Consider the following 54,978-nt stretch of genomic DNA (forward strand, 5'->3'; position numbering starts at 1 on the left):
CCAGGCCAGCCCGGCCCAACTGGCCGGATGGATCCGCGGCCACTGGTCGATCGAGAACAAGGTCCACTGGGTGCGAGACGTCACCTACGACGAGGACCGATCCCAGATCCGCACCGGCACCGGCCCCCAAGTCATGGCAGCCCTCCGCAACGCCGCCATCGGCGCCCTACGCACCGCCGGCATCACCAACATCGCCGCCGCGAACCGGCATCACGCCCGCGACAGCACCCGCCCGCTGGCACTACTCGGCATCACCTGACGACTTTGCCGGGGCCCTGAGGAAGTCACGGGGAGGGAAGTCGTCAAGTTCGGCCCGCTCCAGCCGCTCGCGCAACACCTCCTGAAGGTTTGCGAGCGCCAGCGGGTCGAACACCTCGACCTGTCGAGCCTGCTCACGCCTCGTCGGGCGCCTACGCGTCATGACGGCAGGATAGCGGCATATGATCAAGGGCCGCTTCCCCGAAACGGCCGTCCTGCGGCTTTCCGTCTGACCCTGCCCATCGCGCGCCTCGGACCAGTCGCTTGCAAGCTCTGTGCAGCAGGTTCCTTCTACTGACCGCCTTATTCGATCCCGGCGCTTTGGCTGTACTTCAGTCTGACTTGCTTCTGCGACTCGGGCCTTCAGGCAGTACAGGGACATCACCGCGTCGGAGCCTCATCTTCCAACGCCCGGCCTGCAACCATGACGAAGGGCTGTAGAGCCGCATGCGTGGCTCGCTAGGGTGCTTGTCAAGCCCGAGGTCAATGCGGCAAATGAGGCTGAACCTTGTCATCGCTTCGCCGACTTCCTGCTGCCGACTGCTGCGCTCCGCACCATCGCCTAGAGGAGTTCCTACGAGTTCGGCAATGCGCTCGGCAGTCGCCTCCGCGTAGCTGACAACGGACGCGGGAGCCATGATCCGGACGGCACCCAAGGAACCTAGCAACTCCTCCTGCGCGGATGTGGCAGCTTCGACGGACCGCACGAACATCGGGTGGTAAAACAGCCCAGCGGCCCTCGGCCTCGCGAACTGTTCGACAGTCCGCATCGATCCATCACGCAGCATCACCGTCCATGCCGCGTTCGCGAAGCGCTCATACGTTGCCGCTCGCCGGTCTGCACCAATCCGTCCGACTTGGACTAGATTTGGCAGGTGCCTCGCGGCATCCATCGTGGCCTTAAGTGCCGATCCGACGAGAGGGTCCACGGCCTGATCATGTCAAGGACGGGTTGCCGTTTCGACCCCCAGTTGTATGTTGAGTGGCGCCCGGCCAACAACACGGCATCCGTCGAGGTCAGTCGACTGCCCCGACTGGTTGACCGGTTGGCGCGGTCGGGTGCTGTCGCTGCGACAGGCACTGCTACAGGGAGGGGCCGCATGACGCCTGTGACCGATCAGTCCGCAGCCCGCCGTAAGCCAGTCGAGCATCGGCCGCCCACGCCAGCGACGATCAAGCAGCTCTACGGCACCGCCTTCCGGTGTGGCGAGCCATCCTGCACCAAGCCCCTCTACCGGTTAAATAATGAGACAGGCGAGTGGATACTCAACAGTCGAGTCGCTCATATCCACGCACGAAGCGAGGGCGGTCCACGCTGGGATCCGCAGATGAGCGAAGAGTCCAATCGAAGTCCAGACAACCTAATCCCACTTTGTGAAGAGCATGCTTTCGAAATCGACGCGACGCCCGAGCACTTTCCCGCTGAACTGCTACTCGAATGGAAGAGAGCTCAGCTCGAAGAGCATCTTCAGCTTGGTAAATCGTGGCCGCTCAGCGACGCCGAGGCAGCTGAAGTTGCCGTTGAGTCATTTGACTATCACAGCATCGGCCGGGCAACCGCCGGAGCGCACATCGTGTTATCAGTGGCCCGCCAGGTCGGATTGTTGATCGAGACTGGCCGCCTCGAACGACGTGTGCCTGAACGTGCAGCGCAGGCGTGGCGTGAACTGCGAGAGCAGGTTAACCGTTCTATGCCAGTGTTCGACGCGCACGGAGAACGCCTCGTAGTGGAGCCGTCGATCGTCGAAACGGAGCCTCGGCGCGTCGCCCTAGAGGAGGCCCTCGCTCAAGCAGTAGTCAGACTTGAGCCGATCGCGGCTCAAGCTGTCGCCGAGCTTCACGCCGTGATCGCCGCAGAGCAACGACTGGCGCCGTGGTGTAGCTGGGTTGAACGGGCCATCCGAGAGGTCCTCACTGCTGCTGGGCACTGGCCAGGGCGCCCACCTCTCGAGGATGACGACGTCTGGCCGAACTCCCTTGCCGAGCTATCGCGCGCCTCCCAAGCCCTCATGGCCAGATGGCGTGGAGAAAAAGCACCAGAGCCTCCAGCGCCCACCCCGCCGGAAACTCCGCCAGCAGAAACGGCCGAACAAGGTGCCGTCAGGCAGCACGAGGAACTACTTGAGCGAGCACGCCCTTGGGCACGAGTCGACCACCGGGCTTACGACGCCGACTTGTGCCGCGAACTGATGGACGCGGCGGCGGGAGTCGTGCTGCTCCCAGACATCCCTTCACTGCTCGCCACGGGCTTGGATGCAACCGCGCGACTGGCGGCTAGAGTGGCACGGAACTCTGACGACCGAACGTTCGATGAGCTGATCGACCAGGCGGCTGCTCGTCAGCCACTCGCCGTAGCAGTCACCCTTCTGCGGAATATGATGTTCGTCGCTAGGGATGCTGGACGGCCGGAGCTGGAATCGAAAGCCGCCGCTCGCGCAGGGGAGATTCTTGCCGTTCAAACGTGGCGAGAGGTGGATGTTTGGACGGCCAATCGCACGCACGCACGCACGCTTCTCGCTTGGACGGCAGCCATCACAAGCGACGAGGCGGTTCGGACCAAGCTTGCGTCTGCGGTCGAGCAGCACCCTGAAATCCTGCCCTCCGCCCTCCTAGCAATGGCGCAATGGATTGAAGAGAGGGATGTCAGGGCCTTCTCCCATGTTGTCGGTATACATTTTCAGATCGAGGATCTGCCGGCGTGGTTTGCCACGGAGGCATTCGCGACCGCAATCCGGCGGTCGCTTCCTAACGTAAACGCGGCAGACGAAGACGATAGCGCCCGGTATTCCGACGACGTCGACCGCCTTGCGTCGCAAGTGCTGTGGCTGGCCGACAACGCCACCGAGAATTGCGGCGGATAACGACTCACGCTGCTACCACGACCATCGTTTCCGGCCCGGTAGGACGAGCAGGGCGCGCCCCACCACGGCCGGCGGTGACTCGCCCTACGGCGCGGCGGTGCGACGGCCGCCGCGCCCCGGCCGGCTGCCGGCCGCCACCCATCGGTCAGCATTCCTGTCGTTCTGCGGCGGTCCTCCGGGCTTTCCGCTGTCCGCGCCTGCCGCCGGGCGTGTTGCGTGGCCGGAGCGGAGCGGGTAGCGGAGTGCAGGCCACGCGCTGGCGGCGGCGCGTGCGGCCCGTTGCGGGCCGCCTTGAGGACGTATCGAAGCCTCGAACGCGGATTACTGCCTCGGCCGAAGCAATCTGTAAGTTCTGACGACTGCTTCGACGGTTCCGCGTGATCGATCAATGCTTTGTTGTTCGACTAGGACCGTACCCACCTCGACGGCGAAGAGGGCTGCAAGCTCCGGGTCTGCGGCGACTTCGCGCCGTGCGGTCGTGGGCAGACGGGCTGTGGTTTCCCCGCCTGCCAATAGGCCGAGGCTTGCATAGGTGCCGCGACCGTGTTCGGTGGTGACGTAGCCATCGGCCCGCAAGGCAGCTATCGCCTGGCGGACTGTGCCGCGGGCTGCCCGGAATTCGGCGGTTAGGGTGCTCTCGGTTGGTAAGAGCGCACCCGGCGGGATTGCGCCCCTTTCGATGCGTTCCCTTAGCTCATCAGCGATGACGCGATAGCGGGGCTGTCCGTAGTGCGGGGTGGGCACGGCTTCACCGTACCTGGCACTTGTCTTACCAAGTGCCAACCAAGCGACCCGTTTCGGCGTATGGACAACTCGTCCACTTGTAGGTACGTTTCCCGGTGTGCGGCCAGGGTGACGGTTCGTATCAGGGGTGGTGCTGCGCCGGCCCTGGTCGCACCTGATGCGCGGCGTCCTGTCGGACCGGTTGCGGTAGCCGCGCGGACAAGTTGGCTCGGCGATACCCGACCCATCTGTGTCGGACGGTGCGCCGTGCCTTCATCCGGGCCGGTGGCCGGCTGCATTCCCCCGTAGCTGGCCACCGGTCCCCGCCTACCTGTGGAGGTGCGATGTCCGGCTCTCATCGTCGGCGCGGTTGGTTCTCGTCCTGGTGGTTCTCAAGGCGTTCGCGGGCTGTTGTCGCAGGCAGCCACGTCTCGCCGATGCGGCGCACGCCAACCAATGCCGCGCCGACGTACTGGTGGGCTGGGGTACCGACGCGGGAGTTGCCTACGTTGCGCTACGCGCCGTTGATGACGCTGGCGCAGTCCTACCGAGGCAATGGTGGGCGGTGGACTCGTTGAGGCGGGCGAACAAGTCGAGCGAGACTACGGGTCACCCGGGCTGGTGCGCGCCGGATCGCTGCGGCCATTTGGTGCCGCCTGTGATGGCTCACATGGCCCGGCGTCATCGAGGACCGATGTTCCGGGTTGGTGACGTCCGATCGAGCGGGGTCGTCGTCACCTATCTCATCGGTGTTGACGCCTTGGCGCCGTTGGTTGCGCTGCACTCGACGTGCCGAGTGGGAAACTGCTGGGCGGAGTTGTCCCTGTCGCAGGTGACCGAACTGATCGAGCATCTGCGCGGCCTGGTGGAGCAGGCTAGCGGTGACCGTGGAGCCAGCGATGAGTGAAGGCAGGCCCATGACCGAGAGCGCCACGCCGTCGGTCCCGTCGGTCGCATGCCCGGGATGGTGCCGAGGTTGCGGACCGAACGACCCGATGCACCGCGGCTTCATCGCCACCATCGGACGGGAGCGGACCGGCTGGGTCAGCCTTCAGCTCCTCATCGACCGGTTCGCGCGTCGGGACCTGGCCGTCAAGCTCGACGCGACCCGCTACGGCGCAACGCAAACAGTGCTCCTCGCGGCCGGGCAGCTCGACCGGCTGATTGACGAGCTGACGCGCGCCCGTGACGTAATGCGAGCGCCGGCCAATCAGGGGAATCGGATGGGGGAGACGCGGTGAACTCCGGCAGCCGTCGGGGCGTCGCCGTTCCTCGTACTTCTGGCCCTGGTCGTGGGCAGCCGCCGCGAGCAGCGGTAACGGTCCCGCCGGTTCCCGAGCGGCCGGCGGGCGGGACCACCTGGCAGACGTTGGAACGTCTAGGGGGTACGGTGACCGGTGTGCACGGCCGGGACTGGCGCCCTCGATACCTGCAACTCGCGGAGGAGTTGCGGGTAAAGATCATGGCCGGAGAGATGGCTCCGGGCACCCTCATGCCGAGCGAGACCGAGTTGGCTGATTCGTCCGGCCTCTCCCGCACCAGCGTCCGCAACGCCATCCGGCAGCTCCGGGAATGGGGCCTGGTCCGGGCCGAGCAGGGTCGGGGAACCTATGTCCGGGCGCCTCGTCAGCGGGTACGCCGTCGCAACAGCGAGCGGTACCAGTGGGAGAAAGACCGGGTCCTGCTCGACGAGGCCGAGCGGTTGAAGACCGGCGCCACGGAGCACGACACCGGCCTGACCGTCGACGACCTGAAGTTCCACGCCGAGTACTCCCGGGTGGAGGCGGACTCGGAGATGGCGGCGGCCTTGCAGGTCGAGCCGGGTACGTCGCTGCTGCGCCGCGTCTACTGGACGTCCTCCCGCCGCGAGAGCGCGCCGCTGACCGTGTCGTACTCCTACCTGCCGTACGAACTGGTGGCCGCGAACCCGGACCTGCTCGACGAGAGCAAGGAACCGTGGCCCGGCGGCACACAGCACCAGCTCTACACGCTCGGCATCGAGCTGGACCGGATCGACGACGAGATCCGCGCGCGTCCGCCGTCGCCGGACGAGGCCGAACTGCTGGACATCGACCCGGGCGTCTCCGTGCTCACCGTGCGGAAGACCTCGGTCGACACCACGGGCCGGGTCGTCGAGGTGGCCGACGTGGTGATGCCGGGCGACCGGACCGAGCTTGTCTATTCCCACAAACTCCAACGGTGGAAAACTTGACGCAGCTCGTCTCTGTCGTCACTCCGGTCCATGCGCCCAGCATCGAGTACCTGGCTGGCGCATACGAGTCGTTGGCCAAGCAGGAGATGCCTACCGGATGGGACTGGCAATGGCTCGTCCAGGAGGACGGACAGACCGGCGCCCTGGTCGACGCGCTGCCGGATGATCCCCGGATCAGTCTCGGCACCGGCCGTCCCGGCGGGCCCGGTGTTGCCCGTACCCTCGCCCTTTCCCGGGTTTCGGGTGACCTCATCAAGGTCCTGGACGCTGACGACCAGCTGACTTCCGGCACGCTCGCCCGGGATATCGCCGCGTTCGACGCGCACCCGCAGATCGGCTGGACCACCTCGCGGGTACTCGATCTGCTGCCCGACGGGTCGACTGCCGGATGGGACAAGGATCCAGCCGGCGGCGTCGTCGACCGCGGTGCGGTCCTGTCGTTCTGGCAAGCCAACGACTACCGGGCATCGGTGCACCCGGCGACGCTGTGCCTGCGGCGGGACCTCGTCTTCGCCCTGGGCGGTTGGATGGCCCTCCCCGCCTCCGAGGACACGGGGCTGCTGCTCGCTGCCAACGCCGTCACCGCCGGCTACTTCACGCGGGAGTACGGACTGCTCTACCGCAAATGGCCCGGCCAGGTCACCAGTCAGGCCGCGCACCGGGAACCGGCCGAGTATCAGGCACGAATGAGGATCATCGAGGCCAGAGCCAACGCCCTGGCCTCGATGCTGCCGAACGGTCTATCGCTCACTCCTCTGGCGTAGCCTCGTGCCCCGGCATGCCGTGGGTACGCCGCCGCTCCTTCATCTCAGCCTCGTAGATGTGCCGCCGTCCGCCGGCTAGCTTCTCCCGCGCGTCCCGCTCGATCTCCTGGAACGCGGCGTAGTAGCCATCATCGAACTCCTCCATGATCTGGAAGGTCCAACGGCCGGGTAGCAGGTTGCGTCCCAACAGCTCGTGCTCGACCCGGTCGGCCGTCTCGTCGTGCCCGGCCTCGCGGAGCAGCTTCACTACCCGGTCGAGGGTGAGATCCGCGCCGCCCACTAGTGCAGCTCCGCGTTGATCCTTGAGGGGTCAGGTTCAGGCGGTTGGGTCGCCGAGGTACAGGCCGCAGGCGCAGTCGATGGCCTCTTCCGGGGTGCCGACGGGTTGGCCGCTGGGCAGGACGGAGTCTTCGTAGCTGTCGCGGCTGGCGAGGTGGATCGCGAAGCCCCACTGGTCGTGGTTGCCGGTGTAGCGCAGTCGGCACAGGGGCCAGACATCGCCGTCTGCGTCGGCGTCGATGTATGCGTACTCGCCGCGGAACCGGACCTTGAGCCCGGTCAGCTGGGGCCAGCGGGCCGTCCGGTGGGTCTGTAGCCGGCGGCCCAGGGCGGTCTTGACGGCGTCGGTTGGTCGGCCCATGGGCTTCATGGTGCCCGACGCGCGCGTGTCGCGTCGTATCCGCCCCACGGGGACTGATCGAATCCTCTCCGCGTGGCCGGATTCTCCCCTCGATCGCCGGCTGCGCGGAGAGGAACCCTGGATGCTCCCGCGTGCCCAGGTCGTGACCGTCGACGCCGAGCAACGCCGCGTGCTGCAAGCGTTGACCCGTTCTCGCACCGCACCGGTGCGCGCTGTGCAGCGAGCCCGGATCGTCCTCGCAGCCGCCGACGGGGCGTCCAACGCCGCCATCGCCCGGCAGTTGTCGATCCGGCAGAACACAGTCCGGACCTGGCGGGGCCGGTTCGCCGCGCACGGTCTCGCCGGGCTGGACGACCGGCTCCGGCCGGGACGTCCCTTGGTCTACGGCCCCGACACCCACCTGCGGATCGTGGCCATGGTCACCAGCCAGACCCCCGAGGCTGACACTGTCTGGTCGCATCGGCTGGTCGCCGAGCACCTGCGCGAGTCTGACGGGATCAGCGCCTCGCAGGTCGGGCGGATCCTGGCCGATCTGGACCTCAAACCCCACCGGATTCGGGGCTGGCTGACCCGCCGTGACGACCCCGCGTTCTTCACCAAGGCCGCCAAGATCTGCGATCTATACCTGCACCAGCCCGACGACTCCGTGGTGATCTGCACCGACGAGAAGACCGCGATCGCCGCCCGCAGCCGCAAACATCCCGACCAGCCCTGCCGGCCAGGGCGCATCGCCCGGCGAGAGTTCGAGTACCTCCGGCACGGCACCGTGTCGATCATCGCCGCGCTCGACGTGCACACCGGCCAGGTCCACACCGACCGCATCGGCCGCAACGACTCCGCCACGTTCATCGATTTCCTGACCCGCCTCGACCAGCGCATCGACCCGATGCTGACCATCCACCTCGTGCTCGACAACGGCTCGTCGCACACCTCGAAAGCCACCAAGAAGTGGCTGCGCGAGCACCCCAGATTCCAGCCGCACTACACCCCGGCCCACGCGTCCTGGCTCGACCAGGCAGAACTGTTCTTCTCGATCCTCACCCGCCGGCTGCTGCGCCGCGGCGAATTCACCTCCAAGCAGGACCTCACCGACCGGATCGAACTGTTCACCGCCGTCTACAACCGCACCGCCAAACCCTTCCGCTGGACCTACGACGGCCGTCCGCTCAAGGCAGCATGAACCCCTCAAGGATCAACGCGGAGCTGCACTAGTTGGTGCGCCGAGTACAGGTGGCCCCGTACGCGGTGGACCGCCTCTAACGCCTTGCTGAGTTCGCCTAGAGCTTCGACGGTCGTGTCATCCATGCCGGTTGGGCGTAACCGGCTCTCTCGCATGTCTTTCTCCATGCTCGCATCCATAGCGCCATAGCTACCCGGCGGCAAAGGCAATAACCCGCTGTTTTGGCGGCAGCTTAGTGCAGTGCGGGCCACAGGCTGATCACTAGAAGCAGGACGTATACGACGATGACGACGCGCACGTTGAGCGAAAAGCTAACCGAGAGCACGGACCTCTCCATCCTGGTGATTTGTCGCCACTTGCGACTTCCAGAAAGTACAACCTAAGGGCGATTAGCGCAAGGATTCATTTTAAGTCTCCGTCACATGGTATTGCACTTATGACGTATGTACCCCCCATTCGTTACCGGCTCGCGCAAATGCAATACACGTCGGCTTGCATTTATGCGGCTGCGGTTCTGGCGGGGCAAATAGTAAATAGGGGTGATGCTGGTCATGGATGTCCCAGCCCCAGGTTGTTGACTTGTCTGCCAAGTGCCGTCTACCTTGGAGCCTCAGCTTGGCAGACATGCCAACAACTTGGAGGTTGGGCGATGGCTCTGCGTGGCGGTACGAGGTTCGCCGTGCGTTGTGAGGACGTGTTCCCGGCGGGATGCGCCCTGGTCCCCGAGTCCCTCGGTGAGGTCGAGGACTACGACGAGAAGACCGGCCGGCGTAGCCCGGCGAAAGACAAGCTGACCGGCCAGCGGGTGTGGCAGGTCCGCGTGATGGACCTGGACCCGGAGCTCGGCAAGCGCTCCAGGGAGACCACGGTCAAGATCTCCGCCGACTACCAGCCGGTCCCGCCCACGGGCGCCCCGTTCGAGGCGGTGGAGTTCGAGGGCATGACGGTCACGCCGTACGTGTCGAACAACAACCGGATGGCGTACTCGCTGCGGGCGACCGGCATGCGCGCCCCGGCGGGCGTGGCCAAGAAGGCGGCGGCGTAGCCGCATCAGGTGGGGGCGGGGCTGTCAGGTCTTGGCGGACGGCAGCCCCGCCCTCTGTCTCTTCCCCCTGCTCTGTCGAGAGAGGTAGTGACGTGTCCAAGCGTAGGTGTTCGCCTGCCCCGGCTCAGCCTCGGTGCGGCGTGTGTCAGTCCCGGTTCGACCCGGCCGGCGGTGCGGCTGCCCGCTGCCCGCTCTGCGTCGGACAGCTCGTTGTTCCGTTCCCTCCGGTCCGGGACTCGTCTGGTCGGTTCGTGTCGCTGCGGGCTGCGCGATGATGCGCCGGCCGCGTGGCGAGGTGGTGTTGACGACCGTCGGGGATCTGCTGGTGATCCGGCCGAAGCGGTTCGTCCTGCCGATGTGGGCTTCCGTGCTCGTCCAGGTGCTGCGCTGGCTAGGCCGGGGCTGCTGGTGGTGCCTGCGCCACCCGGTCACCGTCGGCCTGGTCGTGCTCGCCGTCGTCCTCTACGCCGACTACGGCTGGGCGGGCCTGGTCGTGCCGCTGGTCCTGGCGTCGGCGGCGTCGGCCGTGTGGCGGTGGCGGGACGAAGCGTCCTGGTGGCGGTGGTGCGCCGGGCCGCTGCTCGGCCGGTTCCGTCAGCTCTTCATCTACCGGCGGGCGTGGCGCGAGGCCATGACCCTGTGCGGCCTGGCCGAGACGTACGACCGTCGCGCCGTCCTACCCGAGCTGCTGCGCGTGCGTTCGGATCAGGCCCTCGATGTGCTGACCATCCGCATGGTCCGCGGGCAGACCCCGGCCGACTTCCAACGGGTCACAGCGAACCTCGCGTACGCCTTCGGTCGGCGGCACGCCCGGGTCTACTCCGATCGACCCGACGACCCGACGACCCGACGACCCGTACCGGCTACTGGGCGCTGCTGCTGGGGTGGGTGGACCGGGTGCGGTTCCGGGACCGGCCGACTGTGGTCTACCTGGTCCTCGTCCGCACCGACGCCCTGCGGCCGGTGGTGGCGCCGTTTGACGCCCCGGCCGTACCGGACCTCACCGCTCTGCCGCTGGCGCGGCGGGAAGACCTGGGCACCTGGTCCCTGCACCTGCTCGCCACACATGTTCTCATCGGCGGGGCCACCCGGTCTGGCAAGGGCTCGGTGCTCTGGTCGCTGGTTCGCTCGCTGGCCGGCGGCATCACCTCGGGCCTGGTCCGGCTCTGGGTGATCGACCCAAAGGGCGGGATGGAGTTCGCCATGGGCCGGCCGCTGTTCGCCCGGTTCGCCTGCAAGTCGTTCGAGGCCATGGCCGACCTCCTTGACGAGGCCGTGACGGTCATGCGGGAGAGGCAAACCCGCCTCGCCGGCAGGGTCCGCGTGCACACCCCGACCGAGGCTGACCCCCTGGTCGTGGTCGTCATCGACGAGATGGCTGCGCTGACCGCGTACCTGCAAGACGCCGAGCTGCGCAAGCGCATCGCCGGCTCGCTCGGGCTGCTGCTGTCGCAGGGTGCCGGGGTCGGCGTCCTGGTGGTGGCCGCGTTGCAGGACCCCCGCAAGGAGGTGCTGCCGTTCCGGGACCTGTTCCCGACCCGCATCGCGCTCGGCCTGACCGAGGCGGCTCAGGTCGACCTCGTGTTGGGCGACGGTGCCCGCAACCGGGGTGCCCTGGCCGACCAGATGCCCCGATGGGCCAAGGGCGTCGGGTACGTGATCCTCGACGGCACCCCGGAACCGATGCGGGTCCGCTTCTCGTACGTCACCGACGACCACATCCGGGAACTGGCCCAGCAGTACGCGGCCCCGGCCGACGCGGCGGACATCCTTGCCCAGGTCCGTCGCGAGTCGACGCCGGAACCGGTCCGGCCGGCCCTTCCCCGGCAGCGTCGCGGGCCACTGCTGCCGGACGCATTGCGCGACATCCTCGACGCCGACGGGGGTGAGTCGCGGTGACCGCCCCGACCTTCTACCGGCTCCGCGCGCCGAACCCGGACGGCGCGAGCAGCACGGCGGTGTCCGTCCGCGTCGACCCCGACCGGCCCGACCCGTACCCGGTCTATCTCGCCGTCGGCGGTGGCCGGCGCCGCATGCACCTGACCCCCGACGAGGCGTGGGCGCTGTGGCGCTGCCTCTCCGAAGCGGTCGCCTCCCTCGGCGAACCGCCCGACCACATCCGTACTCGCGTCACCCCGGACCGGAGGTAGCCCCGATGTCCCTCAAGCGCTTCTTCCTCGGCACCCACCGCATCAAGCCGCTGAACATCGACCTGGATGGCTCCCCGGACCGGCTTGCCGCCGCCCTGCACGGCCTGGCGCACATGGTCCGCCGCCGGGACGACCTCGACGGGCAGCGCATCCGCATCACCGTCACCATCCGCATTCCGGAGGGCGACTTCGAATGATCCGCCACCGAGCCGAGTCCGGCATCCGGGTGCTGATCCTGCTCGCCATCGGGATCATGGCCGGTGCCGCCGCCTTCACCCACGTCCACGACCTGACCGTGGCCCATGGGCAGCCCGACTGGATCGGCTGGGCCAACGCGGTAGCGGTCGAGCTGATGGCGATCTACCTCGGCCTGGAGATCCGCGCCCGCCGTCGTGCCGGTCGCCCGGTCGGCCTTGTCGGCGTGCTCCTGGTCGCGTTCGCCCTGCTCTCCCTCGCCGCCCAGGTCGCGGAAGCCGAACCGTCCGTGTGGGGCTGGATCGTGGCCGCCGTGCCGTCGCTGGCGTTCCTCGCCCTGGTCAAGGTCGTCCTGTCCAGCGCACCCGCCCCGGCACCCGAACCGGATCAACCGCCGGTCGACTGGACCTACGAGGTTCCCGAACAGGTCGCCACCGAGCCCGAGCCCCAGCAGCCGACCGCGCCCGCTCCGGCGGTCCGCCCGGCACCGGCCGCGGTGCTGCCTCCGCTGGGCGTCGTCCAGCCCAACCGACCCCAGGTCGTCGGGATCATCCGATGACCGCTCCCACCCTGCCCGGCCTCGCTCCCGCTGCCCCGACCCCGGTTGCTCCTCGGCCGGGGTCGCGGGCGGCCCGCATGGCGCTGCCCCGCTCGGTCGACGTGCTCAAGGAGATCGCCGCCGAGTACGGCGTCTGCGTGCGCCCTCTCGCCATGCGTCGCACCGACCTCGACACCGGCCTGACCGAGGTCATCGACCTGCCCTGCGGCGCGACCCGCGAGGACAAGTGCGCGCCCTGCGCGAAGAAGAACCGCCGGCTACGCCAGGCCCAGATCCGGGAGGGCTGGCACCGCGACGACGAACCCCTACCCGGCCCGGAACCCGCGACCGAGGCGCAGAAGTCCCTGATCCTGTTCCGCGCACACCTGGAGTTCTCCCGCGACGAGGCCGTACGCGCCGCCGAGTGGGACCAGGTGACCGACCTCGACGAGGCGATCCGCGAGGTAGAGGAAGCCATCGCCGCGGAGGGCCTGCGCGGGCGCGTCGGGCCATCCCACGCCACCGGCGACGAGGACTCCGACGACGAGCCCGGCCGCCGGCGCAAGCGCTCCACCAAGCGACGCCAGGACGCCCCCGAGCTACCTCGGCGCAAGGTCGAGCGGCGCACCGTCGGCAAGACCTACACCGCTCCGGACGGCGCGACGTTCCGGCCGTCGATGTGGCTGACGCTCACCCTCGACTCGTACGGCCCGGTCCGCCCCGACGGCACCCCGCTCAACCCCGACCGGTACGACTACCGCCGCGCCGCCTGGGACGCCGTCCACTTCCCGCGTCTGCTCGACCGGTTCTGGCAGAACCTGCGCCGCTGTGAGGGCTGGAACGTCCAGTACGCCGGCTGCGTCGAGCCGCAACGCCGACTCGCCCCACACGCCCACTTCGCCATCCGGGGCACCATCCCCCGCGACGTCCTGCGCACCGTCGCGGCGGCTACCTATCACCAGGTGTGGTGGCCGGCGGTCGATGTCCAGCGCTACACCCTCGACCGGCTTCCCGTCTGGGACGAGCAGGCGGCGGCGTGGGTCGACCCGGACACCCGGCAGCCGCTGACCACCTGGACGGAAGCCCTCGACGCTATCGACGACGACCCGGACGCCGAACCGGTGCACGTGGTTCGCTTCGGCGCCCAGGTCGACGCCCGCGGCGTCATGCCCGGCACTGCCGACGCCGAACGGACCATCCGGTACGTCACGAAATACATCACCAAGCACACCGGCGACGTCCACAAGGCGACCACTGACCGGCAGCGCAAGCACCTCGACCGGCTCTGGCAGCAGCTCCAGGTCACCCCCTGCACCGAGCGGTGCGCCAACTGGCTGCTCTACGGCGTCCAGCCCAAGAAGGCACACGCCAAGCTCAAGCCCGGCCGCTGCAAGGGCAAGGTCCACCAGCGCGACACTCTCGGCATCGGCGGCCGGCGCATCCTCATCTCCCGCGACTGGTCCGGCAAGACCCTCGCCGACCACAAGCACGACGTACGGGCCTGGGTGCGGGCACTGCTCGGCGCAACTACCGACAGCGCCACGGCCGGGCAGCTCGTCGACGACCAGGGCGCCACCGCCGAACGGGTCCGGCACGCCTGGGAACTCGCCCGACCCGACGACCCCGACGTGGGACCGCTGGCCCACCGGCTCATGCGCTCCATCAGTGAGCGCGCCCGCTGGCGGTCGGAACTGCTCGCCGCCAAGGACCGGGCAGCGCAGGGGTCCGCAGATCTTTCGGCAACTCAGCACAGCGCACAGCACAACGGGGAGGAGACGCAGTGAACGAGGAGTTGTTGACGGTGCCGGAAGTGCTCGCCGAACTGCGCGTACCGCGCTCGACCTGGTTCTACTGGCGGCAGACCGGCAAGGGGCCACGGGTTATCAAGCTCCCGAACGGGCAGCTTCGGGTCCGCCGGTCGGCGCTCGGTCGGTGGCTCGGTGAGCTGGAGCAGGACGCGGCATGAAGAGCTATGAGGTCCAGATCTGGGAGATCGGCAAGCGTGCCGACCGGAAGGCTCGGCCATGGCGGGTCCGCTGGGCGGTGAGCGGCCATCGCTTCGAGGAGATGTTCCGTACCAAGGCCCTGGCGCACTCGTTCCGCGCCGAGCTGGTCCAGGCGGCCAACGCGGGGGAGCCCTTCGACCCGGCCACCGGCCGCCCGGTCTCCGAGGCCAGAACCAGGAACACCACCACCTGGTACGCGCACAGCCGCGCGTACGTCGAGATGAAGTGGCCCCGGGCGGCGGCCAAGACCCGGCGGTCGATCGTCGAGGCGCTGACCTCCATCACGGTGACCCTGACCCGCCCGGCCAAGCGGGGCAGACCGGCTGACGCCCTGCTCCGCGAGGCGCTGTACCTCTACGGCCTCAACCCGCGCCGCTGGTCCGATGAGATCCCCACCGAGCACGCGGCGGCCCTCGCCTGGCTGGAAACCGCGTCCCTGCCGGTCGTCGAGCTGGACTCACCCGCGATGGTCCGCCGCGTCTTGGACAGCCTCTGCGTACGCCTCGACGGCAAGCCCGCGGCTGCCTCCACAGTCCAAAGGAAGCGAGCCACCTTCTACAACGTGCTCGGGTACGCCGTCGAGCTGGAGCTGATCGACTCCAACCCGGTCGATCGGGTGCAGTGGACCGCCCCCGAGGTGGCGCAGTCCATCGACCGGCGGGTAGTGGCGAACCCGGCCCAGGTCGCCACGCTGCTGGAGGCGGTGAAATCTCTCGGCAAACGCGCCGACAAGGTCACGGCGTTCTTCGGCTGCCTCTACTACGCGGGCATGCGGCCCTCGGAAGCGGCCGACCTGCGGCGGGAAGACTGCGACCTGTCGGGTCGGTGTGCCGACTGCGGCGCGGACTTCGACGACCTGGCGGCGGTCAAGCCATCCCGGTTCTGCGACCACGAGAAGATCGAATATCGCTGGGGCCGCCTGGTGCTCGCCGGCACCTCCCCGCGCGCAGGCTCCCACTGGACGGACGACGGCGGCTCCCACGAGCGGCGCGGACTCAAGCACCGAGGGCGGGCCGAGACTCGGACCGTCCCGATCCCGCCCCGGCTCGTCGAGCTGCTGTGCGCACACGTCGAGAATCACGGCGTCGGCCCGGATGGTCGCTTCTTCCGGGGCCTGCACGGCGGGCCGCTCTCCGAGTCGGTCTACGACCGGTGGTGGAAGCTCGCCCGGGAGAAGGCTCTGACGGACTCGCAGGTCGCCTCGCCGCTCGTCCGCCGGCCCTACGACCTGCGGCACGCGGCGGCCTCGCTCTGGCTGAATGCCGGCGTCCCGCCGACCGAGGTCGCCCGGCGCCTGGGCCACGGAGTCGCTGTCCTGCTTCGCGTCTACGCCAACTGCATCGACGGCGGAGACGACACCATGAACGACAAGATCGGCGACGCCCTCGGATGACTGGCGGGGTATGGCTCTGGGGTGGCGGGCGAGAATGCATAGGTGATTTACGAATTCATGTTCAACCTGGCGGTAGTGGTGGCGCTGGGCCTGGTCGCCGTGTTCGCAGTGGTACGCCTGGCCATGTGGTTCTTGCGGGCGATGAGACGAGGTGCGGCCTCGCTGCCGGGGGCGCTCAAGTCACTGACGGTCGAGCCGCCGCAGGGACGGGCCTTCAACGACTCCCGCGACGTGTGGCCGATGCCGAAGGACGAATAAGGCGCGTTACATGTGGGCGTGGGCGTGGGCGTGGGCGTGGGCAGATGGTGGGCGACAGAGCAGCAGCATCCGACTGATGAGAAAGAAGCAGCAGCTCAGGCCGCTTGCCAACGGCAAGAGCGCGGACGCCCTGTAAATCCGTCGCGAAAGCTACAGAGGTTCGAATCCTCTACCCGCCACCAGGTGCACAAAGAGGCCCCTGACCAGCGAGAACGCCGGTCAGGGGCCTCTTTCGCGAGTCTCACTCAGTCCCGCTTTTGCCCGCTCGATCTCGCTGGCTGTGTCACATGCGTGTCACCGAGATCAAGCCGATCCGGCGTCCCTCTCACGGCTCCGATGACCATGGTGAGACCGGTGAACATTCCCGGTAGGGCGGGAGAGTCCCGATGCCGAGCGACGCGGTGGGCAGCGATCCGTCCTGGGGCAGCCGGATCCGCCGCCTGAATTGATCCGGGCCTGACCGCCGCCGTCGGCGCCCGCCGGAAAGTGGTCGGCGGCTCCAGCGTGGGTTGTTAGGGTCGCTCGGTGCCGCGGTCGTCGACGGCCGCCATCCGCCAGCCCAGCCTGTTCAGGAGTCACACCGAGTGCAACTGACCTGCCCGCCATCGATCCGCGACGGCGACATCGTGATCCGGCCGCACAAGCCTGCGGACCTGGACGCCTTCGCGCGCTTCCTGACCGACCCCGACGCCACCCGGTACATGGCGTTCACCCCAGAGCAGAAGTCCGCCGAGGGCGCGCGGGCCATGCTCGACTACGTCATCTCGTCGTACGGCACCGAAGACGAGGTCCTGTCCCTGACCATCGCCGACGCTTCCGACGACAGCTATGTCGGTTCGGTGGGTGCCGCCCCGACGGAGGCTCCCGGCGTCGTCGAGATCTACTTCACCGTCCTACCGGGCCGGCAGAGCCGGGGAGTGGCGACCCGGGCGGCGACCCTGCTGTTGGACCACCTTGTCGCCCAGCCCGGCGTCCGGGAAATCCGCGCCGACGCCGTTCGGGACAACCACCCGTCCATCCGGGTGCTGCAGAAGCTGGGCTTCCAGTCGGTTGGTCGGATCGACCGACAGGCAGCCGAAGGGGACCTCGCGCACGTGGCGATGTCAGGAGTTCGCCAGACCCTGGACCCTGAGCGGTGGCGGGCCGCTCGTCGCCGGTCCGGTGGCTGACCCGGTCGGTACGCGGGCCTAACTTGATCTTCAACCGCCTGAGGTCCTGCGGGGACCCCGGCCGATCACGGAAGCAGCCCCTTGGCTGATGATCTTCTTGTCTATAGGTGCTGACTGATCCCAGCAGAGGGTGCGAGCGCCCGGAGCTGGCGGTGTGCGGGCGCGGAACTCGTCAGTAGCAGCGCGGCCGGTCCGGCGAGCGCTTCCTCCGGCGAACAGGCCGGCCGGGGACGCCGGGCCTACTGAGGGGTTCGCGCGTGAATGAGGGAATCGTCCTCTGGCGTTCATGACACAGACAGGTATGGTGGTCAATGGCCGCGGGTCCGGTGGCGTGCCGCCGGGGCGGATCGGCCAGGCGGAGCCGGCCGGGCCATTCAGGGCTGGCGGTGTGGGTTTCGCGTGACTTGATCCCCTTCGTGGGTGAAGGCAGGAATCCGCAGTGGACGAAGCGGCTGAACTCCCTGCACCCCCGTGACCTGGCTGCGTGTCGTGGTCGGCCGGGCCGAACGGCGGAACCTGACAGCTACTCGGGCTGGGCGGCTCCTCTTCGCTTTTCTGCCCCCCGGCGTTGTGGCACGATCGGGAAACCTTCACCGTCCCTCTGTGGCAATCTCCCGACAGGAGCAATCATGTCTGGTCGAACGCTGGGCCGCCTGTTCGGCTCGCTCCTCGTGCTCGCCGCCGTCGCAGGCGCCTTCGGCGTCATTCCCGGCACCGGTGGCGCGCAACTCGGCGACATCGTCTGGACGATGGGCACCCTGCGCTGAATCATCGAGCCGTCCGCCCCCCGGCGGACGGCGTCTCGGGTAGGAGGGGCATGGCAGGCCAGGGCCGACCTCGCAGGTCGACGGAACGTGCCTGGCTCGTCACCGCCCCTCTGGCGCTGCTGGCGGTGGTCTTCGGCACCTGCGTCGCGCTGGTTGCCGATCAGCCGTTCGGCAAGTGGCCGCTCGCCTTCGTGTTCTTCGTCGTCATGGCGGGGACCAGCTTCGCTGCGCTAAACGTCTACGTCCGGCGCCAGTCGGTGGGCGTGACGCTGACCGAGGTGCCACTCATCGTGGCGCTCTACTTCCTGCCCCCGTTGACTGTCGTCCTGATCTACACACTCTCGGTGCTGGTCTGGAGCGTCTCGCACCGCTTCGGCGCGGCGAAGCTCTGGTTCAACGTCGCCAAGGCCGCCGCCGCGACCTCGCTGGCCAGTCTCGTCCTCCTGGCGCTGCCACCGCTGCGCAACGTCGGCCCGGTGACGTGGGGCTCGCTGTTCCTCGCCGTCTGCGTGGTCACGTTGGTCAGCCTCGTGAGCGTGGTCGGTGTGCACGTGCTGCTCCAGGGCTGGCCGGCCGGGCGGGACGCGCTGCGCAGCATGCCGACCGCTCTGCTCACCGCCGCCATCAACGCGGCGATCGGCCTGCTCGTCCTGATCGCCCTGCGGACGACGTGGTGGTCGGCCCTGCTGCTCACCGCCCTCTTCAGCGGCCTGGTCCTGGTCTACCATTCCTACTCCCAGTTCTTCCGCCAGCATCGGACGCTGGCCGGGATGTACGAGCTCACCCGGCTTCTCGCCTCCGGCACCGAGCGGTCGCTCGCCGACATCCTGCTCGACCGGGTACGCGCGCTGATGCAGGCCGAGTACGCGACGCTCTGGCTGCCCGCCCAGGGCCGGCATCCCGAGGTGCTGCTCACCGCCCGGGTGGACACCCCCGGCCTGCTGGACCTGGCGCCGACCCCGGCGAGCCTGCGGCAGCAGGTACGCAAGAAGGGTCGCACCCTCTCGTTCGGCCGCTGGCTCGGCGGCGATCCCGCGTTGCGGCAGACCGCGGGGGAGGAGCGGGTAAAGGACGCCATCGTCGTGCCGCTGCGTTCCGGTCAGGCCGTGATCGGCACGCTCGAGGTGACCAACCGGCTCAGCGACATCGGTCACTTCGCTCCCGGCGACATCCCCGTCTTCGAGACGGTGGCCGCGCACGCCGCGGTGGCGCTGGAGAACTCCCGCCTGGTCGACCGGCTGCGACACGACGCCGAGCACGACGTGCTCACCGGGCTGCCCAACCGGCGGCGCCTCACCTCGTCGGTGGCGGAGGCGGTCAAGATCCGCGCCCCGGGCGAGGTGGTGGCGCTGCTGCTCTTCGACGTCGACCGGCTCCGCCAGGTGAACGAGTCGCTGGGCCACGCCGCGGGTGACAAGGTGCTGGTCGAGGTGGCCGAGCGGCTGCGCGCCTGCGCGCCCTCCTCGGCGCTCGTCGGCCGCGCCGGCGGTGACGAGTTCCTGGTCACGCTCCGGTTGGAGAGCGCCGAGGCGGCCCTGGAGCTGGCGAACCAGATCCGGGAGCAGATCCGCGACGAGATGGTCTTCGACGCGCTCACCCTGGACGTGGACACGGTCGTCGGGGTGGCCGTCCACCCGGACCACGGCAGCGACGCGGTGGCGCTGCTGCAACGCGTCGACCTGGCGGCCACCGCGGCGAAGTCGGTACCGGGCAGCATCCAGCTCTACAGTCCGGCGCTGGAATCACGGTCGATGCGCCGGCTCGGCCTCGCCGGTGACCTGCAACGGGCGCTCGACGAGGGCGAGCTGGAGGTCTACTTCCAGCCCAAGGTCACGCTGCGGGACCGCCGCCTGGTGGGCGTGGAGTGCCTGGCCCGGTGGGAGCACCCGGCGCACGGCACTGTCGCGCCGGACGACTTCGTGGCGGTGGCCGAGCACACCGGTCAGCTCGGTCGGCTCACCGAGTTCGTGCTCCGGGAGAGCCTGCGGCGCAGCCGCGACTGGAGCCACGGCGAACAGCCGCTGTCCGTCGCGGTCAACCTCGCCGCGCGTACGCTCACCGACCAGCGCTTCCCCGCGCTGGTACGCGATCTGCTGGCCGAGTACGGCGTACCGCCGCAGCGGCTGACGCTGGAGGTCACCGAGGCGGGTGTCCTGGACGGCACCGAACGTCCCATACCAACCCTGCGCAGCCTCCGTGACCTGGGTGTCCGGCTCTCGGTGGACGACTTCGGCACGGGGAACTCGTCCCTGGCGCAACTTCGCCGGCTGCCGGTGCACGAGGTGAAGGTGGACCGGTCGTTCGTGCAGGGCATGGCGACCGATCCGGGCGACCTGGCGATCGTCAACGCGGTGGTGACGCTGTCCCAGCAGTTCGGCCTCGCGGTGGTGGCCGAGGGCGTGGAGAGCGAGCTGACGCTGGAGCTGCTCCAGGACATCGGTTGTGAGATCGGCCAGGGTTTCCTGTTCAGCCGCCCGCTGCCGTACGAGCGGCTGGAGGCGTGGTTCGGCGCCCAGGTCGACCCGGAGACGGTGGTCGCGGGGGAGCTGCCGCGCCTGCGAGTTGTGCCCTGACCAGGGCTGACACACGCCTGGGGGATCCGATTTCACCTGCACGACGCGGTCGTGTACTGTTTCCCCTGCGCGACACCCCCCGGGGTGATCGAGCAGGCCCCCTTAGCTCAGTCGGCAGAGCGTCTCCATGGTAAGGAGAAGGTCTACGGTTCGATTCCGTAAGGGGGCTCAGAGGGTCCGGCTGGACCCGCCACGGCGGTGTAGCTCAGATGGCAGAGCAAGCGGCTCATAATCGCTGTGTCGCCGGTTCAAGTCCGGCCACCGCTACTCTCGTCCTCCGGGCCAGCCCGGTGGCCGGTGGGTTGGGCGCCGCAGGCGCCCACTTTGCATGTCCGCGTCGTCAGCGCGTACGCTGACACGCCGTAGTTGTTATCCGTGAGCGAGGAAGGCACTCCGCCGTGGCGAAGGCGACCGATGTCCGGCCGAAGATCACTTTGGCGTGTGTGGAGTGCAAGGAGCGCAACTACATCACGCGCAAGAACCGCCGTAACGACCCGGACCGCGTCGAGCTGAAGAAGTTCTGCCCCCGGGACGGCAAGCACACCGTCCACCGCGAGACCCGCTGATCGCGGCCGGCGCAGCCGGCTCGCAGCAGCTTCTCGAACGCCGATCCACCTGACGGGTGGCCTCCGGGCCGCCCGACCGGGCGGATCGGCGTTCGTGTTTTCCGTGTAGGTTCGGCGACATGTCCCTGGACCCGTCCTTCGTCGGCCGGACGTACCCGCCGACCGCCCCCTATCAGGTGGGCCGAGAAAAGATCCGCGAGTTCGCCACCGCCGTCGGCGCGACCGACCCGGCTCACCACGACCCGGAGGCGGCCCGGGCGCTCGGCCACCCCGACGTGGTGGCGCCGCCGACGTTCCCGGTGGCCGTCACGATGGCGGCCAGCCGGCAGATCGTCGAGGATCCGGCGCTCGGCGTCGACTACAGCCGTGTGGTGCACGGCGACCAGCGGTTCGCGTACACCCGGCCGGTGGTGGCCGGGGACGAGTTGGTGTGCGTGAGCACCATCGAGGAGGTCACCACCCGGGGCGGGCACGGCTTCCTGACCACCCGCACGGACGTGCGCACTGTGGACGGTGAGCCGGTGGTCGCCGTGTGGTCCAAGATCGTCGTACGCGGGGAGGCCTGAGGACATGGAGCTGCCCACCCAGACGTACCGGGTGACCCGCGCGGACCTGGTCCGCTACGCGGGCGCCTCGGGCGACTTCAACCGGATCCACTGGAGCGACCGCACCGCCACCGCCGTCGGGCTGCCGGGCGTCATCGCCCACGGCATGTTCACCATGGCGCTAGTCGGCCGGGCGGTGGCCGGCTGGGCCGGCGCGCCGGACGCGGTGGTCGACTTCGGCGTCCGGTTCACCCGCCCGGTGGTCGTTCCGGATACCGACGAGGGCACCGAGATCGAGGTGTCGGCGGTGGTCAAGGAGGTCACCGAAGAGGGCCTGACCAGGCTCGACATCACCGCCACCTGCCAGGGTGAAAAGGTGCTGTCGCAGGCTCGGGCACTGATCCGTACGACGCGCTGAGGGTCCGCCCGACGCGCGAGGGGCAGACCGGTTGGGAAAGTCGCACGACTACCCGTACACTGGTCCGCCGTGGGGCAAGTGACCCCCGCTCGGCACAACGTGTCCGGGTGGAGGTGAGTTGCCGCACAGGGGTGTAGCTCAATTGGCAGAGCAGCGGTCTCCAAAACCGCAGGCTGCAGGTTCAAGTCCTGTCACCCCTGCGCCTCAGGCCTGACCGTTCCGTGGGTCGCGCCGCCCTCACCGGTGGCGTCCGGCCCGTGGTGGTGGCATCGGTGGGGTGGTTCCGAGGCGTTCGGGCCCTCCCGGCCGGTCCGCCGGCCGCGGCCCGTCGCGGGACGGTTGGTCCGGCCGGCGTGACCAACACGCCGCGCACGCCGCCCGGCGTGCGACCCCATACCCGCACGGAGGGCGAAGTGGCCGAGAGCAAGCGCCGCGGCGAGGACGACGGCGACGAGCGTCTGGACGACGACGCGACCGTTGACGGCGTGGCCGACGACGACGCCACCGACGCGGACGAGCCGGTCTCGCGGGGCGGCACCGCGACCCGTGCGCGGGCGCAGGCCGAGCCGGCCGAGGGCCGGAAGACCCGCAAGGACGCCGAGCGGATCGGGCTGTTCGCCCGCATCGCGCGGTTCTTCCGCGAGGTCGTGGCAGAGCTGCGTAAGGTCATCTGGCCGACCCGCAAGGAGCTGCTGACCTACACGGCCGTGGTGGTCACCTTCGTCGCGGTGATGCTGGCGATCGTGGCCGGCCTGGACTACGGCTTCGCCAAGGCGGTGCTGTGGGTCTTCGGCGAGCCCAGCTGACCTGCGGACAGCGATACTGACGGAAGTGAGCGAGCGTGCCTGAGTACGACGAGACCGCCGGAACCCCGGACGAGCAGTCCACGGTGGCGACGGCGGCCAACAACGAGTCGGTCGAGGCCGCCAGCGAGCCGGAGTTCCCGACCACCGAGCTGGCCCCGGACGAGGACTTCGACCCGGTCGCCGAGCTGCGCCAGAAGCTGCGCTACGCGCCCGGCGACTGGTACGTGGTGCACTCGTACGCCGGCTACGAGAACAAGGTCAAGACCAACCTCGAGACCCGGATCACCTCCCTCGACATGGAGGACTTCATCTACCAGGTCGAGGTGCCGACCCGGGAAGAGGTCGAGGTCAAGAACGGCAAGCGGTCGCAGGTCCAGGCGAAGGTCTTCCCGGGCTACATCCTGGTCCGGATGGAGCTGACCGCCGAGTCCTACTCCTGCGTCCGGAACACCCCGGGGGTCACCGGGTTCGTCGGCGCGACCGACCGGGCCGACCGGCCGGCGCCGCTGAGCCTCGACGAGGTGCTCAAGTGGCTGGCCCCGGCGGTCGAGACCGAGCAGAAGAAGGCCAAGCCCGAGGTCAAGGTCCTCGACTTCGAGGTCGGCGACTCGGTCACCGTCACCGACGGGGCGTTCGCGTCGCTGCCGGCGACGATCAGCGAGATCAACGCCGACCAGCAGAAGCTCAAGGTGCTGGTGTCGATCTTCGGCCGGGAGACGCCGGTCGAGCTGAACTTCAACCAGGTCGCCAAGATCTGACGTACGTCGGCACCGGCGGTCACCCTGGAAAGGGTGGCCGCCGGTGCGGCGTTTCGACGACCGCCGACCTCGCCGATAAACCCGGTAGAGGTTTGCGCTACCCTAGAACGTCGGCTGTCCGCACCGTGCTGACCGTGCGCGCCCGCGGACCGGCGAGAATCCCAGTTCCAAGCCCCAGGAAGAGACATGCCTCCGAAGAAGAAGCTCGTCAAGACGTTCACGCTTCAGCTGCCGGCGGGCCAGGCCACCCCGGCGCCGCCGGTCGGCCCCGCGCTCGGCCAGCACGGCGTGAACATCATGGAGTTCTGCAAGTCCTACAACGCGCAGACCGAGTCCCAGCGGGGCGACATCGTCCCCGCCGAGATCAGCGTCTACGAGGACCGCACGTTCACCTTCGTGCTGAAGACCCCGCCCGCCGCCCGGCTGCTGATCAAGGCCGCCGGCGTGCCGAAGGGCTCGGGCGTCCCGCACAAGGAGAAGGTCGGCTCGGTCACCCGCGCCCAGCTGCGTGAGATCGCCGAGAAGAAGATGGCGGACCTCAACGCCAACGACATCGACCAGGCTGAGAAGATCATCGCCGGCACCGCCCGGTCGATGGGCCTGACCGTCGCCGACTGATCTCGCTTCACCGCTCCACCCGATCTTTCTGTTAGTGGGAGGGCCGCGAACGCCGCGCGCCCGCCAGAGACCACAGGAGTCACCAGAAATGCAGCGCAGCAAGAGCTACCGCAAGGCCGCCGAGGTCATCGACCGGTCGAAGCTCTACACCCCGGTCGAGGCCGTCAAGCTGGCCAAGGAGACCACAAACGTCAAGTTCGACGCCACGGTCGAGGTCGCGATGCGCCTCGGCGTCGACCCCCGCAAGGCGGACCAGATGGTCCGTGGCACGGTCAACCTGCCGCACGGCACCGGTAAGACCGCCCGCGTGATCGTCTTCGCCGCCGGCGCGAAGGCCGAGGAAGCCGTCGCCGCGGGTGCGGACGAGGTGGGCACCGACGAGCTGGTCGCCCGAATCCAGGGCGGTTGGCTGGACTTCGACGCGGCGATCGCCACGCCCGACCAGATGGCCAAGATCGGCCGGATCGCGCGGATCCTGGGCCCGCGCGGTCTGATGCCGAACCCGAAGACCGGCACCGTGACCATGGACGTCACCAAGGCCGTCTCGGACATCAAGGGCGGGAAGATCACCTTCCGGGTGGACAAGCACTCCAACCTGCACCTGATCATCGGCAAGTCCTCCTTCTCGGAGAACCAGCTGGTGGACAACTACGCTGCGGTGCTGGACGAGGTGCTGCGGGCCAAGCCGTCCGCGGCCAAGGGCACCTACCTCAAGAAGGTCACCCTCACCACCACCATGGGTCCGGGCGTCCCGGTCGACCCGAAGGTCGTGAAGAACTTCCAGGAGGACTCGGCCGAGGGCTGAGCACGCGTACTCCCGGACGGGGCCCCGCCACCACGCTGTGGCGGGGCCCCGTCCGTTCGTCAGGTGGGCGGAGCGACTGGGCCTGACCCGTGTCCACGACGTGCGCCTGCCGCGGTTGTCAAAGGGCACCGCGCAGAAGGTCGGCCTGGCGCAGGCGCTGCTGCGTCCGCCCGGCCTGCTGGTGCTCGACGAACCCTGGGAGGGGCTGGACGCCACCGCCCGCGAGTCGGTCCCCGAGATCATCGGCGCGGTGCTCGCCAACGGCACGGTGACCGAGGAGGCGTCGCCGGGCGGCGCGGCCCTCGTCGTGGTCGAGCTGGCGGTGCCGGCCGCCGGGCTGGTCGCCGCCGTCGCCCGCCTGCGCGCCGACGGCCACCAGATCATTCGGGTACGCGAACACGCCGTCCCGCCGCCCGCCACGCACCCGGTGCCAGCCTCCGCCGGCCCGTCGGGCACTGGCGCCCGGCGCTGCCGGCCCCGGGGCCGACGCAGGTTCAGCGGGCGAGGACGGCCGATCCGGTTCCCCGGATCAGGCCGGCGCCGAGGCCGGGGACTCCGCCCGGCCCGGGCCGGCGCCGCAGGCGGCCCGGTGATCGCGCTGATCCGCCTGCGGCTGACCGGCTTCCTGCGTACCGGACGGGCGCTGGCGCCGGTGCCGGCCGGCCTGCTCGTCCTCGGCGTCCGTTACGGCGGTGGCCCGGCTCGCGGTGGCGCTCGGCGCGCTGGCCAGCCGGGCCGTGACCCGCAGCGCCGGGTACGGCGTGGCCGTGCTGGTCACCGGCGCGGCCGGGATCGGTCTGCTGCTCACCGGCTGGGCGGTGGCCTGGACGGCGGTGGCGTTGACCGGCTACGCGTGGAAGCGGCGCACCCGGTCCTGACCTCTGGTGACCGGGAGCACTCCGGCTGATTTGGTGCTGCGGCGCGCGTCGCGTAACCTGGTGCGGTAGTTCCACCCAAAGACCGCTGGTCACCGTGCTCCGGCACGGTCGAAGGTCCCGCGACGACGGGCGACCCGCGCAGGGCGGTAAGCGAAACTCGGTGTCACCCACGGTCCGCCGACTGTGCCCGTGTCCCGGCCCTCGCCCCGTGCGCCCTGCGCCGGGGCTTTTTCGTTGTCGTGATGCCTCCGCCGCCGTCGTCGAGCCTCGGCTCGCCGCCGGCGTACCAGCTCCGAGCAACGAGAGAGGAGGGACATGGCGGACAAGCCGATCCGGGCCGACAAGGCCACGGCCGTCGCCGAGCTGACCGAGAGCTTCCGCAACGCGGGAGCGACCGTGCTGACCGAGTACCGCGGGCTCACGGTTTCGCAGCTCACCCAGCTGCGGCGCTCGCTCGGTAAGGAGACCAGCTACACGGTCGCGAAGAACACGCTGGCCAAGCGTGCCGCGGCCGATGCGGGCATCTCCGGCCTCGACGAGCTGTTCTCCGGTCCTACCGCGCTGACTTTCGTTTCGGGCGACGTCGTCGAGGCGGCGAAGGGGCTTCGCGACTTCGCGAAGGCCAACCCGAAGCTCGTCATCAAGGGCGGTGTCTTCGAGGGCAAGGCCATTTCCGCGGCCGAGGTCACGAAGCTCGCCGACCTGGAGTCCCGCGAGGTGCTGCTGGCCAAGCTGGCCGGCGCCATGAAGGGCAACCTGAGCAAGGCCGCGGCCCTGTTCCAGGCTCCGCTCGCCAAGACCGCGCGTCTGGCGGCCGCCCTGCAGGACAAGCGCGAGAAGGAGGGCGCCGAGGCGGCCTGAGGCCACCCGGCGCACCCACGTTCTTAGTTTTCACTTGAGAAAGGACGCCAGACATGGCGAAGCTCAGCACCGACGAGCTGCTCGACGCGTTCAAGGAGATGACGCTGATCGAGCTCTCTGAGTTCGTGAAGCAGTTCGAGGAGACCTTCGAGGTCACCGCCGCCGCTCCGGTCGCCATGGCCGGCCCGGCCGGTCCGGGTGCCCCGGCCGCCGAGGCCGAGCCGGAGAAGGACGAGTTCGACGTCATCCTCGACGCCGACGGTGGCAAGAAGATCCAGGTCATCAAGGTCGTGCGCGAGCTGACCGGCCTGGGCCTCAAGGAGGCCAAGGACCTGGTCGAGGCCGCTCCGAAGGCCGTCCTGGAGAAGGCCAACAAGGAGACCGCCGAGAAGGCCAAGGCCAAGCTCGAGGGCGAGGGCGCCAAGGTCACCCTCAAGTGACCTTGTGGTTTACCTGACGCGCGTCCGGCTCACGTGAGCCGGGGCACACCGCGTCGCGGCGGGCGGTGATCCGGGAGACCGGGTCGCCGCCCGCCGTGTTGGTGCAGCCGGCCGGCGGACGGCGTGAGCAGGGCGTACAGCGTCCTCTCATCGGCCGGTCAGCGACCTCTGCCGGTAGCCCGTCGGTGGGAAAGACACCCCGAGCGGTAACCGGCCCTTGACGCGGCACCGACCTGCCAGGCACGCTGAACATCAGCAAGACCTTCCGCGCTTGCAACGGCCGCCTCTCGGGTATGGACAACGGCAGCACCGCCGCCGCGGCACCCGAGCGGACCGGCAGGAGCGTCGCGTTCCGAGCGGCCCGGTCGACCCGGTTTTCCGAGGTCCCAGGGCTTGTTCCGCGACGACCTGCGGGGTGGGCTGGACAGCGGTTAGCCTCTCGGCTACACTGCTAGTTTGCGCTGCCTTCCGAATTGACCCCTGCTCGGAAATGTCCGATTGTGGATATTTCTGGTGGGGTCATTGGAGTGCACGCGTACCAGCCGTTCTGCAGCACCGGTCCTCGGAAGGACGCATCTTGGCAGCTTCCCGCCCTGCGAAGACCAGTCGTACGTCGAGCGCATTCGCGCCCCGCCGAGTTTCTTTCGGTCGGATCACCGAACACCTCGAGGTCCCCAACCTCCTCGCCATTCAGAACGAGTCCTTCGACTGGCTCGTCGGCAACGAGGCTTGGCAGGGCCGGTCGGCGGACGACCCGCACGCACGCTCGGGTCTCGCGGAGATCCTCGACGAGATCAGTCCCATTGAGGACTTCTCCGGCACCATGTCGCTCTCCTTCTCGGCTCCGCGCTTCGACGAGGTCAAGGCCTCGATCGAGGAGTGCAAGGAGAAGGACCTGACCTACTGCGCGCCGCTGTTCGTGACCGCGGAGTTCACCAACAACACCACCGGCGAGATCAAGAGCCAGACGGTGTTCATGGGTGACTTCCCGATGATGACGCCGAAGGGCACCTTCATCATCAACGGCACCGAGCGCGTCGTGGTCAGCCAGCTCGTCCGCTCGCCGGGCGTGTACTTCGACAAGCAGCCGGACAAGACCTCCGACCGCGACCTCTCCAGCGTCAAGGTCATCCCGAGCCGGGGTGCCTGGCTGGAGTTCGACATCGACAAGCGCGACACGGTCGGCGTTCGCATCGACCGCAAGCGCCGGCAGGCCGTCACCGTCCTGCTCAAGGCCATCGGGTGGTCCGCGGAGCGCATCCGCGAGAAGTTCGGCTGGTCCGAGCTGATGATGACCACGCTCGAGAAGGACCACATCGCCGGGCAGGACGAGGCTCTGCTCGACATCTACCGCAAGCTCCGCCCCGGCGAGCCGCCGACCCGCGAGAACGCCCAGACCCTGCTGGACAACCTCTTCTTCAACCCGAAGCGGTACGACGTCGCCAAGGTCGGGCGATACAAGTTCAACAAGAAGCTCGAGCTGGACGTGCCGATCACCACCGGGACGCTGACCGAGGACGACATCGTCGCCACCGTGGAATACCTCTGCCGGCTGCACGCCGGTGAGGAGGGCTACGAGGCCGACGACATCGACCACTTCGGCAACCGTCGCCTGCGCACCGTGGGCGAGCTGATCCAGAACCAGGTCCGGGTGGGTCTCTCCCGGATGGAGCGGGTCGTCCGCGAGCGGATGACCACCCAGGACGTCGAGGCGATCACGCCGCAGACCCTGATCAACATCCGCCCGGTGGTGGCGGCGATCAAGGAGTTCTTCGGTACGTCGCAGCTGTCCCAGTTCATGGACCAGACCAACCCGCTGGCGGGCCTGACCCACCGGCGCCGGCTGAGCGCGCTCGGCCCGGGTGGTCTGTCCCGCGAGCGGGCCGGCTTCGAGGTCCGGGACGTGCACCCGTCCCACTACGGCCGGATGTGCCCGATCGAGACGCCGGAAGGCCCGAACATCGGCCTCATCGGCGCGCTGTCCACGTTCGCCCGGGTCAACCCGTTCGGCTTCATCGAGACGCCGTACCGGAAGGTCATCGACGGCCGGGTCACCGACCAGATCGACTACCTGACCGCGGACGAGGAGGACCGGTTCGTCAAGGCGCAGGCCAACGCCCCGCTGAGGTCGGACGGCACCTTCGCCGAGGACCGCGTCCTGGTCCGCCGTAAGGGCGGCGAGACCGAGGACGTCCCGCCGGGCGCCGTGGACTACATGGACGTGTCGCCGCGGCAGATGACCTCGGTCGCCACCGCGATGATCCCGTTCCTGGAGCACGACGACGCGAACCGCGCGCTCATGGGCGCGAACATGCAGCGTCAGGCGGTGCCGCTGGTCAAGGCCGAGGCCCCGCTGGTCGGTACGGGCATGGAGTACCGCGCGGCGGTGGACGCCGGCGACGTCGTCGTCGCCGAGGTCGGCGGTGTGGTCGAGGACCTGTGCGCGGACTACGTCACGGTCCACCAGGACGACGGTCACCGCCGGACGTACCTGCTGCACAAGTTCCGCCGTTCCAACGCCGGCTCCTGCGTCAACCAGAAGCCGGTCGTCTTCGAGGGCGACCGCGTCGAGGCCGGTCAGGTCATCGCCGACGGTCCGTGCACCGACGAGGGCGAGATGGCGCTCGGGCGCAACCTGCTCGTGGCGTTCATGACCTGGGAGGGCCACAACTACGAGGACGCGATCATCCTGTCGCAGCGCCTCGTGCAGCAGGACGTGCTCACCTCGATCCACATCGAGGAGCACGAGGTCGACGCCCGGGACACCAAGCTCGGCCCGGAGGAGATCACCCGCGACATCCCGAACGTCAGCGAGGAGATGCTCGCCGATCTCGACGAGCGCGGCATCATCCGGATCGGCGCCGAGGTCGTGCCCGGCGACATCCTGGTCGGCAAGGTCACGCCGAAGGGCGAGACCGAGCTGACCCCCGAGGAGCGGCTGCTCCGCGCGATCTTCGGTGAGAAGGCGCGCGAGGTCCGGGACACCTCGCTGAAGGTGCCGCACGGCGAGACCGGCACGGTCATCGGTGTGCGTACCTTCTCCCGCGAGGACGGCGACGAGCTGCCCCCGGGCGTGAACGAGCTGGTCCGGGTCTACGTGGCCCAGAAGCGCAAGATCCAGGACGGTGACAAGCTCGCGGGCCGCCACGGCAACAAGGGCGTCATCTCCAAGATCCTGCCGATCGAGGACATGCCGTTCCTGGAGGACGGCACCCCGGTCGACATCGTGCTGAACCCGCTCGGTGTGCCGTCCCGGATGAACATCGGCCAGGTCCTGGAGACCCACCTCGGGTGGGTGGCCAAGACCGGCTGGAGCGTGGACGGTGACGACGAGGAGTGGAAGCGCCAGCTCCGCTCGATCGACGCGCACGAGTCCGAGCCGGACACCAACGTGGCCACGCCGGTCTTCGACGGTGCCCGCGAGGAGGAGATCTCCGGTCTGCTGGCGTCGACCCTGCCCAACCGGGACGGCAACCAGCTCATCGGGCGCAGCGGTAAGGCGCAGCTGTTCGACGGTCGCTCCGGCGAGCCGCTGCCCGACCCGATCGCGGTCGGCTACGTCTACATCCTGAAGCTCAACCACCTGGTCGACGACAAGATCCACGCCCGGTCGACCGGCCCGTACTCGATGATCACGCAGCAGCCGCTGGGTGGTAAGGCGCAGTTCGGTGGCCAGCGCTTCGGTGAGATGGAGTGCTGGGCCATGCAGGCGTACGGCGCCGCCTACGCCCTGCAGGAGCTGCTGACCATCAAGTCCGACGACGTCCTGGGCCGGGTCAAGGTCTACGAGGCGATCGTCAAGGGCGAGAACATCCCCGAGCCGGGCATCCCGGAGTCGTTCAAGGTGCTGCTCAAGGAGCTGCAGTCGCTGTGCCTCAACGTCGAGGTGCTCTCCAGCGACGGTGTGGCCCTGGAGATGCGCGAGACCGACGACGAGGTGTTCCGGGCGGCGGAGGAGCTGGGCATCGACCTGTCCCGGCGCGAGCCGAGCTCGGTCGAAGAGGTCTGAGGTGGTGATCCGGGGCAGGGTCACCCTGCCCCGGATCCCACTCGTTAGCTAGCAGTACAGACGACGACATAGGGGACATAGTGCTCGACGTCAACTTCTTCGACGAGCTGCGCATCGGCCTCGCCACCGCTGACGACATCCGTCAGTGGTCCCACGGCGAGGTCAAGAAGCCCGAGACGATCAACTACCGCACCCTCAAGCCGGAGAAGGACGGGCTCTTCTGCGAGAAGATCTTCGGTCCGCAGCGGGACTGGGAGTGCTACTGCGGTAAGTACAAGCGGGTCCGCTTCAAGGGCATCATCTGCGAGCGCTGCGGCGTCGAGGTGACCCGTTCCAAGGTTCGCCGGGAGCGGATGGGTCACATCGAGCTGGCCGCTCCGGTGACCCACATCTGGTACTTCAAAGGCGTGCCGAGCCGGCTGGGCTACCTGCTGGACCTCGCCCCGAAGGACCTCGAAAAGATCATCTACTTCGCCTCGTACGTCGTGACGAGCGTGGACGCCGAAGCGCGTCACCGCGACCTCTCGACCATCGAGAACGAGATCCTGGCCGAGAAGCGGCAGGCTGAGAACAGCCGCGACTCGGAGATCGAGAAGCGGGCCGCCAAGCTGGAGGCCGACCTGGCCGAGCTGGAGGCCGAGGGCGCGAAGGCGGACGTCCGGCGCAAGGTCAAGGAGGGCGGAGAGCGCGAGATGCGCCAGATCCGCGACCGGGCCCAGCGCGAGATCGACCGCCTCGACGAGGTCCTCGACACCTTCCGCAAGCTGGAGCCGAAGCAGCTGGTCACCGACGAGCTGCTCTACCGCGAGCTGCGCGACCGCTTCGGTGAGTACTTCACCGGCAGCATGGGCGCCGAGGCGATCAAGGCCCTGGTCCAGAACATGGACCTGGAGGCCGAGGCGGAGAACCTGCGCGAGACCATCCGGTCCGGCAAGGGTCAGCGGAAGATCCGGGCGCTCAAGCGGCTGAAGGTCGTCGCGGCGTTCCAGAACACCCGCAACTCGCCGCTCGGCATGGTGCTGGACTGCGTCCCGGTCATCCCGCCGGACCTGCGCCCGATGGTGCAGCTCGACGGTGGCCGCTTCGCGACCTCCGACCTGAACGACCTGTACCGGCGAGTGATCAACCGGAACAACCGTCTCAAGCGGCTGATCGACCTCGGCGCGCCCGAGATCATCGTCAACAACGAGAAGCGGATGCTCCAGGAGGCCGTCGACGCGCTGTTCGACAACGGTCGCCGTGGTCGTCCGGTCACCGGCCCGGGTAACCGGCCGCTGAAGTCGCTGTCCGACATGCTCAAGGGCAAGCAGGGCCGGTTCCGCCAGAACCTGCTGGGCAAGCGCGTCGACTACTCCGGCCGTTCGGTCATCGTGGTCGGCCCGAAGCTCAAGCTGCACCAGTGCGGCCTGCCCAAGCAGATGGCGCTGGAGCTGTTCAAGCCGTTCGTGATGAAGCGGCTGGTCGACCTCAACCACGCGCAGAACATCAAGTCCGCCAAGCGGATGGTCGAGCGGCAGCGCCCGGTCGTGTGGGACGTGCTGGAAGAGGTCATCGGCGAGCACCCGGTGCTGCTGAACCGCGCGCCGACCCTGCACCGTCTGGGCATCCAGGCCTTCGAGCCGCAGCTGGTCGAGGGTAAGGCCATCCAGATCCACCCGCTGGTCTGCACCGCGTTCAACGCCGACTTCGACGGTGACCAGATGGCGGTCCACGTGCCGCTGTCCGCCGAGGCCCAGGCCGAGGCGCGGATCCTGATGCTGTCGTCGAACAACATCCTCAAGCCGGCCGACGGCAAGCCGGTCACCATGCCCACCCAGGACATGGTCATCGGTCTCTACCACCTCACCCACCTCACTCCGGGGGGCAAGGGCGAGGGCCGGGCGTTCAGCTCGGACGCCGAGGCGCGGATGGCGTTCGACAACGGCGAGCTGCACCTGCAGGCTCCGGTCCGGATCCGGCTGCGCGACGTGGTCGGTGTGGACAACGGCGCCGGCGCCGAGCCGTGGACCGCCCCCGAGGGGTGGACCGAGGGCGAGCCGGTGACCGTGGAGACCACGCTGGGCCGGGTCCTGTTCAACGAGACGCTGCCCCCGGGCTACCGCTTCGTGAACTACGAGATCCGCAAGGGCCAGCTCTCCGCGATCGTCAACGACCTCGCCGAGCGCTTTCCGAAGGTGGCCCTGGCGGCCACCCTGGACGGGCTCAAGGAGGCCGGTTTCCACTGGGCCACCTGGTCCGGCGTCACCATCGGCATGGAGGACGTCATCGCTCCGCCGCGCAAGCGGGAGATCCTGGAGCGGTACGAGAAGGAAGCCGACCGGATCGACAAGCAGTACCAGCGTGGTCTGATGACCGCCGAGGAGCGCCGCGGCGAGCTCATCGAGATCTGGACCAAGGCGACGAACGAGGTCGCCAAGGAGATGGACACCGCGCTGCCGCAGGAGAACCCGCTGTGGAAGATGATCAACTCGGGTGCCCGCGGTAACCTGCTCCAGCTCCGGCAGATCGCGGCGATCCGTGGTCTGGTGGCCAACCCGAAGGGTGAGATCATCCCGCGGCCGATCAAGGCCAGCTACCGGGAGGGTCTGTCCGTGCTGGAGTACTTCATCTCCACGCACGGTGCCCGTAAGGGTCTCGCGGACACCGCCCTGCGTACCGCCGACTCGGGTTACCTGACCCGGCGTCTGGTGGACGTCTCGCAGGACGTCATCATCCGCGAGGAGGACTGCGGCACCGACCGCGCCATCCCGATGCAGGTTGGTGAGCGCATCGACGGCACTCTCGTCGTGCACGAGCACGCCGAGACCAGCGTGCACGCCCGGACGCTCGCGGACGACATCAAGGGGCCGGACGGCACCGTGGTGGCCCACCGCGGCCAGGACATCAACTCCATCGGCGTCGACGCGATCGTCGCCGCCGGGGTGGAGACGGTGCGGGTGCGCAGCGTGCTCACCTGCGAGTCGAAGCTGGGCGTCTGCGGTGCGTGCTACGGCCGTTCGCTGCCGACCGGCAAGACCGTTGACGTCGGCGAGGCGGTCGGCATCATCGCCGCCCAGTCGATCGGCGAGCCGGGTACGCAGCTGACGATGCGTACCTTCCACACCGGTGGTGTCGCGGGTGAGGACATCACCCAGGGTCTGCCCCGTGTCCAGGAGATCTTCGAGGCCCGGGTGCCGAAGGGTAAGGCGCCCATCGCCGACACCCCGGGTCGCATCCGGATCGAGGACGGCGAGCGGTCCCGCAAGATCGTGGTCATTCCGGACGACGGCAGCGACGAGATCGTCTACGACAAGATCTCGAAGCGGGTCCGGCTCCGGGCGCACGACGGCGACCACGTCGAGGTCGGCGAGAAGCTCACCGAGGGCACGATCGACCCGCACGAGCTGCTGCGCATCCTCGGCCCGCGCGCGGTCCAGGTCCACCTGACCCAGGAGGTCCAGGAGGTCTACCGCTCGCAGGGTGTGCTCATCCACGACAAGCACATCGAGATCATCATCCGCCAGATGCTCAAGCGGGTGACCGTGATCGACTCCGGCTCGACCGAGTTCCTGCCGGGTGTGCTGGTCGACCGGGCGCTGTTCGAGTCGGAGAACCGCCGGCTCGTCGGCGAGGGTGGCGAGCCCGCCGCCGGTCGCCCGGTGCTGATGGGTATCACCAAGGCCTCGCTGGCCACCGACTCCTGGCTGTCGGCGGCCTCCTTCCAGGAGACCACCCGGGTGCTGACGGACGCGGCGATCCACGCCCGCAGCGACTCGCTGATCGGCCTCAAGGAGAACGTGATCATCGGTAAGCTCATCCCGGCCGGTACGGGCATCAGCAAGTACCGCAACGTCCGGGTCGAGCCGACCGAGGAGGCGAAGGCCAAGGTCTACTCGATGACCGGCTACCCGGAGACCGACTACGGCTTCGGGCCGGCCAGCGGCCAGGCGGTTCCGCTGGACGACTTCGACTTCGGGTCGTACCGCTAGGCAGTAGGAAACGACGAGGCCCCCGGCTGATGCCGGGGGCCTCGTCGCGTCCGGAGTTCCGGGACCGGCTGCCTTCCGTCGGGACGGACGGCCGGGCCGGGGCATGATGGAGGGCATGACGACCGTGCCCGGGCAGGCGCCCGTCGTGCCGCACGCGTACCGCCATCCGTACGACCCGGAGCCGGTCCGCTCCACCAAGGCCCGCGCGGTCCTCGCGCTCGGGCTGATCGGCGCGCTCACCGGTTTCTTCCTCGGCGGCGCGGTCCCGGCCACGATCGCGCTGATGCTCGCGCGGCAGGCGCGCCGGGAGGCGTACGCCTCGGGTGGTTACCTGACCGGCGCGGACTGGCTGCGGCGCGGTGAGCAGATGGCGCGGACCGGGCTGCTGCTGACCGCCGTCGCTGTGGTCGCGGCGGTGGTGATCGGTGTGGTCCGGGCCGCTGACGCCTCGTTCGGCCACGACTTCGCGCCGAACTTCGACTGACCCGGTGGGGGAGCGGGCCGCCGCCCGCTCACCCGGGGATGATCGGCGGCGGTAGCCTGGCCGGTGTCCGCCGCGCGGCGGGCGCGTGTGGACAGGAGGACCCCGTGACGGAACCGGCTCCGCCGGGAGGCGACCCGACCCGGCCCGGGCCGTACCCGCCGGCTCCCGCGTCCGCGCCGGTGCACGACCCGGGGCCGGCGTACGGGGCGTACCCGGGGAATCCGCCGGCGCACGGCGGCGGGTGGCCGGCGCCGGTGAGCGCGCCCGGCCACGGCGGCTGGGGTCCGCACGGCGCTCCGGCGTTCCCGCCGCCGCCGGCCGAGGCGCCGCGGCTGCCGAAGCGGGTCGACGCGGTGCCGGGTACGCCGTTCGGTGTGGTCCACCTCGACGTGCCGCCTGTCACCTCGGGCCTGGCCATCGGGTCGCTCGTGGCCGGGATCGCCGCGATCGGGGTGTCGCTGCTGGTGTTGTGCTTCGGCCTGGCCGGCCGCGACTACGGCGGCGCCTGGGCGGCGGGCGCGTTCACGGTGCTGGGCGGGCTGGTCGGCGTCGGTGCGGTGGTGGCCGGGCTGCTCGCCCGGCGGCAGATCCGGCGGCCTGCGCCGCCCCCTTCGGTCCGGTTCACCGGTGCCGGCCTGGCGGTGGCGGGGATCTCCTGCGGGGCGGTGGGGGTGCTGTTCGGCCTGATCGGGCTCGCCCTGGCCCTGGTGGTGCAGATCACGTGAGGCGGCTGCCGCGACGTCTGCGGCCGGTGACCTGGGTTGAGCGGTATGTCCGGGTGTCCGGAGGTCGGGCGGTGTCGGGGCCGCCGGGTCACACGGCGGACGAGCCGGTACACTTGTCACTGTAGGTGCCCATCACTGGCGCACCGGCGACCCGGAGGCAGGCGGCGGACCGCGGGGGCGGTCCTTCCCGACCCATCCGTTTTGACCGGCGCGGCTGTGGTAGGTACTCTTTCCCCTTGTGCCCGGGCCAGCCCGGGCAATGCGTGCGTGCGCTGAACCGGTCAGCCGGTGATCGCGCGGTCGCACCACCAAGACCGACAGAACCGGTACGACGCGTAAGCGGCCGGCACCGGGACCGTGACTCGGGCGACACGCCCGACCGCGGGTGCTGGGGGTGCCGTCAGGCGGCCCTGGTTGGAATGTAGGAGAGCCGCCCATCCGGGACGGCTGGAGCAGACGGCGCGGTCGCCTCGCAGCGGCCGAAGGGAGCGGAGAAACCCGGTGCCCACCATTCAGCAGTTGGTCCGAAAGGGCCGTCAGGCCAAGACGACCAAGACCAAGACCCCGGCGCTCAAGGGGTCTCCCCAGCGGCGCGGCGTGTGCACCCGCGTGTACACCACCACCCCGAAGAAGCCGAACTCGGCGCTGCGCAAGGTCGCTCGTGTCAAGCTCAGCAGCCAGATCGAGGTGACCGCCTACATTCCGGGCGTCGGCCACAACCTCCAGGAGCACTCGATCGTGCTCGTGCGTGGCGGTCGGGTGAAGGACCTCCCCGGCGTGCGGTACAAGATCGTGCGCGGCTCGCTGGACACCCAGGGTGTCCGCAACCGCAAGCAGGCTCGCAGCCGCTACGGCGCGAAGAAGGAGAAGAGCTGACATGCCGCGTAAGGGACCCGCTCCGCGGAAGCCGCTGGTCGCTGACCCGGTGTACAACTCGCCCCTGGTCACCCAGCTGGTGAACAAGATCCTGCTGCGCGGCAAGCGTCAGCTCGCCGAGCGCATCGTGTACGCCGCCCTGGAGGGCTGCCGCGAGAAGTCCGGCACCGACCCCGTCGTCACGCTCAAGCGCGCGATGGACAACGTCAAGCCGACCCTCGAGGTGCGCAGCCGCCGTGTCGGTGGCGCCACCTACCAGGTTCCGGTCGAGGTCCGGCCGTCCCGCGCGACCACGCTCGGTCTGCGCTGGCTGGTGACCTACTCCCGGGCGCGGCGTGAGAAGACCATGGTCGAGCGGCTGATGAACGAGCTGCTGGATGCGAGCAACGGCCTCGGCGCCGCCGTCAAGCGGCGTGAGGACACGCACAAGATGGCCGAGTCCAACAAGGCCTTCGCGCACTACCGCTGGTAACACCTGAGGTTCCGGCGCCCACCGGCGCCGGAACCGCCACCAGTTGTGTCGAGACGACGATAAGTAGGGATTGAAGTGGCCGCCGCAGACGCGCTCGCCAACGTACGCAACATCGGCATCATGGCCCACATCGATGCCGGTAAGACCACCACCACCGAGCGAATCCTGTTCTACACCGGCATCACGTACAAGATCGGCGAGGTCCACGAGGGCGCCGCCGTCATGGACTGGATGGAGCAGGAGCAGGAGCGCGGTATCACCATCACTTCCGCCGCCACCAAGTGCGAGTGGAAGGGCCACACGATCCAGATCATCGACACGCCCGGCCACGTCGACTTCACGGTCGAGGTGGAGCGGTCGCTGCGTGTTCTGGACGGTGCGGTCGCGGTCTACGACGGCGTGGCCGGCGTGGAGCCCCAGACGGAGAACGTCTGGCGGCAGGCGGACAAGTACAACGTCCCCCGGATGTGCTTCGTCAACAAGCTCGACCGGACCGGTGCCGACTTCTTCCGCTGCGTGCAGATGATGATCGACCGGCTCAACGCCACCCCGCTGGTCCTCCAGATCCCGATCGGCGCCGAGTCCGACTTCATCGGCGTGGTCGACCTGGTCGAGATGCGCGCGCTGACCTGGCGCGGCGAGACCCAGAAGGGTGAGGACTACGCGGTCGAGGAGATCCCGGCCGACCTCGCCGACTCCGCCGCCCAGTGGCGCGAGAAGCTGATGGAGACCCTCGCCGACGTCGACGACTCGGTGATGGAGAAGTACCTCGAGGGCGAGGAGATCTCGGTCGACGAGATCAAGGCCGCCATCCGCCGGTCCACCATCGCCGGCAAGGCCAACCCGGTCCTCACCGGTACCGCCTTCAAGAACAAGGGCATCCAGCCGATGCTGGACGCGGTCGTCGCGTACCTGCCCTCGCCGCTGGACATCCCGGCGATCGAGGGTACGGCCACCGACGGCGAGACCCCGCTGCAGCGGAAGCCCTCGGTCTCCGAGCCGTTCTCCGGCCTGGCCTTCAAGATCCAGACCGACAAGCACCTCGGCAAGCTGACGTACGTCCGGATCTACTCCGGCACGCTCGAGTCCGGTTCTCAGGTGATCAACTCCACCAAGGACCGCAAGGAGCGGATCGGCAAGATCTACCAGATGCACGCCAACAAGCGGGAGGAGCGCAGCTCCGCCCAGGCCGGCGACATCATCGCGGTGCAGGGTCTGAAGCAGACCACCACCGGTGACACCCTGTGCGACCCGGCGAACCCGGTCATCCTGGAGTCGATGACCTTCCCGGAGCCGGTCATCGAGGTGGCCATCGAGCCGAAGACCAAGGCCGACCAGGAGAAGCTCAGCACCGCCATCCAGCGGCTGGCCGAGGAGGACCCGACCTTCCGCGTCAAGCTGGACGACCAGACCGGTCAGACGGTCATCTCCGGCATGGGCGAGCTGCACCTGGACATCCTGGTCGACCGGATGCGCCGCGAGTTCAACGTCGAGGCGAACATCGGTAAGCCGCAGGTGGCGTACCGCGAGACGATCCGCCGCAAGGTGGAGAAGATCGAGTACACCCACAAGAAGCAGACCGGTGGTTCCGGCCAGTACGCCCGCGTGATCATCAGCGTGGAGCCGCTGCCGCTGGGCAACGACGCCCCGACGTACGAGTTCGCCAACGCGGTGACCGGTGGCCGCATCCCCCGGGAGTTCATCCCCTCGGTGGACGCGGGCGCGCAGGACGCCATGCAGTACGGCATCCTCGCCGGCTTCCCCCTGGTGGGCGTCAAGCTCACCCTGGTGGACGGCCAGTACCACGAGGTCGACTCGTCGGAGATGGCGTTCAAGATCGCCGGCTCGATGGCGATGAAGGAGGCGGCCCGCAAGGCCGACCCCGCTCTCCTCGAGCCGATGATGGCTGTTGAGGTCACCACTCCGGAGGAGAACATGGGTGACGTCATCGGCGACCTCAACTCCCGGCGTGGCATCATCCAGGCGATGGAGGAGCGCAGCGGCGCTCGCGTCGTCCGGGCCCTGGTGCCGCTGTCGGAGATGTTCGGCTACGTCGGCGACCTGCGGTCGAAGACCCAGGGCCGGGCTAGCTACAGCATGCAGTTCGACTCCTACGCCGAGGTTCCGAACTCGGTGGCCAAGGAGATCATCGCCAAGTCGACGGGTGAGTGACGCTCATCCTCGGCTGATCCGATGACGCGAGGGCGGTCGCGGGAGGGTTCTCCCGCCCGCGGCCACCTCGATCGGATTGCGTGAGACCGGGCCTGTAGGCTTCATCGCCGCAGAACCCACAAAAGCTCTCCGGCCTTCCGGCCGGAAAGGCTGTCGACAGAGTCCTAAGCGCCGAACGGCGTGCCGGGGCGAACGAACCAAGAAAGTCCACAGGAGGACACCAGTGGCGAAGGCGAAGTTCGAGCGGACTAAGCCGCACGTCAACATCGGCACCATTGGTCACATCGACCACGGTAAGACGACGCTGACGGCGGCCATCACGAAGGTCCTGCACGACCAGTACCCGGACCTGAACCCGTACACGCCGTTCGACGAGATCGACAAGGCGCCGGAGGAGAAGGCCCGCGGCATCACGATCTCGATCGCGCACGTCGAGTACCAGACCGAGGCGCGTCACTACGCGCACGTCGACTGCCCCGGTCACGCCGACTACATCAAGAACATGATCACCGGTGCCGCGCAGATGGACGGCGCGATCCTGGTGGTGGCGGCGACCGACGGCCCGATGCCGCAGACCCGCGAGCACGTGCTGCTGGCCCGTCAGGTCGGTGTGCCGTACATCGTCGTGGCGCTCAACAAGAGCGACATGGTCGACGACGAGGAGCTCCTGGAGCTCGTCGAGCTCGAGGTCCGTGAGCTGCTCTCCTCGCAGGAGTACCCGGGTGACGACCTGCCGGTCGTCCGGGTCTCGGCGCTGAAGGCCCTGGAGGGCGACCCGGAGTGGACCGGGAAGCTCCTGGACCTGATGAACGCCGTGGACACCGCGATCCCGCAGCCGGAGCGCGAGACCGAGAAGCCGTTCCTCATGCCCATCGAGGACGTCTTCACCATCACCGGTCGCGGCACCGTGGTCACCGGTCGCGCCGAGCGCGGCATCCTCAAGCCGAACGAGGAGGTGGAGATCGTCGGCATCCGTGAGAAGTCGATGAAGACCACCTGCACCGGCATCGAGATGTTCCGCAAGCTGCTCGACGAGGCCCGCGCGGGTGAGAACGTCGGTCTGCTGCTGCGCGGCATCAAGCGCGAGGACGTCGAGCGCGGCATGGTCGTCATCAAGCCGGGCACCACGACCCCGCACACGGAGTTCGAGGCGACGGTCTACATCCTCTCCAAGGAGGAGGGCGGCCGGCACACCCCGTTCTTCCAGAACTACCGCCCGCAGTTCTACTTCCGGACCACGGACGTCACCGGCGTCGTCACGCTGCCCGAGGGCACCGAGATGGTCATGCCGGGCGACAACACCTCGATGACGGTGAAGCTGATCCAGCCCATCGCCATGGAGGAGAACCTGAAGTTCGCGATTCGCGAGGGTGGTCGTACGGTCGGCGCGGGTCGCGTCACCAAGATCCTCAAGTGAGCTGGGTAACCCCGATTAGCGTTGCCGCCGGTCGTGCGGCATACTAGTCAGGTTGCGTAACGACAGTCGGTCACCCGCGTCCGGTTGACGCTGGACCTCCGGGAGTCAGACTGTCTCGCGTAGGGTGGTTGGCCGCCATCAGCGGTCAACCACCCTCGCGCGGCGTCCAGGTCGCGGTCCCCCGCGATCGGCGTCATGACCCACCGCGTGGTCAGAGAATCGCTCCGGAGTCCCGGGGCGGAGCCTGGCCCACGGGCGCGACACGCCCGACCGCGGGGGTCGGCGGAAGTGGGCCTGTGCCAGCCGGTACAGGCGCCCGCAACACAGCGGCATCGAGAGAAGGAACAGAAGCCACCATGGCGGGACAGAAGATCCGCATCCGGCTCAAGGCCTATGACCACGAGGTCGTCGACTCCTCGGCTCGGAAGATCGTCGAGACGGTGACGCGTACCGGGGCGCAGGTCGCTGGCCCGGTGCCGCTGCCCACGGAGATCAACCGTTTCTGCGTCATCCGCTCGCCGCACAAGTACAAGGACTCGCGCGAGCACTTCGAGATGCGTACGCACAAGCGTCTGATCGACATCATCGACCCGACCCCGAAGACGGTCGACTCGCTCATGCGCCTCGACCTGCCGGCTGGCGTCGACATCGAGATCAAGCTGTAGGGACCGGACAAATGGACAGGCAAGTCAAGGGGATCCTGGGCGCCAAGCTCGGCATGACCCAGGTCTGGGACAACAACAAGGTTGTGCCCGTGACCGTGGTTCAGGCCGGCCCGTGCGTCGTGAGCCAGGTTCGTAGCGCCGACAAGGACGGCTACTCCGCGGTCCAGCTGGCGTACGGGGTCATCGACCCGCGCAAGGTCAAGAAGCCGATCGCCGGGCACTACGCCAAGGCGGACGTCGCGCCGCGCCGGCACATCGTCGAGCTGCGCACCTCCGACGCCGCGGACTACGCGCCGGGCCAGGAGGTCACGGTCGAGGAGTTCCCGGCCGGCGTCGTGATCGACGTGACCGGCAAGACCAAGGGCAAGGGCTACGCCGGCCCGATGAAGCGGCACGGCTTCCACGGTCTGCGTGCCAGCCACGGTGTCGAGCGCAAGCACCGCTCGCCCGGCTCGATCGGCGCCTGCGCGACCCCGGGTCGCGTCTTCAAGGGCACCCGGATGGCGGGCCGGATGGGTGGCGTGCGCTACACCGTCCAGAACCTGACCGTCCAGGCGGTCGACACCGAGAACAACCTCCTGCTCGTCCGCGGCGCCATCCCTGGCCCGAAGGGCGCGCTGGTCCTGGTCCGCACTGCGGCCAAGGCGAAGGTGAAGAAGGGCGGTGCGGCCAAGTGACCACCGTTGACGTCATCAACGTCGAAGGCGCCAAGAGCGGCTCCGTGGAGCTGCCGGCCGACATCTTCGACGCGCAGGCCAACATCGCCCTGATGCACCAGGTCGTGGTGGCCCAGCTCGCGGCGGCCCGTCAGGGTACGCACAAGACGAAGACCCGCGGCGAGGTCTCCGGTGGAGGCAAGAAGCCGTACAAGCAGAAGGGCACCGGTCGTGCCCGCCAGGGTTCGACCCGCGCGCCGCAGTTCGCCGGCGGTGGCGTGGTCCACGGCCCGGTGCCGCGCGACTACAGCCAGCGCACCCCCAAGAAGATGAAGGCCGCCGCCCTGCGTGGCGCCCTCTCCGACCGGGCCCGCGCCGGCCAGGTGCACGTCGTCGAGGCGTTCGTCTCCGGCGAGAAGCCGTCCACCAAGGCGGCCCTGGCCACGCTGACCAAGCTGACCCAGGCCCGCCGGGTCCTGGTCGTGCTGAGCAGCACCGACGAGCTGAACTGGGTGTCGCTGCGGAACCTGCGCAACGCGCGGGACAGCCGGGTGCACCTGATCGAGGCCGGCCAGCTCAACACCTACGACGTGCTGGTGGCCGACGACGTGGTCTTCACCAAGGAGGCCCTGGACGAGTTCCTGGGTGTGCCGGCCGAGACCACCGAGGAGGATGGCAAGTGAGCACGATCGCCGATCCGCGTGACGTCATCGTCGCGCCGGTCGTCTCGGAGAAGAGCTACAGCGAGCTGAACCGCAACTGGTACACCTTCCTGGTGCACCCGGACGCCAACAAGACCGAGATCAAGATCGCTATCCAGCAGATCTTCAACGTCCGCGTCCTGACGGTCAACACGCTCAACCGTGAGGGCAAGCGCAAGCGGACCCGTACCGGGTTCGGCAAGCGCAAGGACACCAAGCGCGCGATGGTGAAGCTGGCTGACGGTGACCGTATCGAGGCCTTCGGCGGCCCGGTCAGCTGAGGGGTGTAGACAATGGCTATCCGTAAGTACAAGCCGACGACGCCGGGCCGGCGTGGCTCGAGCGTTGCCGACTTCGCCGAGATCACCCGGTCGACGCCCGAGAAGTCGCTGCTGGCTCCGCTGCCGAAGAAGGGCGGACGCAACGCCCACGGCCGGATCACCACGCGGCACCACGGTGGCGGCCACAAGCGCCAGTACCGTCTGATCGACTTCAAGCGGGTCGACAAGGACGGCGTGCCGGCGAAGGTCGCCCACATCGAGTACGACCCGAACCGCACCGCGCGCATCGCGCTGCTGCACTACGCCGACGGCGAGAAGCGCTACATCATCGCGCCGAAGGACCTGAAGCAGGGCGACCGCGTCGAGTCCGGTCCGGGCGCCGACATCAAGCCGGGCAACAACCTGCCGCTGCGCAACATCCCGGTCGGTACCACCATCCACAACGTGGAGCTGCGTCCGGGCGGCGGCGCCAAGCTGGCCCGTTCGGCCGGCGTCGGCATCCAGCTGCTCGGCCGTGAGGGCGCGTACGCGACCCTGCGTATGCCGTCCGGTGAGATCCGGCGTGTGGACGTGCGCTGCCGCGCCAGCATCGGCGAGATCGGCAACGCCGACCAGTCGAACATCAACTGGGGTAAGGCCGGCCGTATGCGGTGGAAGGGCAAGCGCCCGACCGTCCGTGGTGTCGCGATGAACCCGGTCGACCACCCGCACGGTGGTGGTGAGGGTAAGACCTCCGGTGGTCGCCACCCGGTCAACCCGCAGGGTAAGCCCGAGGGCCGCACCCGTCGTAAGGGCCAGCCGAGCGACCGGCTGATCGTCCGCCGCCGCTACGCCACGCGTAAGCGCGGCTGAGGGAGATAAGACATGCCTCGCAGCCTGAAGAAGGGCCCGTTCGTCGACGACCACCTGCTCAAGAAGGTGGAGACGCAGAACGACAAGGGCTCGAAGAACGTCATCAAGACCTGGTCGCGCCGCTCGACGATCATCCCGGAGATGCTGGGTCACACGATCGCCGTGCACGACGGGCGTAAGCACGTCCCGGTCTTCGTGACCGAGGCCATGGTCGGGCACAAGCTCGGCGAGTTCGCGCTGACCCGCACGTTCAAGGGTCACGAGAAGGACGACCGGAAGAGCCGCCGGCGCTGACGCCGCGGGCATACGGATAGAGGAACAAGGGGTTACAGCGATGCCAGGAAAGGGCGACGCTCCGGTGCTTCCGGGCGCGCGGGCGGTTGCGCGGCACGTGCGCATCTCGCCGATGAAGGCGCGCCGGGTGGTCAACCTCGTCCGCGGCCTGCCCGCGAAGGAGGCGCTCACGGTGCTGCAGTTCGCGCCGCAGGCTGCGAGCGAGCAGGTGTACAAGGTGCTCGCGAGCGCGATCGCCAACGCGGAGAACAACGAGCGGCTGGACCCCGACGCGCTGCTCGTCAGCGAGGCGTTCGTCGACGAGGGCCCGACCATGAAGCGGTTCCGGCCGCGGGCGCAGGGCCGGGCGTACCGGATCCGCAAGCGCACGTGCCACATCACCGTGGCGGTCGAGGCGGTTGCGCCGGCGGCGCCGAAGAAGTCGGCGAAGAAGGCCGCCCCGGCCAAGCCGGCCGCCGAGGAGCAGAGCACGACGGAGGGTGCCGAGTAATGGGTCAGAAGGTTCACCCGACCGGGTTCCGGCTCGGCATCTCGACCGACTGGAAGTCCCGCTGGTTCGCGGACAAGCTCTACAAGGACTACATCGGCGAGGACGTCAAGATCCGCCGGATGATGTCCAAGGGCCTCGAGCGCGCCGGCATCTCCAAGGTCGACATCGAGCGCACCCGCGACCGGGTCCGCGTCGACATCCACACCGCCCGGCCGGGCATCGTCATCGGCCGTAAGGGTGCGGAGGCCGACCGGATCCGCGGCGAGCTGGAGAAGCTCACCGGCAAGCAGGTCCAGCTGAACATCATCGAGGTCAAGAACCCCGAGTCGGATGCGCAGCTGGTCGCCCAGGGCGTCGCCGAGCAGCTGTCCAGCCGGGTCAGCTTCCGCCGGGCCATGCGCAAGGCGATGCAGTCCGCGATGAAGAACCCCGCCTGCAAGGGCATCCGGGTTCAGGTCTCGGGCCGTCTGGGCGGCGCCGAGATGAGCCGGACCGAGTTCTACCGCGAGGGCCGGGTTCCGCTGCACACGCTGCGGGCCAACATCGAGTACGGCTTCTTCGAGGCCCGTACCACGTTCGGCCGGATCGGCGTGAAGGTCTGGATCTACAAGGGCGACGCCGTCCCGGGCCGTGAGGCCCCGGCCGAGGCCGCCCCGTCGCGCGGCCCGCGCCGTGACCGTGGCGACCGGCCGGACCGGCCGCGCCGTGGCCGCTCGGGCTCGTCCGGTACGACCGCCGGTGGCACCGAGGCCGGCCGGGCAGCCGCGACCACCATCGCGCAGCAGGCGGAGACGCCGGCCGGTGACCCGGTCGACAGCAGCGCTGTCGCCGCCGCCGCGACTCAGCCGGCAGAAAAGCAGCAGGAGGGCTGACAGATGCTGATGCCGCGCAAGCCCCCGAAGGGCTTCCGCAAGCCGCACCACCCGGACCGCAGTGGCGCGTCCAAGGGTGGTAACCGGGTGGTGTTCGGCGAGTTCGGGATCCAGGCTCTCGAGCCGGCGTACGTGACCAACCGCCAGATCGAGTCGGCGCGTATCGCGATGACCCGTCACATCAAGCGTGGCGGCAAGGTCTGGATCACGATCTTCCCGGACCAGGCCCTCACCAAGAAGCCGGCCGAGACCCGGATGGGTTCCGGTAAGGGTTCGCCCGAGTGGTGGGTCGCCAACGTGAAGCCGGGGCGGGTTCTCTTCGAGATGTCCTTCCCCAACGAGCAGATCGCGCGAGAGGCGATGCGTCGCGCGATCCACAAGCTCCCGATGAAGTGCCGCATTGTGACGCGCGAAGTGGGTGAATCCTGATGGCAGCGGGCGTCAAGCCCTCCGAGCTGCGTGAGCTCTCCGAGGAGGAGCTGGTCACGAAGTTGCGCGAGGCGAAGGCGGAGCTGTTCAACCTCCGCGTGCAGGCCGCAACCGGGCAGCTGGACAACAACCGGCGGCTGCAGGTCATCCGTCGGGAGATCGCCCGGATCTACACGATCATGCGTGAGCGTGAGCTGGGTCTCTCGGCCGCGCCGACTGAGGTGACTTCGTGAGCGAGCGAAGCGAGCGTATGGGAGCTCGAGCATGAGTGAGAACACGACCGCGAGCGTGCAGCGCTCGCGCCGCAAGGTTCGCGAGGGCCTCGTGGTCAGCGACAAGATGGACAAGACCGTCGTGGTCGAGGTCGAGGACCGCGTCAAGCACGCGCTGTACGGCAAGATCATGCGCCGTACGAGCAAGCTGAAGGTCCACGACGAGCAGAACTCGGCCGGCATCGGCGACCGGGTCCTGATCATGGAGACCCGGCCGCTGTCCGCCACCAAGCGCTGGCGGCTCGTGGAGATCCTCGAGAAGGCCAAGTAGCGAAGGCTCGAGCTCGGCCGGTCTCGGTCGGGCGCAGGTTCCGCCAGGCTCCGGCCGCCCCGAGCGGCCGGAGAACCGGCAGACATAGGAGATAGACGTGATTCAGCAGGAGTCGCGACTGCGCGTCGCCGACAACACGGGTGCCCGGGAGATCCTGTGCATCCGGGTGCTCGGCGGCTCCGGTCGGCGCTACGCGAGCATCGGCGACGTCATCGTGGCCACCGTCAAGGACGCGATCCCCGGTGCCGGTGTGAAGAAGGGCGACGTCGTCAAGGCCGTCGTCGTTCGGACCGCCAAGGAGAAGCGGCGGCCGGACGGGTCGTACATCCGCTTCGACGAGAACGCCGCCGTCATCATCAAGGACGGTGGGGACCCGCGCGGTACCCGTATCTTCGGCCCGGTGGGCCGGGAGCTGCGGGACAAGCGGTTCATGAAGATCATCTCTCTCGCGCCGGAGGTGTTGTGACCGTGAAGGTCAAGAAGGGCGACACGGTCGTCGTCATCGCCGGCAAGGACAAGGGTGCCAAGGGCAAGGTCATCGCGGCCTACCCGCGGCAGGACAAGGTCCTGGTCGAGGGCGTGAACCGGGTCAAGAAGCACACCCGTATCAGCACCACCCAGCGTGGCGCCAAGACCGGTGGCATCGTCACCCAGGAGGCCCCGATCCACGTCTCGAACGTGATGGTCCTGGACTCCGACGGCAAGCCGACCCGCGTCGGCTACCGGATCGACGACAACGGCCAGAAGGTCCGCATCGCGCGTAGCACCGGTAAGGACCTCTGATGACCACGGCTACCGAAACCAAGACCCTGCCGCGCCTCAAGGAGCGGTACCGCAACGAGGTGGTGGCCGAGCTGCAGAAGCAGTTCGAGTTCGCCAATCCGATGCAGGTGCCGCGGCTGGTCAAGATCGTCGTCAATATGGGTGTCGGCGAGGCCGCTCGCGACGCCAAGCTGATCGACGGGGCCGTCCGCGACCTGGCCACCATCACCGGCCAGAAGCCGCAGGTCCGGCGGGCCACCAAGTCCATCGCGCAGTTCAAGCTCCGCGAGGGCATGCCGATCGGCGCGAAGGTCACCCTGCGCGGCGACCGGATGTGGGAGTTCCTGGACCGGCTGCTCTCGATCGCGCTGCCGCGTATCCGCGACTTCCGCGGCCTGGACGGGCGCAAGCTCGACGGGCACGGCAACTACACGTTCGGTCTGACCGAGCAGTCGGTGTTCCACGAGATCGACCAGGACAAGATCGATCGCCAGCGGGGCATGGACATCACGGTGGTCACGACCGCCACGACCGACGACGAGGGCCGGGCGCTGCTCAAGCTCCTGGGCTTCCCGTTCAAGGAGAACTGAGATGGCCAAGAAGGCGCTGATCCTCAAGGCGGCCGCGAAGCCGAAGTTCTCGGTTCGCGCGTACACCCGCTGCCAGCGGTGCGGGCGTCCGAAGGCGGTCTACCGCAAGTTCGGTCTCTGCCGGGTGTGCATCCGGGAGATGGCCCACCGCGGTGAGCTGCCCGGCGTGTCCAAGGCTTCCTGGTAATAGCCCGGCGCGCTCCGGCGCGTCAGCTGAACTGTCTCTTCGCCGTAGGCCCCGGGCCTGGCCCGGGGAACCCCGGCGAGAAAGGTTGACGAGTTTTCATGACGATGACCGACCCGATCGCAGACATGCTCACGCGTCTGCGTAACGCCAACCAGGCGTACCACGACCGGGTGACGATGCCGTACTCGAAGATCAAGGCGAACATCGCCGAGGTCCTCAAGTCCGAGGGCTACATCGCCACCTGGTCGGTCGAGGAGCCCGAGGAGGGCGCCGTCGGCAAGCGACTGGTCGTCGAGCTGAAGTACGGCCAGAACCGCGAGCGGAGCCTGGCTGGCATCAAGCGCGTGTCCAAGCCCGGTCTCCGGGTGTACGCCAAGTCGGACGGGCTCCCGCGGGTGCTCGGCGGGCTGGGCGTGGCGATCATTTCGACGTCCCAGGGGCTGCTCACCGACCGGCAGGCCCGCAAGCGGAGCGTTGGCGGGGAAGTCCTCGCCTTCGTCTGGTAACGGGAGACAGGTAGAAATGTCGCGTATTGGACGTAAGTCGATCCCGGTGCCTGCCGGCGTCGACATCACGATCGACGGCCGGACCGTCAAGGTCAAGGGCCCCAAGGGCGAACTGAGCCACGTGCTGGCCGAGCCGATCACGGCGGAGCGGGGCGAGGACGGCGAGCTGCACGTCAACCGGCCCAACGACGAGCGCAAGGCCAAGGAGCTGCACGGCCTGAGCCGTACGCTGGTGGCCAACATGATCGTCGGTGTGACCGAGGGCTACCGCAAGAGCCTGGAGATCGCCGGCACCGGTTACCGCGTGACCGCCAAGGGCAAGGACCTGGAGTTCGCGCTCGGGTTCTCGCACCCGGTCCTCGTGCCGGCGCCGGACGGCATCACCTTCACGGTCGAGAAGCCGACGCTGTTCCACGTGGCCGGCATCGACAAGCAGCAGGTCGGTGAGGTGGCCGCCAACATCCGGAAGATCCGTCCGCCGGAGCCCTACAAGGGCAAGGGCGTGAAGTACCAGGGCGAGGTCATCCGCCGTAAGGCTGGAAAGGCCGGCAAGAAGTGACCGCGGCCGTCAACACCCGGGCGAGGTCGTCCGCCGGCCGTGAGGCCGTGAGAAAGGCAGGTAAGAAGTGAGCGCCACGCTGCTCAAGCGCCGCCGCGGCGTCGCCGCCAAGCGTGCCGTCGGGCGTGCGCGTCGGCACTTCCGGGTCCGCAAGAACGTCAGCGGCACCGCCGAGCGTCCCCGCCTCGTCGTCACCCGCTCCCTGCGCCACGTGGTGGCCCAGGTCGTGGACGACACCAAGGGTCACACCCTGGCGTCGGCCTCGACCATGGACGCCTCGCTGCGCGGCGCCGAGGGTGACAAGAGCGCCCTGGCCGGCAAGGTCGGCGCCCTGCTCGCCGAGCGTGCCAAGGCCGCCGGCGTCTCGAAGGTCGTCTTCGACCGCGGTGGCAACCGGTACGCGGGGCGTGTCGCCGCGCTTGCCGACGCCGCCCGCGAAGCCGGGCTCGAGTTCTAGAAACCCCGTCACGAGAGAGAAGGAAGGCTGCTGATGCCAGGTCAACAGCGCCGTGGCGGCGGGTCCGGTGGCAACGAGGGTGGTCGCCGCGACAACCGCCGTGAGGGCGGCCGCGGAAACGCGCCCGTCGAGAAGACCCCGCACCTCGAGCGGGTCGTCGCGATCAACCGCGTCGCCAAGGTCGTGAAGGGTGGTCGTCGCTTCAGCTTCACCGCCCTGGTGATCGTGGGCGACGGCGACGGCACCGTCGGCGTGGGCTACGGAAAGGCCAAGGAGGTGCCCGCGGCTATCGCCAAGGGTGTCGAGGAGGCCAAGAAGCACTTCTTCAAGGTGCCGCGCATCGGCGCCTCGATCCCGCACCCGGTCACGGGTGAGGACGCGGCCGGTGTGGTGCTGCTCAAGCCGGCCTCCGCCGGTACGGGTGTCATCGCCGGTGGCCCGGTGCGTGCCGTGCTGGAGTGCGCGGGCATCCACGACGTGCTCTCCAAGAGCCTCGGCTCGTCCAACCCGATCAACATCGTGCACGCCACGGTGGCGGCCCTGAAGGGGCTCGAGTCCCCGGAGCAGGTCGCGGCCCGTCGTGGTCTGCCGGTCGAGGACGTCGCGCCGGCCGCCATGCTGGCGTCGCGGGCGGGGGTGGCGTCCTGATGGCACGCCTGAAGGTCACCCAGGTCCGGTCCGAGATCGGGACCAAGCGCAACCAGCGTGAGTCGCTGCGTTCGCTCGGTCTCAAGCGGATCAACGACGTGGTGGTCAAGGAGGACCGGCCGGAGATCCGCGGCATGATCTTCACGGTCAACCACCTCGTGAAGGTCGAGGAGGTCGAGTAATGACGATCAAGGTGCACCACCTGCGTCCGGCTCCCGGCGCCAAGACCGACAAGACCCGCGTGGGTCGCGGTGAGGGCTCCAAGGGCAAGACGGCCGGTCGCGGTACCAAGGGTTCCAAGGCCCGCAAGAACATCTCGCCGGCGTTCGAGGGTGGGCAGATGCCCATCCACATGCGCCTGCCGAAGATGAAGGGCTTCAAGAACAAGTTCAAGGTCGTGTTCCAGGTGGTCAACCTGGACCGGCTGGCCGAGCTGTTCCCCAACGGCGGCCAGGTCGGCCCGGTCGAGCTGGTCGAGGCCGGTGCGGTCCGCAAGGGTCACCCGGTCAAGGTGCTCGGGACCGGCGACCTCGGCGGCGTGTCCCTCCAGGTGTCGGCGCACGCGTTCAGCGCGTCGGCCAAGGAGAAGATCACCGCCGCCGGTGGCTCGGTCACCGAGCTGTAAGACGATGTGCATGGCGCCCGCTCAGTTGTTCGCGACTGGGCGGGCGCCATGGTCTACCGGCCACGTGTGCGCCGGGTAACATCGGATTCGTTTTATGTAGCCGGGGACATCTGCCCGGACCGGGATCGGGCTGTTAGAGTCCGTTCCCAGCCATGGATTCCGGACACTCCGTCCGGCACCACACCCCGCCCCGCCAGGGATTCGTCACCGGCGGCCCGCGTCGCGCAGGAGGAAGAAGTTGCTGTCCGCCTTTCTCAGTGCGTTCCGTACGCCTGACCTGCGCAAGAAGCTGCTGTTCACAGTAGGCATCATCGCGGTCTACCGGCTGGGCGCCACGCTGCCCAGCCCGGGCGTCTCGTACGGCAACGTGCAGAAGTGCCTCGACTCGATCCAGGGTGGCAGCACGGGTGTGCTCAACCTGCTGGATCTCTTCTCCGGTGGCGCGCTGCTCCAGCTCTCGGTCTTCGCGCTGGGCATCATGCCCTACATCACCGCGTCGATCATCCTTCAGCTGCTGACGGTGGTGATCCCGCGCCTGGAGCAGCTCCGCAAGGAGGGCCAGGCCGGGCAGGCAAAGATCACGCAGTACACCCGCTATCTGACGCTGGGCCTGGGCGTCCTCCAGGCCTCGGCGTTCGTGGCGCTGGCCCGCTCCGGGCAGCTGTTCAACAACCAGTGCGACCAGTTCCCGATCGTGCCCCGCGGCACCGGCATCCCCGACTGGCTGACCCTGACCATCCTGGTCATGACCATGACCGCCGGCACCGGCGTGGTGATGTGGCTCGGTGAGCTGATCACCGACCGGGGCGTCGGCAACGGCATGTCCGTGCTGATCTTCACCTCGATCGCGGCCCGGCTCCCCAGCGAGGGCTGGAAAATCAAGACCACCAAGGGCTGGGGGATGTTCCTCCTCGTCATCGCCCTGGTGCTGGTGGTCATCACCGCTGTCACGTTCATCGAGCAGGCACAGCGCCGCATCCCGGTGCAGTACGCCAAGCGCATGATCGGCCGGCGGATGTACGGCGGCACGTCGACCTACATCCCGCTGAAGGTGAACCAGGCGGGTGTCATCCCGGTCATCTTCGCCTCGTCGTTGCTCTACCTGCCGCAGCTCGCGCTCCAGTTCTTCGATCAGAACGACCCGGGCAAGGTCCAGGCGTGGATCCAGAACCACATCGTGAAGGCGAGCGCGCCGGAGCACATCGCGATCTACTTCCTGCTGATCATCTTCTTCACGTACTTCTACGTGTCGATCACGTTCAATCCGACCGAGGTCGCGGACAACATGAAGAAGTACGGCGGCTTCGTGCCGGGCATCCGCCCCGGCAAGCCGACCGCCGAGTATCTCGACTTCATCCTCAGCCGGATCACCCTGCCGGGCGCGCTCTACCTCGGCATCGTCGCGATCCTGCCGAACTTCTTCTTCATCTGGCTGGACAACCAGCAGTTCCAGAACTTCCCGTTCGGCGGCACCGCTGTGCTGATCATGGTCGGCGTCGGTCTGGAGACCGTCAAGCAGATCGAGAGCCAACTCATGCAGCGGAACTACGAAGGGTTCCTGCGGTAGATGAGACTCGTTCTGGTTGGCCCGCCGGGCGCGGGCAAGGGCACACAGGCGGAGTTCATCGCCGCGCACCTCTCGGTGCCGAAGATCTCGACCGGTGACATCTTCCGCGCGAACGTCTCCCAGGGCACGCCGCTGGGCGTCGAGGCCAAGCGGTACATGGACGCCGGCAAGCTGGTCCCGGACGAGGTCACCATCAACATGGTGCGGGACCGGCTCGCCGAGCCGGACGCGAGCGAGGGCTTCCTGCTCGACGGCTTCCCGCGGACCACTCCGCAGGCCGCCGCGCTGGACAAGCTCCTCGCCGACCTGGGCACCGCGCTGGATCTGGTGCTGGAGCTGGTCGTCGACGACGACGAGGTGATCCGGCGGCTGTCCGGCCGGCGCACCTGCCGCGGCTGCGGCAAGATCTGGCACGTCGAGTTCGACGCGCCGAGCCGGGAGGGCGTCTGCGACCGCTGCGGCGCCGAGCTGTTCCAGCGCGACGACGACAAGCCGGAGACCATCGCCGCCCGGCTGCGGGAGTACGCCGAGAAGACCGCGCCGCTCGTGGACTACTACGGCGCCCAGGGCAAGCTGGTCGGCATCGACGCGACCGGCCCGGTGGAGGACGTCACCGTCCGCGCCATCGACGCGTTGCGCTCGTACGGCGGCTGAGGTCCCGCCGCCACCCGGCGGATAGAGTGCGAACAGCGGGGTACGCGCGACGTGCCCCGCTGCTCCGCGTACGCGACGAAAGGGAACCACCACATGCGCCGTCCCCAGCTGGACATCCAGCTGAAGACCCCCGAGCAGATCGAGCTGATGCGGGCCGCCGGTCTGGTCGTCGCCCGTGCCCTGCGCCGGATGCGGGAGGCGGTGGCTCCGGGCGTGTCGACGGCCGACCTGGACGCGATCGCCGAGTCGACCATCCGCGAGGCGGGCGCCGTGCCGTCGTTCAAGGGCTACCACGGCTTCCCGGCGTCGATCTGCTCCTCGGTCAACCGGCAGGTGGTGCACGCCATCCCGTCGCCCGAGCAGGTGCTGCGCGAGGGCGACCTGATCTCCATCGACTGCGGCGCGGTGCTGGACGGCTGGCACGGTGACGCGGCGGTCACGGTGCCGGTCGGCGACGTCGACCCGGCCCTGCTGAGGATGACAGCGGTGGCCGAGGACGCCATGTGGGCCGGGATCGCCGCCGCGGCGCGCGGGGCGGCCTCCGGCAAGGGCCGGCTCACCGACATCTCCCACGCGGTCGAGACCGCGGTCCGGCGGGGCGGCCGGTACGGCATCGTCGACGGCTACGGCGGCCACGGCATCGGCACCGAGATGCACCAGGACCCGCACGTGCTCAACCACGGTCGCCCTGGCAAGGGCCCGCGCCTGGTGCCGGGTCTGGCGCTCGCCATCGAGCCGATGATCACGATGGGGTCGCCGCGTACGGTCGAGCTGGCCGACGGCTGGACCGTGGTGACCCGGGACGGGTCGATGGCGGTGCACGTCGAGCACTCGATGGCGCTGCTGGACGACGGCGTGTGGGTGCTGACCGCCGAGGACGGCGGACGGGCCCGTCTGGGCGACCTGGTGACCGCGCGGCAGACGCCTGTCGACTCCCCGGCTGCCTGATCGCTCCCGGCGGGGGCCTGTGGGCCCTGGGAGGCGTGACGTGCGTCATATTCGAGCCGTCCGGGTGACTGTCGCGCCGGTCGGTTTGGCGAGCAAGCGCGGGTCGGCGTACACTTTCGGATCGGCGCACAGCGTCCACTCC

63 protein-coding genes, 3 tRNA genes and 2 pseudogenes are annotated in these 54,978 nt (G+C 68.7%); 64 read left to right on the plus strand and 4 right to left on the minus strand.

The window, feature by feature from the left end; all coding sequences use genetic code 11:
- Positions 1-259, plus strand: a pseudogene (locus C569_RS0103905) (ISAs1 family transposase); the annotation flags it as partial.
- Here the strand turns inward: C569_RS0103905 and C569_RS33015 are convergent.
- Positions 242-421: a hypothetical protein gene (locus tag C569_RS33015; protein ID WP_018784515.1), complete on the minus strand. Its 180-nt coding sequence runs from the start codon at positions 419-421 to the stop codon at positions 242-244. The pseudogene C569_RS0103905 and the gene C569_RS33015 overlap by 18 nt on opposite strands.
- A gap of 937 nt (positions 422-1,358) precedes the next feature.
- On the opposite strand from C569_RS33015, the gene C569_RS33020 reads away from it, so the two are divergent.
- On the plus strand, positions 1,359-3,119 hold the full coding sequence (locus C569_RS33020; RefSeq protein WP_155945494.1) for a hypothetical protein: 1,761 nt from the start codon (positions 1,359-1,361) through the stop codon (positions 3,117-3,119).
- A 321-nt stretch (positions 3,120-3,440) separates the two neighbouring features.
- Here the strand turns inward: C569_RS33020 and C569_RS34940 are convergent, their stop codons facing one another.
- Positions 3,441-3,863, minus strand: a complete 423-nt coding sequence (locus C569_RS34940; protein WP_196806673.1) for a GntR family transcriptional regulator — start codon at positions 3,861-3,863, stop codon at positions 3,441-3,443.
- 673 nt (positions 3,864-4,536) lie between these two features.
- Between C569_RS34940 and C569_RS34060 the strand changes: the two genes are divergently transcribed.
- The 4 genes from C569_RS34060 to C569_RS0103930 all read left to right on the plus strand — a co-directional run bounded on the left by C569_RS34060 (position 4,537) and on the right by C569_RS0103930 (position 6,818).
- A complete protein-coding gene (locus tag C569_RS34060; protein ID WP_018784518.1) occupies positions 4,537-4,749 on the plus strand; it encodes a hypothetical protein in 213 nt (70 codons plus the stop codon).
- A 10-nt stretch (positions 4,750-4,759) separates the two neighbouring features.
- Entirely contained in the window at positions 4,760-5,083 is a 324-nt protein-coding gene (locus tag C569_RS0103920) for a precorrin-4 C11-methyltransferase (protein WP_231394713.1), read from the plus strand.
- Between the two features lie 149 nt (positions 5,084-5,232).
- Complete coding sequence (locus C569_RS0103925; RefSeq protein WP_018784520.1) at positions 5,233-6,054, plus strand: GntR family transcriptional regulator; 822 nt, start codon at positions 5,233-5,235, stop codon at positions 6,052-6,054.
- A complete protein-coding gene (locus tag C569_RS0103930) occupies positions 6,042-6,818 on the plus strand; it encodes a glycosyltransferase (protein WP_026267675.1) in 777 nt (258 codons plus the stop codon). Before C569_RS0103925 ends, C569_RS0103930 begins: the two co-directional genes overlap by 13 nt.
- Here C569_RS0103930 and C569_RS29785 read toward each other — a convergent pair.
- Positions 6,802-7,101 (minus strand): annotated as a pseudogene (locus tag C569_RS29785) (hypothetical protein); the annotation flags it as partial. The gene C569_RS0103930 and the pseudogene C569_RS29785 overlap by 17 nt on opposite strands.
- A gap of 33 nt (positions 7,102-7,134) precedes the next feature.
- Complete coding sequence (locus tag C569_RS0103940; RefSeq protein ID WP_018784523.1) at positions 7,135-7,458, minus strand: hypothetical protein; 324 nt, start codon at positions 7,456-7,458, stop codon at positions 7,135-7,137.
- On the opposite strand from C569_RS0103940, the gene C569_RS0103945 reads away from it, so the two are divergent.
- The 58 genes from C569_RS0103945 to map all read left to right on the plus strand — a co-directional run bounded on the left by C569_RS0103945 (position 7,457) and on the right by map (position 54,836).
- Complete coding sequence (locus C569_RS0103945) at positions 7,457-8,638, plus strand: IS630 family transposase (RefSeq protein WP_231394714.1); 1,182 nt, start codon at positions 7,457-7,459, stop codon at positions 8,636-8,638. The genes C569_RS0103940 and C569_RS0103945 overlap by 2 nt on opposite strands.
- Positions 8,639-9,287: 649 nt before the next feature.
- Positions 9,288-9,683, plus strand: a complete 396-nt coding sequence (locus C569_RS0103955) for a hypothetical protein (RefSeq protein WP_026267676.1) — start codon at positions 9,288-9,290, stop codon at positions 9,681-9,683.
- A gap of 897 nt (positions 9,684-10,580) precedes the next feature.
- Positions 10,581-11,582, plus strand: coding sequence for an FtsK/SpoIIIE domain-containing protein (locus C569_RS34065; protein ID WP_231394715.1), 1,002 nt, complete (start codon positions 10,581-10,583; stop codon positions 11,580-11,582).
- Positions 11,579-11,833 (plus strand): hypothetical protein, encoded by a 255-nt coding sequence (locus C569_RS0103965; RefSeq protein WP_018784528.1) that lies wholly within the window; start codon positions 11,579-11,581, stop codon positions 11,831-11,833. The genes C569_RS34065 and C569_RS0103965 overlap by 4 nt, the downstream gene beginning before the upstream one ends.
- Positions 11,834-11,838: 5 nt before the next feature.
- Complete coding sequence (locus tag C569_RS0103970; protein WP_013473706.1) at positions 11,839-12,030, plus strand: hypothetical protein; 192 nt, start codon at positions 11,839-11,841, stop codon at positions 12,028-12,030.
- Positions 12,027-12,587 (plus strand): DUF2637 domain-containing protein, encoded by a 561-nt coding sequence (locus C569_RS0103975; protein ID WP_018784529.1) that lies wholly within the window; start codon positions 12,027-12,029, stop codon positions 12,585-12,587. Before C569_RS0103970 ends, C569_RS0103975 begins: the two co-directional genes overlap by 4 nt.
- The gene (locus C569_RS0103980; RefSeq protein WP_026267677.1) at positions 12,584-14,350 is read left to right on the plus strand and encodes a replication initiator; all 1,767 of its coding nucleotides are present in this window, start codon (positions 12,584-12,586) and stop codon (positions 14,348-14,350) included. Before C569_RS0103975 ends, C569_RS0103980 begins: the two co-directional genes overlap by 4 nt.
- Positions 14,347-14,532 (plus strand): AlpA family transcriptional regulator, encoded by a 186-nt coding sequence (locus tag C569_RS0103985; protein WP_018784531.1) that lies wholly within the window; start codon positions 14,347-14,349, stop codon positions 14,530-14,532. The genes C569_RS0103980 and C569_RS0103985 overlap by 4 nt, the downstream gene beginning before the upstream one ends.
- A complete protein-coding gene (locus C569_RS0103990; protein ID WP_018784532.1) occupies positions 14,529-15,965 on the plus strand; it encodes a tyrosine-type recombinase/integrase in 1,437 nt (478 codons plus the stop codon). Before C569_RS0103985 ends, C569_RS0103990 begins: the two co-directional genes overlap by 4 nt.
- 42 nt (positions 15,966-16,007) lie before the next feature.
- Positions 16,008-16,223, plus strand: a complete 216-nt coding sequence (locus tag C569_RS0103995) for a hypothetical protein (protein WP_155945496.1) — start codon at positions 16,008-16,010, stop codon at positions 16,221-16,223.
- A 584-nt stretch (positions 16,224-16,807) separates the two neighbouring features.
- Complete coding sequence (locus tag C569_RS0104000; RefSeq protein ID WP_018784534.1) at positions 16,808-17,392, plus strand: GNAT family N-acetyltransferase; 585 nt, start codon at positions 16,808-16,810, stop codon at positions 17,390-17,392.
- 629 nt (positions 17,393-18,021) lie between these two features.
- Entirely contained in the window at positions 18,022-18,159 is a 138-nt protein-coding gene (locus tag C569_RS33590) for a hypothetical protein (RefSeq protein WP_018784535.1), read from the plus strand.
- Between the two features lie 50 nt (positions 18,160-18,209).
- Positions 18,210-20,732, plus strand: a complete 2,523-nt coding sequence (locus C569_RS0104010) for a bifunctional diguanylate cyclase/phosphodiesterase (RefSeq protein ID WP_018784536.1) — start codon at positions 18,210-18,212, stop codon at positions 20,730-20,732.
- A 96-nt stretch (positions 20,733-20,828) separates the two neighbouring features.
- Positions 20,829-20,901, plus strand: a tRNA-Thr gene (locus tag C569_RS0104015).
- Between the two features lie 25 nt (positions 20,902-20,926).
- Positions 20,927-20,999, plus strand: a tRNA-Met gene (locus C569_RS0104020).
- Positions 21,000-21,130: 131 nt separating this feature from the next.
- Positions 21,131-21,298 carry a 50S ribosomal protein L33 gene (gene rpmG, locus C569_RS0104025; protein WP_018784537.1) on the plus strand — a complete coding sequence of 56 codons (168 nt, stop codon included), beginning with the start codon at positions 21,131-21,133 and terminating at the stop codon, positions 21,296-21,298.
- A gap of 119 nt (positions 21,299-21,417) precedes the next feature.
- Positions 21,418-21,864 carry a MaoC family dehydratase N-terminal domain-containing protein gene (locus C569_RS0104030; protein WP_018784538.1) on the plus strand — a complete coding sequence of 149 codons (447 nt, stop codon included), beginning with the start codon at positions 21,418-21,420 and terminating at the stop codon, positions 21,862-21,864.
- Positions 21,865-21,868: 4 nt separating this feature from the next.
- Positions 21,869-22,261 carry a MaoC family dehydratase gene (locus C569_RS0104035; RefSeq protein WP_018784539.1) on the plus strand — a complete coding sequence of 131 codons (393 nt, stop codon included), beginning with the start codon at positions 21,869-21,871 and terminating at the stop codon, positions 22,259-22,261.
- Positions 22,262-22,388: 127 nt separating this feature from the next.
- A tRNA-Trp gene (locus C569_RS0104040) sits at positions 22,389-22,461 on the plus strand.
- 213 nt (positions 22,462-22,674) lie between these two features.
- Positions 22,675-23,067 carry a preprotein translocase subunit SecE gene (gene secE, locus C569_RS0104045; protein ID WP_018784540.1) on the plus strand — a complete coding sequence of 131 codons (393 nt, stop codon included), beginning with the start codon at positions 22,675-22,677 and terminating at the stop codon, positions 23,065-23,067.
- Positions 23,068-23,102: 35 nt separating this feature from the next.
- On the plus strand, positions 23,103-23,825 hold the full coding sequence (gene nusG, locus C569_RS0104050) for a transcription termination/antitermination protein NusG (protein ID WP_018784541.1): 723 nt from the start codon (positions 23,103-23,105) through the stop codon (positions 23,823-23,825).
- Between the two features lie 186 nt (positions 23,826-24,011).
- Positions 24,012-24,443, plus strand: a complete 432-nt coding sequence (gene rplK, locus C569_RS0104055) for a 50S ribosomal protein L11 (protein WP_018784542.1) — start codon at positions 24,012-24,014, stop codon at positions 24,441-24,443.
- 88 nt (positions 24,444-24,531) lie between these two features.
- The gene (rplA, locus tag C569_RS0104060) at positions 24,532-25,248 is read left to right on the plus strand and encodes a 50S ribosomal protein L1 (RefSeq protein WP_018784543.1); all 717 of its coding nucleotides are present in this window, start codon (positions 24,532-24,534) and stop codon (positions 25,246-25,248) included.
- 115 nt (positions 25,249-25,363) lie between these two features.
- On the plus strand, positions 25,364-26,155 hold the full coding sequence (locus C569_RS34070) for a hypothetical protein (RefSeq protein WP_231394716.1): 792 nt from the start codon (positions 25,364-25,366) through the stop codon (positions 26,153-26,155).
- Positions 26,156-26,441: 286 nt separating this feature from the next.
- Complete coding sequence (gene rplJ / locus C569_RS0104070) at positions 26,442-26,987, plus strand: 50S ribosomal protein L10 (RefSeq protein WP_018784544.1); 546 nt, start codon at positions 26,442-26,444, stop codon at positions 26,985-26,987.
- Between the two features lie 53 nt (positions 26,988-27,040).
- On the plus strand, positions 27,041-27,427 hold the full coding sequence (rplL, locus tag C569_RS0104075) for a 50S ribosomal protein L7/L12 (protein ID WP_018784545.1): 387 nt from the start codon (positions 27,041-27,043) through the stop codon (positions 27,425-27,427).
- A gap of 577 nt (positions 27,428-28,004) precedes the next feature.
- Positions 28,005-31,436 carry a DNA-directed RNA polymerase subunit beta gene (locus C569_RS0104080; protein ID WP_026267678.1) on the plus strand — a complete coding sequence of 1,144 codons (3,432 nt, stop codon included), beginning with the start codon at positions 28,005-28,007 and terminating at the stop codon, positions 31,434-31,436.
- 80 nt (positions 31,437-31,516) lie between these two features.
- Positions 31,517-35,404: a DNA-directed RNA polymerase subunit beta' gene (locus C569_RS0104085; RefSeq protein ID WP_018784547.1), complete on the plus strand. Its 3,888-nt coding sequence runs from the start codon at positions 31,517-31,519 to the stop codon at positions 35,402-35,404.
- Between the two features lie 115 nt (positions 35,405-35,519).
- A complete protein-coding gene (locus C569_RS0104090) occupies positions 35,520-35,888 on the plus strand; it encodes a hypothetical protein (RefSeq protein WP_026267679.1) in 369 nt (122 codons plus the stop codon).
- 332 nt (positions 35,889-36,220) lie between these two features.
- Positions 36,221-36,613: a hypothetical protein gene (locus tag C569_RS33595; protein WP_026267680.1), complete on the plus strand. Its 393-nt coding sequence runs from the start codon at positions 36,221-36,223 to the stop codon at positions 36,611-36,613.
- Positions 36,614-37,114: 501 nt separating this feature from the next.
- Entirely contained in the window at positions 37,115-37,489 is a 375-nt protein-coding gene (gene rpsL, locus C569_RS0104100) for a 30S ribosomal protein S12 (RefSeq protein ID WP_007465318.1), read from the plus strand.
- A gap of 1 nt (position 37,490) precedes the next feature.
- Positions 37,491-37,961, plus strand: a complete 471-nt coding sequence (gene rpsG, locus C569_RS0104105; RefSeq protein ID WP_013288637.1) for a 30S ribosomal protein S7 — start codon at positions 37,491-37,493, stop codon at positions 37,959-37,961.
- A gap of 75 nt (positions 37,962-38,036) precedes the next feature.
- Entirely contained in the window at positions 38,037-40,133 is a 2,097-nt protein-coding gene (gene fusA, locus C569_RS0104110; RefSeq protein ID WP_018784550.1) for an elongation factor G, read from the plus strand.
- Positions 40,134-40,356: 223 nt separating this feature from the next.
- Positions 40,357-41,550, plus strand: coding sequence for an elongation factor Tu (tuf, locus tag C569_RS0104115; RefSeq protein WP_018784551.1), 1,194 nt, complete (start codon positions 40,357-40,359; stop codon positions 41,548-41,550).
- A gap of 356 nt (positions 41,551-41,906) precedes the next feature.
- Positions 41,907-42,215, plus strand: coding sequence for a 30S ribosomal protein S10 (gene rpsJ / locus C569_RS0104120; RefSeq protein WP_007073037.1), 309 nt, complete (start codon positions 41,907-41,909; stop codon positions 42,213-42,215).
- Positions 42,216-42,226: 11 nt separating this feature from the next.
- A complete protein-coding gene (rplC, locus tag C569_RS0104125; protein WP_013288634.1) occupies positions 42,227-42,892 on the plus strand; it encodes a 50S ribosomal protein L3 in 666 nt (221 codons plus the stop codon).
- Entirely contained in the window at positions 42,889-43,554 is a 666-nt protein-coding gene (gene rplD, locus C569_RS0104130; protein ID WP_013288633.1) for a 50S ribosomal protein L4, read from the plus strand. Before rplC ends, rplD begins: the two co-directional genes overlap by 4 nt.
- On the plus strand, positions 43,551-43,853 hold the full coding sequence (rplW, locus tag C569_RS0104135) for a 50S ribosomal protein L23 (protein ID WP_013288632.1): 303 nt from the start codon (positions 43,551-43,553) through the stop codon (positions 43,851-43,853). Before rplD ends, rplW begins: the two co-directional genes overlap by 4 nt.
- Positions 43,854-43,865: 12 nt before the next feature.
- Positions 43,866-44,705, plus strand: coding sequence for a 50S ribosomal protein L2 (gene rplB / locus C569_RS0104140; RefSeq protein WP_013288631.1), 840 nt, complete (start codon positions 43,866-43,868; stop codon positions 44,703-44,705).
- Positions 44,706-44,717: 12 nt separating this feature from the next.
- The gene (gene rpsS / locus C569_RS0104145) at positions 44,718-44,999 is read left to right on the plus strand and encodes a 30S ribosomal protein S19 (RefSeq protein WP_007073032.1); all 282 of its coding nucleotides are present in this window, start codon (positions 44,718-44,720) and stop codon (positions 44,997-44,999) included.
- 40 nt (positions 45,000-45,039) lie between these two features.
- Complete coding sequence (gene rplV, locus C569_RS0104150) at positions 45,040-45,489, plus strand: 50S ribosomal protein L22 (RefSeq protein ID WP_018784552.1); 450 nt, start codon at positions 45,040-45,042, stop codon at positions 45,487-45,489.
- The gene (gene rpsC, locus C569_RS0104155; RefSeq protein WP_018784553.1) at positions 45,489-46,361 is read left to right on the plus strand and encodes a 30S ribosomal protein S3; all 873 of its coding nucleotides are present in this window, start codon (positions 45,489-45,491) and stop codon (positions 46,359-46,361) included. The genes rplV and rpsC overlap by 1 nt, the downstream gene beginning before the upstream one ends.
- A 3-nt stretch (positions 46,362-46,364) precedes the next feature.
- A complete protein-coding gene (rplP, locus tag C569_RS0104160) occupies positions 46,365-46,790 on the plus strand; it encodes a 50S ribosomal protein L16 (protein ID WP_007465292.1) in 426 nt (141 codons plus the stop codon).
- A complete protein-coding gene (gene rpmC / locus C569_RS0104165; RefSeq protein ID WP_018784554.1) occupies positions 46,790-47,023 on the plus strand; it encodes a 50S ribosomal protein L29 in 234 nt (77 codons plus the stop codon). The genes rplP and rpmC overlap by 1 nt, the downstream gene beginning before the upstream one ends.
- Before the next feature lie 31 nt (positions 47,024-47,054).
- Entirely contained in the window at positions 47,055-47,333 is a 279-nt protein-coding gene (gene rpsQ / locus C569_RS0104170) for a 30S ribosomal protein S17 (protein ID WP_018784555.1), read from the plus strand.
- A gap of 97 nt (positions 47,334-47,430) precedes the next feature.
- Positions 47,431-47,799 carry a 50S ribosomal protein L14 gene (rplN, locus tag C569_RS0104175; RefSeq protein ID WP_007073026.1) on the plus strand — a complete coding sequence of 123 codons (369 nt, stop codon included), beginning with the start codon at positions 47,431-47,433 and terminating at the stop codon, positions 47,797-47,799.
- The gene (rplX, locus tag C569_RS0104180) at positions 47,796-48,116 is read left to right on the plus strand and encodes a 50S ribosomal protein L24 (RefSeq protein WP_013288626.1); all 321 of its coding nucleotides are present in this window, start codon (positions 47,796-47,798) and stop codon (positions 48,114-48,116) included. Before rplN ends, rplX begins: the two co-directional genes overlap by 4 nt.
- Positions 48,116-48,685: a 50S ribosomal protein L5 gene (gene rplE, locus C569_RS0104185; protein WP_018784556.1), complete on the plus strand. Its 570-nt coding sequence runs from the start codon at positions 48,116-48,118 to the stop codon at positions 48,683-48,685. The genes rplX and rplE overlap by 1 nt, the downstream gene beginning before the upstream one ends.
- Before the next feature lies 1 nt (position 48,686).
- On the plus strand, positions 48,687-48,872 hold the full coding sequence (locus tag C569_RS0104190) for a type Z 30S ribosomal protein S14 (protein ID WP_007073023.1): 186 nt from the start codon (positions 48,687-48,689) through the stop codon (positions 48,870-48,872).
- Between the two features lie 98 nt (positions 48,873-48,970).
- Entirely contained in the window at positions 48,971-49,378 is a 408-nt protein-coding gene (gene rpsH / locus C569_RS0104195; RefSeq protein WP_018784557.1) for a 30S ribosomal protein S8, read from the plus strand.
- Between the two features lie 16 nt (positions 49,379-49,394).
- The gene (gene rplF, locus C569_RS0104200) at positions 49,395-49,937 is read left to right on the plus strand and encodes a 50S ribosomal protein L6 (RefSeq protein WP_018784558.1); all 543 of its coding nucleotides are present in this window, start codon (positions 49,395-49,397) and stop codon (positions 49,935-49,937) included.
- Between the two features lie 67 nt (positions 49,938-50,004).
- A complete protein-coding gene (rplR, locus tag C569_RS0104205) occupies positions 50,005-50,394 on the plus strand; it encodes a 50S ribosomal protein L18 (protein ID WP_013288622.1) in 390 nt (129 codons plus the stop codon).
- A 33-nt stretch (positions 50,395-50,427) separates the two neighbouring features.
- Positions 50,428-51,042, plus strand: coding sequence for a 30S ribosomal protein S5 (gene rpsE / locus C569_RS0104210; protein ID WP_018784559.1), 615 nt, complete (start codon positions 50,428-50,430; stop codon positions 51,040-51,042).
- Complete coding sequence (gene rpmD, locus C569_RS0104215; RefSeq protein ID WP_018784560.1) at positions 51,042-51,224, plus strand: 50S ribosomal protein L30; 183 nt, start codon at positions 51,042-51,044, stop codon at positions 51,222-51,224. The genes rpsE and rpmD overlap by 1 nt, the downstream gene beginning before the upstream one ends.
- Positions 51,224-51,667 carry a 50S ribosomal protein L15 gene (gene rplO, locus C569_RS0104220; RefSeq protein ID WP_018784561.1) on the plus strand — a complete coding sequence of 148 codons (444 nt, stop codon included), beginning with the start codon at positions 51,224-51,226 and terminating at the stop codon, positions 51,665-51,667. The genes rpmD and rplO overlap by 1 nt, the downstream gene beginning before the upstream one ends.
- Before the next feature lie 238 nt (positions 51,668-51,905).
- Positions 51,906-53,234 (plus strand): preprotein translocase subunit SecY, encoded by a 1,329-nt coding sequence (gene secY / locus C569_RS0104225; RefSeq protein ID WP_018784562.1) that lies wholly within the window; start codon positions 51,906-51,908, stop codon positions 53,232-53,234.
- Complete coding sequence (locus C569_RS0104230) at positions 53,235-53,888, plus strand: adenylate kinase (protein WP_018784563.1); 654 nt, start codon at positions 53,235-53,237, stop codon at positions 53,886-53,888.
- Positions 53,889-53,981: 93 nt separating this feature from the next.
- On the plus strand, positions 53,982-54,836 hold the full coding sequence (map, locus tag C569_RS0104235) for a type I methionyl aminopeptidase (RefSeq protein ID WP_018784564.1): 855 nt from the start codon (positions 53,982-53,984) through the stop codon (positions 54,834-54,836).
- Positions 54,837-54,978 lie beyond the last annotated feature (142 nt).

The sequence above is a fragment of the Micromonospora sp. CNB394 genome (genome assembly GCF_000374985.1).
GTDB lineage: Bacteria > Actinomycetota > Actinomycetes > Mycobacteriales > Micromonosporaceae > Micromonospora > Micromonospora marina.

Excerpts from the sequence above, each read along its gene's own strand:
- C569_RS0104010 (WP_018784536.1), top strand. The coding sequence starts at position 18,210 with ATGGCAGGCCAGGGCCGACCTCGCAGGTCGACGGAACGTGCCTGGCTC.
- C569_RS0103940 (WP_018784523.1), bottom strand. The coding sequence starts at position 7,458 with ATGGGCCGACCAACCGACGCCGTCAAGACCGCCCTGGGCCGCCGGCTA.
- C569_RS0103975 (WP_018784529.1), top strand. The coding sequence starts at position 12,027 with ATGATCCGCCACCGAGCCGAGTCCGGCATCCGGGTGCTGATCCTGCTC.
- rplC (WP_013288634.1), top strand. The coding sequence starts at position 42,227 with ATGGACAGGCAAGTCAAGGGGATCCTGGGCGCCAAGCTCGGCATGACC.
- C569_RS0104090 (WP_026267679.1), top strand. The coding sequence starts at position 35,520 with ATGACGACCGTGCCCGGGCAGGCGCCCGTCGTGCCGCACGCGTACCGC.
- C569_RS0103990 (WP_018784532.1), top strand. The coding sequence starts at position 14,529 with ATGAAGAGCTATGAGGTCCAGATCTGGGAGATCGGCAAGCGTGCCGAC.
- rpsC (WP_018784553.1), top strand. The coding sequence starts at position 45,489 with ATGGGTCAGAAGGTTCACCCGACCGGGTTCCGGCTCGGCATCTCGACC.
- rplO (WP_018784561.1), top strand. The coding sequence starts at position 51,224 with ATGACGATCAAGGTGCACCACCTGCGTCCGGCTCCCGGCGCCAAGACC.
- C569_RS0103980 (WP_026267677.1), top strand. The coding sequence starts at position 12,584 with ATGACCGCTCCCACCCTGCCCGGCCTCGCTCCCGCTGCCCCGACCCCG.
- C569_RS0104190 (WP_007073023.1), top strand. The coding sequence starts at position 48,687 with ATGGCCAAGAAGGCGCTGATCCTCAAGGCGGCCGCGAAGCCGAAGTTC.
- rplF (WP_018784558.1), top strand. The coding sequence starts at position 49,395 with ATGTCGCGTATTGGACGTAAGTCGATCCCGGTGCCTGCCGGCGTCGAC.
- rplL (WP_018784545.1), top strand. The coding sequence starts at position 27,041 with ATGGCGAAGCTCAGCACCGACGAGCTGCTCGACGCGTTCAAGGAGATG.
- rplB (WP_013288631.1), top strand. The coding sequence starts at position 43,866 with ATGGCTATCCGTAAGTACAAGCCGACGACGCCGGGCCGGCGTGGCTCG.
- rplK (WP_018784542.1), top strand. The coding sequence starts at position 24,012 with ATGCCTCCGAAGAAGAAGCTCGTCAAGACGTTCACGCTTCAGCTGCCG.
- C569_RS33590 (WP_018784535.1), top strand. The coding sequence starts at position 18,022 with ATGTCTGGTCGAACGCTGGGCCGCCTGTTCGGCTCGCTCCTCGTGCTC.
- rplV (WP_018784552.1), top strand. The coding sequence starts at position 45,040 with ATGCCAGGAAAGGGCGACGCTCCGGTGCTTCCGGGCGCGCGGGCGGTT.
- rplJ (WP_018784544.1), top strand. The coding sequence starts at position 26,442 with ATGGCGGACAAGCCGATCCGGGCCGACAAGGCCACGGCCGTCGCCGAG.
- rpsJ (WP_007073037.1), top strand. The coding sequence starts at position 41,907 with ATGGCGGGACAGAAGATCCGCATCCGGCTCAAGGCCTATGACCACGAG.
- rpsE (WP_018784559.1), top strand. The coding sequence starts at position 50,428 with ATGCCAGGTCAACAGCGCCGTGGCGGCGGGTCCGGTGGCAACGAGGGT.
- C569_RS0103920 (WP_231394713.1), top strand. The coding sequence starts at position 4,760 with ATGACCGAGAGCGCCACGCCGTCGGTCCCGTCGGTCGCATGCCCGGGA.
- C569_RS0103945 (WP_231394714.1), top strand. The coding sequence starts at position 7,457 with ATGGGCTTCATGGTGCCCGACGCGCGCGTGTCGCGTCGTATCCGCCCC.
- rpsG (WP_013288637.1), top strand. The coding sequence starts at position 37,491 with ATGCCGCGTAAGGGACCCGCTCCGCGGAAGCCGCTGGTCGCTGACCCG.
- C569_RS0104230 (WP_018784563.1), top strand. The coding sequence starts at position 53,235 with ATGAGACTCGTTCTGGTTGGCCCGCCGGGCGCGGGCAAGGGCACACAG.
- C569_RS33020 (WP_155945494.1), top strand. The coding sequence starts at position 1,359 with ATGACGCCTGTGACCGATCAGTCCGCAGCCCGCCGTAAGCCAGTCGAG.
- rplP (WP_007465292.1), top strand. The coding sequence starts at position 46,365 with ATGCTGATGCCGCGCAAGCCCCCGAAGGGCTTCCGCAAGCCGCACCAC.
- C569_RS0104035 (WP_018784539.1), top strand. The coding sequence starts at position 21,869 with ATGGAGCTGCCCACCCAGACGTACCGGGTGACCCGCGCGGACCTGGTC.
- rpsS (WP_007073032.1), top strand. The coding sequence starts at position 44,718 with ATGCCTCGCAGCCTGAAGAAGGGCCCGTTCGTCGACGACCACCTGCTC.
- rpsQ (WP_018784555.1), top strand. The coding sequence starts at position 47,055 with ATGAGTGAGAACACGACCGCGAGCGTGCAGCGCTCGCGCCGCAAGGTT.
- rpmD (WP_018784560.1), top strand. The coding sequence starts at position 51,042 with ATGGCACGCCTGAAGGTCACCCAGGTCCGGTCCGAGATCGGGACCAAG.
- C569_RS0103970 (WP_013473706.1), top strand. The coding sequence starts at position 11,839 with ATGTCCCTCAAGCGCTTCTTCCTCGGCACCCACCGCATCAAGCCGCTG.
- rplE (WP_018784556.1), top strand. The coding sequence starts at position 48,116 with ATGACCACGGCTACCGAAACCAAGACCCTGCCGCGCCTCAAGGAGCGG.
- rplA (WP_018784543.1), top strand. The coding sequence starts at position 24,532 with ATGCAGCGCAGCAAGAGCTACCGCAAGGCCGCCGAGGTCATCGACCGG.
- C569_RS34060 (WP_018784518.1), top strand. The coding sequence starts at position 4,537 with ATGTTCCGGGTTGGTGACGTCCGATCGAGCGGGGTCGTCGTCACCTAT.
- C569_RS33015 (WP_018784515.1), bottom strand. The coding sequence starts at position 421 with ATGACGCGTAGGCGCCCGACGAGGCGTGAGCAGGCTCGACAGGTCGAG.
- map (WP_018784564.1), top strand. The coding sequence starts at position 53,982 with ATGCGCCGTCCCCAGCTGGACATCCAGCTGAAGACCCCCGAGCAGATC.
- C569_RS0104030 (WP_018784538.1), top strand. The coding sequence starts at position 21,418 with ATGTCCCTGGACCCGTCCTTCGTCGGCCGGACGTACCCGCCGACCGCC.
- rpmC (WP_018784554.1), top strand. The coding sequence starts at position 46,790 with ATGGCAGCGGGCGTCAAGCCCTCCGAGCTGCGTGAGCTCTCCGAGGAG.
- C569_RS0103955 (WP_026267676.1), top strand. The coding sequence starts at position 9,288 with ATGGCTCTGCGTGGCGGTACGAGGTTCGCCGTGCGTTGTGAGGACGTG.
- rpsH (WP_018784557.1), top strand. The coding sequence starts at position 48,971 with ATGACGATGACCGACCCGATCGCAGACATGCTCACGCGTCTGCGTAAC.